The following is a 57,671-nucleotide window of genomic DNA, read 5'->3' as shown; positions in this document are numbered from 1 at the left end:
CCGCGTTCAGTGCAGCTTTCGACATTCTATAACCAATGTAACCACCAGAACCATTATCTGCAATCGAACCCATACGACTTGTGATCATGGCAACTTTACTACCTGCTTTGAGGTTATCGAGCAGTGCATGAGTGACTCGAATTGGTCCTAACGCATTAACGTTAAATTGGTGGTCGATATTTTCAAAATCCATTTCCACTAGTGTTTCGTTATGAAATACCCCAGCGTTATTAATAAGAATGTCTATTTTCTCCGAGCCCAATGCCGCCAATAGCTTTTTCGCGCCATTTTCCGTCGCAACATCTATATCTTCAATGATATCCACGCCTAGAGATTCTAGTTCTGCCGATGCTTTGCGAACAACCGCAGTTACTTTGCAGCCTAGAGATAAGTATTGTTTACAAAACTCTAATCCAATCCCACGATTAGCACCGGTCACCAAAACATGTAGTGTCATATCCTTCTCCTCACGATTTTTATGCTCAAACTATTACAATTGGTATGAGTTTACTAAACTCAAGGTCAATCCTGGCTGAATTCATTTTTATGATGTACTTTTTCACTTTCTGACAACTTTGCTACAGTTATAACTCTGACAACCGTAAGGATATGTTGTGAAACTCGCACTTAGCACCCTCTTGCTTTTCTTTATCCACAAGGCGACGTTCGCCTACCAAATCAATGTCAGTGAGCTGGTCGCTTATCAGCTTGGCCAACAGCAAATCGCACAACTCATGCAAAAAATATACGCACCTTTGGACATCACGCCCACACTTGTCGTGTTACCCAGTGAGCGCGGATTAGAATATGTAGATCAAGGGTTTTATGATGCGGAGGCAGGACGCACTAGCGCTATTGCAAATGCCTATCCTAACTTACTGCAAATACCCGAACCACTTGCAACCGTGCAAATGGCGGTGTTTTGTCTCAAGAAGGAGCATTGTACTTTGTCGACCCGGCAAGACTATGTGGTAATACAAGGCAGTTTAATAACGGAGCAAGTTTGTCAGCGTAAAAGGTTGACCTGTAACGCGGTCTCTAACGATGTTTCTGCGTTTCAAGCACTTGAAAAAGGTCATGTAGAACAAATTTTAGCTGATGACTTATTTGCTCTTGGTGCGCTATGTCAGTCAGGACTCGCCACAGTTTATGTGCGTAGGCTACGAGATGCGAGTTATCCTATTTATCACTATATCAATCGTAAACACCAAGACCTACTGCCGAAATTAACAGCGTCTATCAAGCAGCTAAATAGTAGTGGAGAGCGCGATACTATTCTAAACCGGCTCTCTGAGAGCTTCGCCACTTGCCATGGCAAAGTGATTGAATTAGAAATGCATTAAGTTGAAATATCATCCATGGCAGATTCTATGATAGAGAATACCGCCCCTTGAGGATCCGTTATCACGCTGAAGCGACCTACATCTGGTATATCTGTCGGCGGTACACAAATTTCTCCGCCAAGCTTTTGGGCATATTCAGCTTTACTATCGCAGTCCAATACCGCAATGTAAACCATCCAGTGCGGAGGAATGTCTTCACCCCATTCAGCCGTCATTTCTAACATGCCAGCGACGGGTTGCTCATTTACTTTGAACAAGGTGTAGTCCATATTTCCCATGTCTTTGACTTCGATTTTCCACCCAAATAATGCGGAATAAAAGTCACGACTTTTGGCGCTGTTTTTACTCACTAGCTCAAACCAATAAGGGGTATTCGCTTCAAGATGACGTTGCGTCCCAATATGGCCACCCTCTTGCCATAACGCAAACACCGCTCCACCTGGCTCCTTTAACATTACCATCCGCCCTGCCCCTGGGACATCATGAGGGCCTGCAAGCACTTCAGCACCGAGTTCGTTAGCTTTGTTTAGACATTCATCGACATTGTCTACCGCCACATAAGCAAGCCAGTGACTAGGCATGCCTCCCTGTTGTTGTTCAGCGGTCATCTGATACATCGCTGCGACATCATCGACTTCTTTTTGCAACATGGTGTAATAATAATCTTCACCAATGGGTTGGTCTAGAATTTGCCAATCAAATAGTTGGCTATAGAAGGGTTTTGCTGACTGCCAATCGCTTGAACACAATTCAATCCAACAAAAATAACCGGGTCTAAATTCACTAATTATTGCCATGATAAGCACCAAAATCATTCAAGTGTATTGAATATAGCAGCAGTAGCCTAAAGCCGCCTGAGGCATTTACACAATTTTACAAGTGTGGGAGGTTTATTGTTGTGGAATTAGAAATTAACCTATAGAATCCCGTTCCGCCTTTGAAGACTAGGCGAAATAAAAACAACTATAGGATGTAAAATGTTTAAAACTACTCTAGCTGCAGCGATCGTCGTTGGCGCAATGACTGCCCCTCTAGCTGCACACGCTTCTGATTCTGTAAACCCTTGGCAAGAATGTGGTATCGGTGCAATCATCTTCCCAGATAATGGTGCTGCTGCTGCAATTTCGAATATCATTTGGGACCTTGGTACGACTGCTGTTTCTACAAAGATTTCATCTGTAGAATCTTGTGCTGGTCGTGAAGTAAAAACTGCAATGTTTATTCAGCAAACATTCCCTACACTTGAGAAAGAAATTGCGGAAGGCCAAGGTGAATACGTATCTGCGATGTTAGCAGTACGTGGCTGTGACGCAGCAGCAACAGCTGACATCGTAACCGCTATCAGAAATGACTACGCAGCGCAGCCTGCAAATAACGCTGAAGCACTATACAACATCGTAGAAACTCGCGTTTCGACTAGCTACTCAGCTCAGTGTAACGCAAGCTAAATAGCATAGGTGAGCACATCTAGCGCTGTGCTCACTTTTTTGATGAAGACCGTTCTTAAATATACAGCTTACAGCTTACTGTTTTATAGTACAGCCACATTAAGCTTTGATACCAACGAGCTGGCTCAAAACACAACGTGGCAAAAACTTCTCCACCTAAAGAAAGATGGCCACAGTTTAATAAAATCAGCTTCTTTTTTTCTATCTGATCACACCCAATTTTCACCAGCTAACGAACTTAATGCAACTATTGCAGCTTTTCAACGTGAGCCTAGTTCACAGTGCCAATTTCCGGCTCGAGCCAAGTGGCTAAGATCCCAAGGCGTTTCGTTGCCAAAAGCGCCAGCTTGCGTGGCTTTTGATGAATGGAAAAATGAAGGTGACTGGGATTCTATCAGCTTAGTGTTTGCCTCTGGATACATGAGCAACCCGGCCTCGCTGTATGGGCATATGTTACTTAAAATCGGCTCTGAATCAGCTCACAATATCCTGTTAGACCGGAGTGTCAATTATGGCGCAATCGTTCCAGAGGAAGAGAATGGGTTAGTTTATATAACTAAAGGATTATTTGGCGGCTATCAGGCTGGCTTTTCAGATCAGCGCTTTTTTCATCATCACCATAACTACAGTGCGGACGAGCTGCGTGACCTTTGGGAGTACAAATTAAATTTAACATCAGATGAAGTCGAATTTATTACAAAACACCTTTGGGAATTACTAAACGCTCAATTTGATTATTACTTTGCTGACGAAAATTGCGCATTTCATATCGCACAACTTATTGAACTTGTGCTTGATAAGCCATTAACGGCTGACCTACCGCCTTGGGTGATCCCTGTCACTATTTTTGATAGATTGAATCAAGCTAAGCACCAAGATAATTCTTTAGTGTCAGCGATTCATTATATTCCTTCAACAAGCAGTGAGTTCTACAACCTATATGAAAAATTAAGTCCTGAGCTCAGATCGTTGGCAATCCATCTTTATCACCATCAAAAAGACTTTAATAATGAAAAGTATCAACAGCTTCCAACTGAGCAAAAAGTAATATTACTTGAAGTATTGATGAGCTTTATACAGCTGCAACTTACCTTAGAAAGAGACGAGAAACGCAACAGCGAGTTTAAACGTGTATTGCTAAAAGAACGAATAAAGCTTCCAGCAGGCATCAGTAAGGCGAAATCTCTCTTGGCTATAACACCAAGTGACAAAGCACCACACTTAGCAACAAAACCGTCGAAAGTAAGCCTAGCCATTCAGTCACAGTCCGATTCAGAGTATACCGCGAGGTTTGGCTTTAGATTGACATATTTTGATTCGCTTTCTCCAGACACTGCTAGAGTTAAATTTTCAAACTTAGAAATGCTGGATGTAGAACTTGCGCTAGCTGATAACGACATTGATATTTACAAGTTTGACGTGCTGGATTTAGAGTCCTTTAATCCAAGCTATGCAAAAGGGTTTGATAACCAAAACTGGGCTTGGCGCCTACGCTTAGGCTATGAAAAGCTGCAGGCTTATTGTAATGATTGCGCTTTTGTTGGATTAAATACTGCTGCAGGCTACGCCCATCTGCTAAATGCTAGCAGCATCACATTTGCTCTCGCAACAATAGAAACTTTTTCTATAAATAACAATTACTATCTCAGCCCAGGTATTGAAGTTGGCTTACTTTCAAGGCTAAATAATTCTTTTGCATTCAGAACCTCTATCTCGAAAAACACTCATCACGCAGCACATATCAAACTTGAGCTCGCAAACCAGCTTTCGCCTCAATCCGATGTAAGAATTGGTTGGGACTATGCAGAAACATCCCGACTTTCATTACAGTTCAATTATTATTGGGATTAGTGGCTCACTTCGGCTGCCCATACTTAGGTGAGCGCACGCCATAAAGCAAACCACTGCTTGAGTCCGCTGATAATAATCTCTGTGATGCTTTCTGTGAAACTTCAAATCCTTTATCTGAAGTGCTTTCAATCACCTGATTTAGTACCGCGCCAATCAATGCGCCAGCCAAACTGTTATCACGGTCATCTCTGTCTTCACTACTTGACGCTTTTGACTTACCACGCCAAATTACTTGGCCAGTTTTTAAATCAACCAACCTTGCCGATAGCGCGACTGTAGTGTCACTATCTAATACAACGTATGACGTACCATAATCTTGAATCTCTATGTATAAAGCAGCGTCGGCAGCAAAGATTTCATAGAGCTTGTCTATCGCAACATTGTGAACATCATGAGCCACAGTTAAGCCGTTATTTTTAAAAGTCTCATTGACCAAAGATACTGGAAAAACATAATAGCCAGAGTCTGCAAGTGGCTTCACCACTGTCGCCATGACCCCGTAAGGCGCAACCACCTCATTGGAATTATTGATAGGCGGTAACACCAGTATCGACTTAGGATCGCTTTGAATAAAAGCGCTGTAATCCTGCTTAGGAGCCGTCGCACAGCCATTCAATAAGGCAAAAGTCAAAAGCACCAAGCTCGCTTTAATCCATTTCATCTTATTCTCCCTGTGCATTTTTTAGTAAAAAGTCGATATATTGCCTGGACTCAGGATACAGTTGTTTTTCCTGTTCAAAATACGCAAAACCTTTGCTGTCATCCCCTTGCATTAAATATAAGTAACCGAGATGCGCATACATGCCTGGTGCTGGACTTATCTGCTTTACTTCGGCGCGCGCAATGCTTGACTCTAACTGACTGATCTGCTGTTCAAGCGACTGCCCATCACCTCGAAAGAACTCATAGAGGTTACGTTCGTAAGAACCGTAATAATATTGTGGTGTCGTACTCTGACACCCAGACAATATCAATAGTAAAGTCGCCACAAATATCGTTTGCTTCATAATTTACCTGAGGTTTAGATTAGCTGTGGGGATTGTCTATAAAGGCTTCCAATCGCCTTTCTCGATGCCGCTAACCAAGTTATTAACGGCCTCACGAATGGCTAAATCCAGTACCTTGCCGTTTAGCGTTGAGTCATACCCTGCAGTGCCACCAAAACCAACCACTTCGCGATTAGATAAGCTGTATTCTCCAGCTCCTTGCACCGAGTACACGACTTCTGAACTAGTCACATCAACGATATTCAGATTTACCTTAGCGTAAGCAATTTGCGATTTTCCTTTACCTAGAATACCGAATAATTGTTTATCACCTACTTCTTTTCGACCAAACTCAGAAACATCTCCCGTGATCACAAAGTTAGCACCCTTAATACTTTGTTTTGCACCAGCAAATCCAGCTTCTTGGGCTATCTCTGTCATGTTTTCTCTATCTAAAACAATAAAGCGATTACTCTGCTGTAAATGGGTGGTCAGAATAGTTTTAGCCTGAGAGCCCAAGCGGTCCGGTCCTGAACTAAACACCCCATTGTGAAAAGCTGAACGGTTTTGCAATTTACCAACCGCTAACTGACTTTTTGGGCCATTGTAAACTTGATTATATGAGGCCACTTTTGGTGCTTCTACCGTTCTTGATGCTTCCGTTGCGCAACCCGCGGTTAATCCGACAAACGTCAATGCAATTACAGTGGCGAGCGGTTTATTCATTATCATTCTCCTAGAGTCATATGTGTCTGTCTGTGACGTGACGATTCGTTTTGTTAATAACAATGTAGATAAATTTAGCTGACTTTAGTGTTAATTTTTGTTTGGGAAAAATGCAATAACGCTACATCTAGATGGAATTTTAAAGATAGTGCAAAATCAAACCGAGTACAGCACCGGAAAAAGTAGTGCAGACGACTTTAGGAACGGCCATCAATAAACAGGAAAACCCTCTGCAAGCAATGGCTTATAATTTTATAAGTTTATACTTTGCTTAGTGCAGTACAAAGCACCAAGCAAGATTACTGTTAAAAAGCGCCATACACTTTCCAACAAATTAGCGTTGGCGCATCACGCCTTCTTGAATAGTCGACGCAACTAACTCACCTTGGCGGTTAAAAAATTGGCCACGTACTAGGCCTCGGCCATTAGACGCGCTCGGACTATCAACGCTATATAAAATCCATTCATCCATTCTAAACGGACGATGGAACCACATCGCATGGTCTATTGTCGCAACTTGCATATTTGGCTGCATAAACGACAAACCATGTGGTTGTAGTGCTGTTGGTAAAAATTCAAAATCTGAAGCATAAGCCAGCAAATAGTTGTGGATCCTTCTGTCGTCCGGCATCTCACCATTGGCTTTAAACCAAACATTTCTCACTGGGTCCTGTTTTTTGGGTTTAAATGGATTTTGAAAGTTTACAGGGCGCATATCCAGCGGCATTTCTTGCGTAAATTTCGCTCGAAGAGATTCTGGAATAAGGTCCGCATGTTCTTGATAAAAGTGGAGTGATGACTTTAACGTTTCAGGCTCTGGCACATCCGGCATCAAAGATTGATGAGAAACGCCCGGCTCATCCCCTTGGAAAGAGGCAGTCATGTAAAATATCGGCTTACCATATTGAATGGCACTGATCCTACGAGTGCTAAAACTGCGACCATCACGAATGTTTTCGACATCGTAGACAATGGGCTTGCTCGCATCACCAGGACGCAAAAAGTAAGAATGCAGCGAGTTAACAAAGCGCCCTTCTGGTAAGGTGTATTTTGCTGCGGACAACGCCTGCCCCATCACCTGACCTCCAAACACTTGAGGAAAACCAAGGTCTTGGCTTTGACCTCGATATATCCCTTGCTCAATTTCTTCAAGGCTGAGTAAATCCAACAGATTTTGTAACACTTGACTCATGTTGCACTCCGAACGTCTAGTAGAACTGGCGATAGTCGTTATAATGAGATAATACTTTTACCAAATCCAAGTAAGACTCGGACTGGTAGCAAACCAAGTATATTGCTCAAATGAGTATAATACATCATAACTCAAACTATTGGACTAACCCATATGGCTTATTGGCTGTTTAAAACAGAACCCGATGCATTTTCCATTGATAACTTAAAAAACGCGCCTGAGCAGCAAACTTTTTGGGAGGGAATTCGTAATTATCAGGCAAGAAACTTCCTGCGCGACGAGGTTAAGGTAGGTGACTCAGTGTTTATTTACCACTCAAGCTGTAAAGTGCCTGCGGTTGTCGGTATTGCCAAAGTGGTGAAAGCAGCAGAGCCAGATCCACACCAATTTGACTTAAGCAGTGATTATTATGATGCCAAATCAAGCACCGATAACCCTCGCTGGGTAGGCGTCACTCTAGCATACGAGCAGCACCTACGCCCGGTGACCCTGCAGGCGATAAAAGCCAACAATGCGCTCACCGAGCTGGCTTTAAAAAAAGGGGGACGGTTATCCATCATGCCCATCATCGAACCTGAGTGGCAGGTTATTTTAGAGATGTCGGGGCAAAGCTAACGTTTTGCTTTGCCTTTTTGTCGCCCGTGTTTAGGCACTATGCTGATATATAGCAGTAAAGCGACCCAAGAAAATAGTAGCGTTCCTATCAGCCAGCCGTTTTTTTCATGCCCTTTGCTGCGCTTGCTTCCTGCAACTAAAGCGACAGGAAGTAAGTAAGCGCACACAACAGCAATCATCAAGAAGAGTTCTTCGAACATAGTGATGACCAGTCAACCTCTGATGCAAGCACTCGCTGTGGTGCAATATAGTGCAAAATATCTCCCCCTGTGATGTTGTAATCCAAAGGTGGGTTTAGATCCATGTCTAGCGCATTTATATCGTGCGCAACACCGAGCAACGTCGCATCATGATGCTGTTTAAAATAACCAAAAATATCACCAAAGGTTAAACAGCTTACCTCTGCAGGTAAGGCTAAGCTGAATTGCGTATCGCCGTGTAGCGTCGACAGCAATTCCTCTTGTACTCGGCTTGAGCCTGGGTCTTGCATGGCTCGCACTAAGATTTCCGCAGACATAGATGCTGAGCATTCAACATTTTTACAATGCTCTCTTAAAAGCAGCGCTTTGCTATCGTCCAAGAAGTGCGCGCTAATATGCGCTTCGGATTTTACTACTCGGCTAAGCTTTAGCGCGGTGGTAAATGTCTGGTTATCATCATCGCCATCAATGATGATTTTGTCAGCCCGCTCGATGTTAATCCGACTTAACTGTTCGTCATCAGTAAAGCTGGTTAACCGCGCAAATGCGACTTCTGGATAGCTCAACAGCGGATGCTCCATGACCTCGGTGACGGCCAATACGATTTTTCTATCTTCGCGTTTATTGTCACCTAAAATGTAGTCCACCATTTTTTTCGTTCTCACATCATGCCAACCAAAAATTACGATGTGGTTTTGCAAATGTGCAAAGTCTTTTTCCCCTGTCATGCCTCTTCTCACCCAATACGTCACAAATTGTCCAGCTTTTCCCAATAACACACCAAATAGCGCAAGGCCAAATGGGATCTGTATAATGGCAACGACTAAACGGCCAAAATCCGTTGTTGCACTAAAGTCTCCGTAGCCAACTGTTGAAGTCGTCACTACGTAGTAATAAAAGAACGTGCTCAGTGGCAATAATGCCGATTCATTGCTGAGCCATAACAACCCCCAAGTCACCGACATATGAATGAGCGTTGCCATAAATAACAGTTGCCAGCTGGCCTTATCCACATGAGCCCGCATCAAAACAACTAAACGCTTAAAAATTATAGGCATATTGCTTCCCTATCAAATACATACTGCTACCTTACTGCAGATTTTAGCCAAAAAACAACACGACATATCGACTTCTTTGATATAGTCTTAGAAAAGGTTACAAGAAGTAATGAGGGGTTAACATGGCTGGCGTATTGGCCTCAGTAGATCAACGCACACAACTGGTGGGTGAAAACCGCCTTGAGTTGCTATTATTTCATCTTCATAGCCGCCACTTTTTTGCGCTCAACGTCTTCAAGGTAAAAGAAGTTGTTAAGCTCCCTCATCTCAATAAAATGCCCAATGCACACCCTAAAGTATGTGGCGTAACCAATATTCGTGGCGAGTCTATTCCGGTTATCGATTTACGACAAGCGATATGCATGCCGCCATGCGACCGAGACAAAGACTGCAACCTAGTGATCACAGAATACAACCGCTCAGTGCAGGCCTTCTTAGTTGGTAAAGTTGACCAAATCGTCAATACTACGTGGTCCGATATTATGCCAACCCCTAAGTCTGTTGGCCGCAATCACTATCTCACTGCACTGACTAAAATCAAACGTGACGGCGTTGAACACATCGTTGAAATTATCGATGTAGAAAAGGTACTTGCCGAAATCGTTGAATACAAAGTTGAGATCCCGCAAGACATTCTAGATAAAGATATCATCAACGAGTTTCATGGCCGCAAAATTCTACATGCCGATGACTCGCCGACCGCTCGTCGTCAAGTTGCCGATACCTTGGCACAATTAGGCATAGAAATCATCCCAGCAACTGACGGCCAAGAGGCGCTCAATGTGTTAAAGCACTGGGCCGACGAAGGTATCGACGTACAAAAAGAATTACTTGCAGTGATCACCGATGCAGAAATGCCAGTTATGGATGGTTATCGACTCACCTATGAAATTCGCAATGACAGTCGCCTGAAAGACCTTTATGTCATTCTCAATACCTCACTCAGTGGCAGCTTTAATAATGCCATGGTCGAAAAAGTGGGTTGTAATGCGTTTCTATCAAAATTCCAACCCGATTTATTGGTAACAGAGGTACAAAATCGGTTGAAGGACGTTTTGCAAAAATAAACATAAACACTGTATAAAAAACCAGTTTATGTTTCTTTATAAATCATAATGTTATCTTTTCTCGGTTAGGTTTGCTTTGCGATATGCTGGGATTTACGGCAACGACTCGGTATACTTGCCATCATTTGAGCAAATAGGCAAAGCAATGGACGTATCAGAATTACTCGACGGCCTCAACGACAAACAGCGCGATGCAGTCGCCGCGCCTCTGCAAAACATGTTAGTGCTCGCAGGTGCGGGGTCAGGTAAAACACGAGTACTCGTTCATCGTATTGCTTGGCTTATGCAAGTTGAGCACGCCTCTGCATTTAGTATTTTCGCGGTAACCTTTACCAATAAGGCAGCCAAAGAAATGCGTGCTCGTGTTGAAGCGACGCTCAATGGCCCTGTTGGTGGCATGTGGATAGGTACTTTCCACGGCCTAGCCCACCGCATGTTACGCGCCCATCACCGTGAAGCTAAATTACCAGAATCATTTCAAATTCTAGATAGCGATGATCAGCAACGAATGATCCGCCGTTTGCTCAAAGCCATGAATATCGATGAGAAAAAGTGGCCACCTAAGCAGTTAAGCTGGTATATCAGCGCGCGTAAAGACGAAGGATTAAGACCCAAAGATATTCAAGCATACGATGTCAATGAACAGCTGATGTTGAATGTATATAGTGCTTACCAAGATGCCTGTGATAGAGCCGGTCTTGTTGATTTTGCCGAGATCCTATTGCGCTGCTACGAGCTATTACAGCAACAACCTACCTTGCTACGTCACTATCAACAACGCTTCCGCCATATGCTAGTGGACGAGTTCCAAGATACCAACAGCATTCAATATTTGTGGCTACGCCTGCTTGCAGGTAGTGACAACAATATCATGATCGTAGGGGATGACGACCAGAGTATTTACGGCTGGCGTGGTGCAAAAATAGAAAACATCAAACGTTTTCTGGACGACTTTAACGCCGAAACGATCCGACTTGAACAAAATTATCGTTCTACTGCAACCATTCTAAAAGCATCCAATGCGCTCATTGAAAACAACGCCGAACGAATGGGTAAAAGTCTCTGGACCGACGGTAACCAAGGCGAGCCGATCTCAATTTACGCCGCTTTTAATGAACTTGATGAAGCACGCTTTGTGGTTGGCAAAATTAAATCTTGGTTACAAGCTGGCAATGCGCTCAGCGACAGCGCCGTACTCTACAGAAACAACGCACAGTCCCGGGTGTTAGAAGAAGCCTTACTTCAAGAAGGGCTAAAATACCGTATTTATGGCGGTATGCGCTTTTTCGAGCGTCAAGAGATTAAAGATGCCTTATCCTACCTGCGCATTATTAGTAATCGTAATGACGATGCGGCATTTGAGCGTGTGATAAACACGCCTACCCGTGGTATTGGTGATAAAACATTAAGTCATATTCGCGATTGTGCACGTCACGAATCACTCTCACTTTGGGATGCAGCCAAAGCTGTGCTTGCGCAAAAGCATTTAGCTGGAAGAGCTGCTACGGCGGTGACAAAATTTATTGAATTAGTCGAGCAGCTCGACGATAAAATTGCCGAGCTTGAACTGGCACAACAAGCGCAGACAGCCATTGAGCAGTCAGGTCTCATGGCAATGTATCAAGCCGAAAAAGGCGAAAAAGGCCGTGCTCGAGTGGAAAACTTGGAAGAATTGATCAGTGCTTGTGGTCAGTATGAGCTGCCTATCGATGAAGATTTTACTTCACCATTACAAGGCTTTTTAGCCTATACCTCTTTGGAGGCAGGCGAAGGCCAGGCTGACGAGCACGAAGACGCGGTACAAATGATGACGCTGCACTCGGCCAAGGGTCTCGAGTTCCCATTGGTCTTTATGGTTGGGGTGGAAGAAGGCATGTTCCCATCGCAACAAAGTAATGAAGAATCGGGCCGATTGGAAGAAGAGCGCCGTTTGTGCTACGTCGGTATGACGCGTGCCATGGATAAGCTTTACATTAGCCACGCAGAAAGTCGCCGCTTGTATGGTCAAGAAAAACATCACAGCCCTTCAAGGTTCTTACGTGAAATTCCTGAAGACTGCATGGAAGAAATTCGGATTAAAACGCAAATTTCTCGTCCGGCTAACTCGGGTCGATTCAGCCCATCAATCAGTCACGCGACCTTTGAAGATAGCGGCTTTAATTTAGGCCAGCGTGTCCTGCATGCCAAATTTGGTGCAGGCACAGTGCTTAACTATGAAGGTGCAGGTGCTCAATCACGCATCCAAGTTAGCTTTGATGATGTTGGTAGTAAGTGGTTAGTAACCGCCTATGCAAGACTTCAAGCACTCTAATCTGCCGCTATTACGTTCTCAGCTTGCCGATGCCCGCCATCGGCAACTCTTGCTTATCACCGGCAGTCAAGCTTGGTGTTACGCGCAGTGTCAGCAGCTACTAGCAAACTCAAACGATAATCTTATTCTAAGTAGCAGTAAGACATTAGAAAATGCCGTTTGGCCCGAGCATTTACACCAAATACTCGGACAAGAATTTAGTAATCTAGTCTACGATGGCTTTAGCGGTATTGTGCCTAACAAAATCGCAGCTGCTGCGGGCACGGTAAAGGCAGGCGGCTTACTGCTGTTGTTACTTCCCGAGGTAGATGAACTCGACCACTGGCTAGACCCTACAATTACCCGCTGGTGCTCAGAGGGGCAAACGCCCATACGTAGCTACTTTTTAAAAAGGTGGCAACAACTCTGGCAGCAACAACCAGCTTGGCATATCAGTGAGCACTTTGGGGTTCAACTGCCCTTAGCGTATCTTGCTGCAAGTTCGGCGGTTTGTGGTATTGAGGAGCAACAAAACGTACTGACACAACTCTCCACAGCATTGGAAAACCAGCAAACACCTGTATTACTAAGCGCTGACAGAGGCAGGGGAAAGAGTGCGCTATTAGGCCTCTTGGCATCAAAGCATCCTACGCAACAATTTGTTATTTGTAGCCGTCACCTTCATGCTCTGCATAGTTGCTTTAGCATGCTTGCTCAAGCACTCAATACCGAGGTTGATGTAAAAACGAAGAAGCTGGCTAATCTCAGCTATGTGGCACCAGATGCGTTACTACAACAAGCCTCTGCACTTGATAGCAATACGGTTATTTTGGTAGATGAGGCAGCCGCCCTGCCGGTTCCATTTTTAATACAAGTCGCTCAACTTGGCTTTCGCTGCATTTTTTCCAGCACCTTAGTTGGTTATGAGGGTAATGGTAGAGGCTACACCTTACGGTTTAAACGCTACTTAGAATCACATTACCCAAGTTATCTTGATTTCACCTTATCGACTCCTATTCGTTACGCATCGAATGATCCACTGGAGCAGCAGATCAGGGATTTATTTGTACTCGAGTGTAAAGCGACATCACCCATACTCACTTCCTCAACCACAATGCGTGCTATTTCCCAGAGTGAGTTGATAGAAAATAGCTCGTTACTTGAGCAAGTTTTTTCACTGCTCGTATTAGCCCATTATCAAACCAGCGTGGATGATTTAAGGCAATTATTAGATGCACCCGATCTGCATTTACAAGGTGCATTTTGCAATAACGAGCTAATAGGAATTTGCCTTGCTGTTATCGAAGGCGGACTCGCTTCAGATCTCGCAGAAGATATTCTAGCGGGAAAGCGAAGACCCGCAGGCCATCTCATGGCGCAGCAGCTAACAACAAGCTTTGGTGATAGCCAGTTTGTCACCGAAAAAAGCGTAAGGATCGTTAGAATAGCCGTGCACCCAGATGTACAACAGCAAGGGATTGGCCGTCGCCTACTGGCGTTCTTTGAAACCACATTACCAGAAGATATCAGTTACATAGGAACCAGTTTTGGCCTTACAGCGCCATTGCTTTCGTTTTGGTCACAACGTCACTATCAGCCAATGAAACTGGGGTTTAAGCAAGATAAGGCCAGTGGTGAGTATGCGGTTTTGATGTTCAAAAAAGTCCGAGGCGACTTAGACAACACTTATACTCGAATATTTAAACAAGCTTTTTTCTATCAGTTACGCTCGCACTATCAACAACTAGATACTGAGGTGGTGAGCGCACTATTAGCGACCTTACCCTTTGAACATATAACTAATGAGCAGCTGGATTATTTGCACTATTTACGTAACAGCAATCCGGTTGAGCAACAAGTATGTCCTTTTATATGGCAGCTGATCACAACCGATCCTCGATTACTTAAAAACTTAACTAAAGTTTCCAAAGCATTAGTAATTCGTCTAATATTACAGCAACATTCGACCCAAGTCGTACTTAATTTGCTTGGATTATCTGGTAAAAAGGCCCTCACCACAACGCTAAGAGAGACAGTGCAGCAAGTATATGAGTATTTTCGGTGTTAAGTTTTTACTATTCGTTTTTGCTTCTGCTGTACTGAATTTTACAGTATCCGCTCAATCTGTGGTGAAAATTGGCATGTCTACTGCCCTTTCAGGGCCCGCAAAAGAGATCGGTCAACAACTGAAAGCGGGTGCCGAGCTACACTTTAACTTTTATAATCAGCACAAAGCGAACGGTGCAGCTGCGATTGAGTTGCAGGTGTTGGATGATGGCTATGAGCCACACAAAACCGTAACCAATGCTCGTAAGCTCGTTTACGAAAATAAGGTCGATGCATTGTTTGGCGTAATGGGCACCCCCACATCTTATGCCATAAAGCCGATTTTAGAGCACTCTAAGGTTCCCTTTCTTATGCCATATACTGGCGCTGAGTTTCTTCAAGAACCACATACATTTAATGTCTTCAACCTCCGCACTAGCTACAATAAAGAAGCACAAGATATCATCCGCTACTTTATCGATGAACAAAAGCTAAAGCGGGTGGGTTTACTCATTCAAGCCGATGAATTTGGTCTAACCGTAGAAAAAAGCCTTACCAGAGCGCTTGCGGAACATGGATTAAAACCCGTTGTGATAACGCGTTTTAGACGTAATACAGATGATATTGAACGAGCCCTTGAACAAGCACAGCAGCATAAAATAGAAGGCTTCGCGATGGTAGGCACCTACACGCCACTGTCTAAGTTTATTAATCGTGCGATGGAGGTTGGCCTTGAAACACAATACGCAACGGTTTCATTTGCTTCCTCAAATGAGCTGTTTGCCAGACTCAAAGGCAAACCCAAAGTTTTAGTCACCGAAGTTGTACCCGACCCTGCGATTTGCAAGGGCAAGCTTTGTGATACTTTTCGCGAGGCAGTTCGCAATACCACACTTTCCCATAACGAACAGGTTTTTGAGGGCTATCTCAATGCTTACTTATTGACGACTGCTATCCAGCAATGTGAGCTGCCCATTGATAGCGATTGTCTGCTAAACGCATTACAACAGGAGTTGGAGCATAACTCCGTTATTCGAGAGGTATTTATGCTCCAGCCAGCGCAAAAGAAATTGCCAGTTTACCGCTCCTTTTTCCAATAATGTTCTATGCTTAGTTGATACTGACCATATGCGAGGCTGACATGGATTTAATTAACTTTCGCGTCGGGAAAAAAACAATATCACTGCAAATCCTCGATATTCTATTAACTGAACGCTACGAAGAAAATTTAACGGATTTACCCAATGACAACCCCAGCTTTTTGGGTGTCAAAGATTACATGGGCGTACCGACCCCTATTTTTGATTTAGGGATCATATTGAACAAGCGCTCGTCCTACGAAACCAATCAAGAATTGGTCAGCATGCTAAAGCAGCGAGAGCAAGATCATAAAGAATGGCTTGTCGCACTCGAAGCAAGCATTTTTAACGATGTCCCCTTCACTAAAGCCAAAGATCCAAAACAATGTGCTTTCGGGCAGTGGTATTACGGCTTCAAAACTGAAAATGACGACCTCAAAGCGCTTCTAAAACGCTTCGAAGAACCGCATGCAAAACTACATTCATTAGCAGATAAGCTATTAGTGATGTGTGCACAGGGACACAAACAAGAGGCTATAGATACGCTCGCTCGCGAAAAGAGCACCACTTTTAATAAACTCATGCGATTATTTGAATCCGCTCGTGATCAGATCATGCTCGACCATAAACCTATTATCGTCTTTACCACTCAAGATGGCCAAAGTCCGCATATCGGTTTGCTTGTCGATAAGGTAGAAGATAACGTTCACTGTGATGAAAGCGATATTAAATCACTGCAGGAAATGACCAGTATTGGTTTTGAAATAGATGCGCAAACCAAAAAATTGATGAAAGGCTTGGTCAAGATGGGAAAACGCCACAGCGTATTGATTGACCCTAGCGCCATTTTCCGCCCTGAACATTTACAAAATTATGAGCCAGAAGAAACGGAAGAGTACGGCTTATTTTAGAGTTAGTAAATGGAGCACAAAAAAACGCCGCAAAAATTGCGGCGTTTTTTGTATTCTAAGTAACCTGTCTTCAAGATAAGTTGTTATCCCAAGCCCAGGTCAACTATTACTTAGCTTGGCGGCTTGCGCGTTTACGCTCGCTTTCAGTCAATAGTTTCTTACGAATACGGATGCTTTCAGGCGTTACTTCTACAAGCTCGTCGTCATCGATGAACTCAAGAGCTTGCTCTAAAGACATAACAACAGGTGGCACAAGGTTTTGTGCTTCATCAGTACCAGATGCACGTACGTTGGTTAACTGCTTACCTTTAAGCGCGTTTACCGTTAGGTCGTTATCACGGCTGTGAATACCAATAACCATACCTTCGTACACTTCAACACCGTGACCGATGAATAGGCGACCACGCTCTTGTAGGTTAAATAGTGCGTTTGTTAGCGCTTTACCTGCTGCGTTAGCGATTAGTACACCGTTCTTACGCTGGCCGATGTTACCGCCTTTGTGTGGACCGTAATGTGAGAACGTGTGGTACATCAAACCAGAACCAGACGTTAACGTCATAAATTCAGTTTGGAAACCAATTAGACCACGTGCAGGCATCATGAAGTCCATACGCACACGGCCTTTGCCGTCTGGAGACATGTCAGTCATTTCTGCTTTACGCAAACCAAGCTGCTCCATGATAGAACCTTGGTGCTCGTCTTGACAGTCAATTGTTACTGTTTCGTACGGTTCTTCTAGCTGACCATCAACATGGCGCAAGATTACTTCTGGACGAGATACAGCAATCTCGTAGCCTTCACGACGCATGTTCTCGATAAGAATACCTAAGTGAAGTTCACCACGACCAGATACACGGAAGCTATCAGGGTTATCCGTTTCTTCAACACGTAATGCAACGTTGTGCACAAGCTCAGCTTCTAGACGCTCAAGGATATTACGAGAAGTTACGTATTTACCTTCTTGGCCTGAGAATGGCGACGTGTTTACAGAGAAAGTCATTGTTACTGTTGGTTCATCAACAGACAGTGGCGGTAGTGCTTCAACATTATTCTGACAACAGATAGTGTCAGAGATTTTCAGCTCACCAAGACCTGTGATTGCGATGATATCACCCGCCGTTGCTAGCTCAACTTCGTGACGGTCAAGACCTAAGTAACCCAGTACTTGGCCAACTTTACCGTTACGCGTCTTACCATCAGCACCCACGATAGTCACTTGTTGGTTAGGTTTAACTGAACCACGTGTGACACGGCCAACACCGATAACACCAACATATGAGTTGTAATCAAGCTGAGAAATTTGCATCTGGAACGGACCTTCAGGATCCGCGTTAGGCGCTTCAACTTCGTCTACGATAGCTTGGAACATTGGTTCCATGTTGTCAGACGGCTCATCTAGGTCAAGTGTTGCCCAGCCGTTGATTGCTGATGCGTAGATCACTTTAAAGTCTAGCTGTTCGTCAGTTGCACCTAAGTTATCAAATAGATCGAAAACTTGATCCATTACCCAATCAGGACGAGCGCCCGGCTTGTCGATTTTGTTGATTACAACAATTGGCTTAAGACCCTGAGCAAACGCCTTTTGCGTTACGAAACGCGTTTGTGGCATCGGACCTTCTTGTGCATCAACTAGTAGTAATACTGAGTCAGCCATCGAAAGAACACGTTCTACTTCACCACCGAAATCGGCGTGTCCCGGAGTATCTACGATATTGATACGGTAGTCGTTCCACTTGATTGCGGTATTTTTTGCAAGGATGGTGATACCACGCTCTCTTTCAAGATCGTTTGAGTCCATCACTCGCTCTTCATTACCACCGCGCTGCTGTAGTGTACCTGACTGCTCAAGTAGCTTGTCTACAAGCGTTGTTTTACCGTGGTCTACGTGCGCGATAATCGCGATATTTCTTAACTTTTCGATGCTCATATTATTACTCAGTGAAGTTGGCCCTCAGTGATCCTAGTCGATCTACGCAAAAATGCGCGTTGAGATTGCCCGATTGAGAATTAAAGGTCGCGTATTATCTACTATTAATGTGACAGATGAAAGTTTATCCAACATTTTTTTCAATAATCCTGATTGGTGCGCGCATAAATCAACAACCTTAAGTCGCTTCAGCACAATCCTATTGCAGCTCTAGTCCATTTATGGCCTTTTATCGTCCGATTATGGACTGAACACTTGTAAATAAAATACAAATGTCATTAATATCAATAAAGTAAGTTTGGCATAGGCGTTGCTGTTTCCCCTGTAGAGTAGAATAACTATCACAACATACCGATACACAATGTGAGCGGATTTGGAGTAAATATGGTAACGCATTCACTTAAAATGGCCTGGCAAAAACTTTGCTGCCATGTCAGTTACACCCTAACAATAATAATTACTCTCGCGCTGACACTCGGTGCATTGGTAGCGATGTATAACCTAAACTATCAATTGCTCGCAGCTCCGCTCCCATATCCAGATGCAGAGCGCTTGGTATTAATGCGTGGCGCGTTGGTTGATGACAATAATGAAGTTAAGCAAAGCAATTTTATTCCTCATGCTGGCAGCATAGAGGCGTATGACAAGCAAGCACAATTTTCCGATATCGAAGTGATGGCCATTCAGAATATCAGTATTGATGTTGAACAAAGTTTACCGAGCAGCCCAACATTTAATACAGGCGCGATCACCCCTGAGTTTATGTCGATACTCAATGTACCACTGGCATTGGGACGGTACTTTTCAGTAGATGAAGGGATAGATAGCCAACAACCTGTCGCGATCGTTTCGTACCGAGTGTGGCAACGTTATTTCGGCGGAAATACAAACGTTTTAGACCAAACATTGGTATTTAAGGGGGTGAGTTTCAAAATTGTTGGCGTCACCGACGAGCGATTCATTGAACCGATATTATCCACACCTAACTGGCACACCGATGTATGGATCAGTTATGACTATAATGATTCTCCAACGCCAACATGGCAAAGAAATAATATCCAGACATATCAATTGCTAAAGTTACATGATGTGCAACATGCACGTCGTGCAAAGCTTTCTCTTGAAAACTGGCTGAATGAACAACTACAACAACAAACCGCTGGCGAGCAAACTTTCGCTAATAGTAAAGTACAACTCGAATTTGTACCGATAAAAACTCGTATAATTGGTGAAGCATCACAAGTGAGTATAATGATGCTACTCGGAAGCACTGTATTACTATTAATCGCATTAAGTAATATTTGTAATTTAGTGCTTTCACGTGCCGCCGAACAACAAAAAAGCTTTGCCGTTCAGGCCGCTTTAGGTGCCAAACCTAATCATCTATTTTTCCACATTGCGATAGAGTTAGGGCTGTTATTCATCAGCGCAGCAGCATTATCGCTTTTAATCGCAGAGGGGATCATAGGGCTACTAAAATCAGGGGTTGTCGGCCCGCTCGCTCGGTTGCAAGAGCTACAACTCGAAACACATACTATTGCTTTCGCCTTTACCGTCAGTACCTTATTATGTTTATTACTTTCTTGGATAGTAAGCCGTCAACTTAACTACCGTCATATTATTCAACAGCTGCAAAGCAGTGGTAAAGGCACAGGCGTTCAGATTTCCGCGATGACCCGCACTTTATTAATATCATTCCAATTATTTGTTTGCCTGTCACTACTCACTATTTGTCTTGGGATATTCCAAACAAGCTGGCAAAATTTGCAGCGTGATACAGGGATACGAGAACAAAATACCTATCAAGTAGCACTAAACTTAGGTACTTTGCTACAGCAGATGAGCCGCGAGGAGCGTTCACAACTGCTTTTATCTGCCGTTGACTCGTTAGCAAAGTTACCACAGGTAACCAAAGTAGGCATTGGCGGCTATCCCCCTTTTTCCTATTGGCTGCCGGGCTTTTCAAATCGTCAAATGCAATTTGAACCTGGTATAGAAAAAAACTCATTTGAATATCAAAGTACGGCTGGTACTTGGCCATACTTTGCCACCTTTGGCGCAACACTTATTGACGGTAGGACTTTTACTCATGAGGAAGCCATTAATAATGCGCCCGTAGTCATTGTCAATCAGACCCTAGCTACGCAATTACGCCAGCAAGGGCAAGTATTGGGCGCTAAACTATATCCTAGAAACGGCCAACAAAGCGTTGAAGTGATTGGTGTTGTCGAGGATATTTATCTTCCTAAACAACCTAATATTGCAAGGATTTTCATCCCCTCAGTGCCAACTGGTTACCCCTTTGTGTTAATTGAAACTCAAGCACATGCCACAATTAGTCGAGCGGAAATAAATCAGACACTCAAAAGTATCCATCCGCAAATGCGCGTCTATAACTTTCAGTCCACGATTATGCTTTTAGCTACGCACTTACAGCAAGCTCGTGTCATTAGCATGTTCACTTTGATGCTATCGATATTTGCTCTTGCGCTTGCGGCACTTGGTATTTACGGTGTATGTAAGTACAGCGTGGCGTTACGTCGGTTTGAGTTAGGCGTGAGAATGTCAGTTGGTGCAACACCGCTTGCCGTGTTTAAACTGGTATTACAAGATAATTTGCGCCCTATTATTGCAGCGGCGTGCGCTTCTATCTTGGTGTTATTGAGTATTGCGACACTTCAAGATACGCTTGTACCTATTACAATAGATAGCGCTATCCACTGGTTAATTTCACTAGCCACTGTTACCACCTTAGTCACAGGTGTTACGCTACTATCTTCAAGAAATATTATTGCCCGCCCCGCATTACATGCACTTCGCGGAGAGTAATGTAGTGACTGGGATGATAATAATAAATCAAGGAAGCTTACTGTGAGTGCTAAACCACAAATATTGCTAATAGAAGACAACAGAGAAGTTAGATTAGCTGCGCGATTTGTATTGGAAGATTTAGGTCTAGCCGTCGAAGAAGTCGAAAATCCAGTGCAAGCACTCAGCTTTCTTGAACAACACCAGCCTAGCTTGATCCTACTCGATATGAACTTTGAGCTAGACTCTACATCGGGGCAAGAGGGACTCAGGTTTCTACGACAGCAACAGCAACTAGGCAATACCACCCCTATTGTAGCTATGACCGCATGGTCACATACTGAGCTTGTGGTTCAAGCCATGCAACTGGGCGCGGCAGATTTTCTAGAAAAGCCATGGAAAAACCAGCGCTTTGAACAAGTTATTAGAGGCCAATTACAACTCAATAAACTAAAAAATAAAAGCCAAGCTTTTCAGCATGCCCTCGCTGGAAATGCTAAACCTGTGTTATGGCGCAGCAAAGCCATGCAACACCTGATGACGCAACTAGAAGTTATGGCTCCCACGGATGCCAATATTCTGTTAACCGGAGAGAATGGAGTTGGCAAAAGCTTAATAGCCCAATGGATACATCAACACTCGCAGCGTGCAGCGCAGCCATTTATTTCCGTCAACATGGCAACCATCCCTGAGCAACTGTTTGAGAGTGAGCTTTTTGGTCATACCAAAGGCGCATTCACTGACGCCAAATCAGACCGTGCAGGACGGTTTAAATTGGCGGATCTTGGTACCTTATTTTTGGATGAAATTGGCACTCTTCCGCTTGCACAACAAAGTAAGTTGCTGCGAGTGCTAGAGTCTCGAGAATATGAAGCAGTCGGCTCAAGCGTCACTGAAGTCGCAGACGTGAGGCTCATCAGTGCAACGAATGCAAAATTAGAGCAGTTAATCGCTCAAGCAGAGTTTCGCCAAGATCTTTTCTACCGCATCAATACCTTCACAATCGAAATCCCCCCCTTGCGAACACGTCCTGAAGACATTGAATTATTAGCGGAGCACTTTATCAAAACCCATGGTCAGCGGTATGGAAAAACACAATGTTGGCTTACACCCACAGCGCTAAATCAGCTAAAACAGTACGATTGGCCAGGTAATACCAGAGAGCTTGGGCACTTGCTCGAACGCGCCGTGCTACTAACACAAACGGGTGAAATCGGCCCCGAGCACTTACATATGAGCACGCCTTCACAGCCAAATGCGAATAATTCCATGTCGCTGCCACTCATCACATTGGAGCAAGCAGAACAACAACTGATTACTCAAGCTTTGACTAATACGGCAGGAAACAAACAACAAGCTGCTGAGTTACTGGGGATCACTAAGCAATCACTCTACCGACGCCTTGAAAAATATGCACTTATTTAAAGAACCCTTGGCGCGCTATTTCGTAGGTAAGTTTTTGCTACTCATCGCCATTGAAATTGCGGGAGTGTGTGTCGTCAGTTGGCAAATGGGGATTCGCATACCTATTTCCATGCCTCTACCCACCTTACTCTTAATCGTTGGCCTGATTGTCTGCCAAGGACTATTACTAAAACAGCTTTACAATCGTTGTAAGCTATCGTTTGAACGCTGTGGCTACCAAGCCGAAGCATGGCTTAAACGCGACTTTAGCCTAAAAGCCAAACCGACATTTTCTTCGGGCGTTGTCGCCCAGCTTCACAATCAGCTGAATGCGCTCTCCGATATGCTACAAAGTGAAAAAACCGATGAAGATATGCAATCTTTCCTCGTTGCTGAACTGATCAGTGTGTTAAATACCCCGATGCTTATTTTCGACCAGCGTATGCAACTGTGCTTTGGCAATGACGCCTGCTTTCAATTATTTCAAAGGCCATGGCAAACCCTACGATATAGCCACCCAGAGGCGATAGGGTTAACTCCTTCTCCACAGTGGCATTTTATCGATATACAGAACAACAAGCGCTGGCAAGTTAGACACAGCACCTTTACTCAGCAGAGTCAGTCATATCATCTTGTCGTCTGTATCGATATTCAGCAAGCACTGCGCGATCAGGAGCTTCAAGCTTGGCAACGCTTGATCCGAGTGATTAGCCATGAAATAAGAAATTCCCTCACCCCAGTGTCCGCCATACTGGAACGCCTACAAACTCGCGCAAAAGACCCAAGGGATCACGAAGCATTTAATATCGTACTTGAGCGGTGCTTCCATTTGCAGGATTTTATCCATAAGTACAGCCAGCTCAACCAACCAATAAAAGTAGAGATAAAACGTCTGTCGGGGTTAGAAGTGAGCAAAACCGTTCAAGGCCTTTTCACCGATGTAGCGTGGCAAATTGAACTTTCTCCGGTCTACTTCCATGTTGACCCAACCCTATTTAATCAAGTGCTAATCAATATCATCAAGAACGCCATAGAAGCGAGCCCCGCGGGCTCTGTGCTTACACTGAAGCTATATACAAAAGACAATATTGCTATCTTGGAGGTGCTTGATGAAGGTACCGGCGTTGCCAACTACGATAACTTATTTGTGCCATTTTACTCCACCAAACAAACCGGGGAAGGTATTGGCCTTTACCTTAGCCGCTATTTTGTCGAGCAAATGTCTGGTTCCATTAGCCTTACCAATCGTCAGGATAAACAGGGAGCGATTTGCCAACTCGCCTTTCCTGTGCCACTTAACTGACCCAATATACTCAGTCCAGTTTTTGAATTCTCACGTCCACAATCGGACCTTCCGGTAAAACAAAAACACTAAACACCAACAAAAACAATAGGATAAAATTTGGCATATCGTTTGCTCTCATTGGTTAACCGATTAAAGCAAGGTAACTGATGATGGACGTATTAAAACAAAAACAAGCAAAGCCGCTACATAAGCTAGGACTTGTAATCGCAATCCCCCTAGTGCTGATATTCGCTTGGCTTAGCCTTAAGCTATTCTCAACATCGGACGAGTTCAAATTACCAAGACAAGCCATCATTGTTGGACAAGTTAAGCAAGGTGATTTAGATGTTAGCGTTGACGGCTATGGCGTGCTTCGCTCAAATAAACAAAAACTGATCACCACACAAGACCCGGCTACCGTCTATGAAATCTTAGTACGCCCCGGTGGTGAAGTTCAGCCTGATACCATCATTTTGAAGATGCAAGACCCTGATCTCTTACAGCAATTAGAAAGTGCTGAAATGGAGCTAAACCGTCAACAAGCAAACTTTCGCAGACAAAAACTCGCAAACCAGCGCGAGTTATTAATGGAAGTCGCCACCCTTGCCGAGCTTACCAGTGAGCATCAATCGTTAGTCATGCGCCGAGAAGCTCAGCAAACACTCAGAGACCAAGGCGTTGTCCCCGCCATTGATGTAAAAACCGCAGAGCTTGAAGAACAGCAGCTGTCAGAAAGAGTACAACTACAGCAAACACGTATAGAACAGCTAAAGCTATTACATTCAGAAGATTTAACCATCTCGCAAGAACTGATCAACCAAGCTCAGTCTCTTTTCGCCCGGTTAAAAGAAAGAGAAGCGAAACTAACAGTCCGAGCAGGTACAGAAGGCGTGTTGCAACGGCTCGCAGTTGAACTTGGACAAAGTGTTGTAGCTGGCCAAGAACTTGCTCAAGTTGGTAGTACCAACGACCTTCAAGCACTGGTCAGAGTATCTCAGTCTAAAGCAGAACAAATTCAGGTAGGTCAATTTGCTATGGTCAATACACGCCGCGAACAAGTGCCAGCAAAAGTCACAAGGATCAGCCCGCAAGTACAAGAGGGCACCATTGAAGTTGAGCTCACTTTTGTCAATGGCGTTCCTGATTCTGCGCGTCCAGAACTTAACGTAGATGCGCAAATTAGCACACATCAGTTGAAGAACGCACTGTATGTTGAACGTCCAAGTAACACTCAATCACACAGCCAGCAGACGCTCTTTGTGTTAAACAATGACATCGCAACCCCTCAGATAGTGTCATTTGGTATTGATGCAGGCAAATTCTTGCAAATTGAAAGCGGTGTCACCCCAAATCAACAAATCATACTCTCTGATACAAGTACATATAAAAACGCTAAACAAGTACGGATCATTCAATAATAAATCATCATTAGGATACGATTATGAAAGAAACTATTTTAACCATGTCAGGGATCACCAAAGTTTTTAGTACCGAAGAAATGGAAACTCACGCATTGCGTGGGATTGACTTGGAAATATATAAGGGTGATTTCGTGTCAATTTGTGGCCCTTCTGGATGTGGTAAATCTACCCTGCTGTCAATTCTTGGTCTGCTAGACATGCCAACAGATGGTAGCTATAAAATTGAAGATCTTGAAATTAGCCAATTAACTTTAGCGGCGGCTGCACATATTCGAAACGAAAAAATTGGCTTTATCTTTCAGTCATTCAACTTAATTGATGAGCTGACAGTCTACGATAATATCGCGCTGCCATTGCGTTATCGTAAAACCCCGATGAGCAATGCCGATATTGATCACGCAGTAATGAGCTGTCTGACAAAAGTAGATATGGCACACCGCGCAAAACATCGCCCAAACCAGCTTTCAGGTGGGCAACAACAAAGGATTGCTATTGCCCGCGCACTCGTCGGCAACCCCGCATTACTGCTTGTTGATGAACCTACAGGTAACCTTGACTCAAAAAATGGTGATGCCGTTATGGACATGTTGAAAACGCTAAACCTAGAAGGGACGACATTATGTATGGTGACGCACGACCCTAGATATGCCGATATGGCGACACGCAAACTACACCTTCTAGATGGCAAAATACTGGCCCCCCAAACACACACTAACGCCAACGCAGTCGTTGACACGTTTTAGTCCATGATGGAAACGAGGAAAGTAATATGCTTGTCAAAGACATGAGTGCCAGTCTGTACTCTCTGAGTAAAGTAAAAGTATTTACCATCACGATTATCTCTACGCTAGCACTCACACTAGGTACGCTTGTGGCGATGTTTAATTTAAACTTTACTATTCTCTCTGCGTCGTTGCCTTACCCCAATGCTGAGCAGCTTTACGTTTCAAAAGCAGTGCACTATATCAAGGATAGAGTGGAGTTTGATGATTTCACTCCGATACCTATGCTGCTTGAGATCTATGAAAATGAAAAAACGCCGGAGTCACAAACCGCCCTATTTGGCTACTCCGAAGAAGTGATTAGAAGTAAAGTTGAAACGCCGCAAGTCAATACCACTTACACCACCCCTGAATTTATGCCGATGCTTGGATTTACCTTTCACTTAGGTCGTGGACCGAGCACAGACGAAGGCCTTAATTCAATGCAGCCAGTCGCGGTATTGTCCTATCAAGCTTGGCAAAAATATTATGGTCAAGCAGCCGATATCGTCGGACAATCTATTCAAATAGACCAAGTGAATTTTAAAATCATTGGTGTGCTATCAGAGCAAAATCGCGAACCTGAAATGCTTACTCCAGGCCGTCTGACTGACGTATGGTTACCTTGGGATTATTATTCATTTCAACGCCGCGATGCTCAGCACTGGGGGATCACCGGTCCTAATCGACACGTGTTGATTAAAAAAGCGGGGGCGGTAGACATTCCCACTATCAACCACCAGTTATCCACGCATTACAATAGCCGTTTTAAAACCCAAACAGCCAGCTCTTCTTTCTTTGATGATATGACCATTACGTTGGAGCTGTTACCACTGCGAGAAAAAATCCACGGTGATAGTGCCAGCAAAACTATTTGGCTACTGTTAGGCGCACTATGCCTGCTACTCATTGCTTGTGCCAACATTGCTAACCTTATTCTAGCCAGAGCGGTAAATCAGCAACGTGATATGGCTATCAAGGCTGCGCTTGGCGCTGGACGCGGCCACTTATCTCGGGGCATATTTATCGAGCTCTTAATCCTCACAAGCAGCGCCGCGATGCTTTCCTTCGCGGTGAGTGAATTATGCTACTACTTACTTAGGCTGGTAGCTGCTGATAACCTACCAGGCGTACTCAACCTCAGCACAAATTTCATCACGGTTGCCTTGTGCTTAATTCTTGCCGTGTTATTGGCATCGCTCGGTGCATGGCTTGTGAGCAAACGCATTAACTTTAAGCAACTCAATAGCCAACTCCAAAGCAGCGGAAAAGGCACCGGGATCCAAATCAAAACAGAAACCCGAAAAGCCTTAATTTTTAGCCAACTATTTCTAGCCAGCCTATTATTACTCGCTTGCTCGCAAACTTTTATCAATGCATGGGGATTACTCAACCAATCACCTAATTTCTCAACCTCTGAACGCTATGAGGTTGAGCTCAACCAACTTGTAGAGCAACGTCCAGCCCGTGAACAAAGAGATGCATTTTATGCCGAGCGCAGACAACAATTACTAGATGTTACCGCTGCGCTCAAACAAAACCCACAATTCAAAGCGGTCAGCTTAACTACTGGCACACCGATTGAATTTGGGCTCAGTACCTTTCTTGCAACTGATTCAGGATTCCAGACGCAGTATTCAGTGTCTGGTAACATCGTTGATGAATCTTACCTGCCACTGATGGAGATTAGTCTGCTACAAGGCCGCAATTTCACTACTGAAGAAGTGAATAGCCAATCAGCTGTGCTTATTGTTAATCAAGCCTTTGCAGAACAACTTGGGCCACAAGGAGACGCTATAGGTAAACGCTTTTATTGGCTCAATGGCCGTCGTCATATTCAGTATGAAATCATCGGTATTAGTGAAAATTTAGCCATTCCAGATAAGCCTGATACCGCTCGTATGTGGGCTGTGGACAGACTGTCAGCCTATACACCAGCGTTTATTATTCAAACGCACACAGGGCAGCAGATACTTCCCCAATCCATAAACCAAACCATGGCGCAAATATCTACACGCTGGCGCGTTGCTGAAATTCAACCTTTGTCTCAACAGCTATCTAACTCGCTCGCAATTCACCAAGTTGCAGGTTGGGCTGCACTATCTCTGGCAACCATCACCTTACTGATCGCACTAATTGGCATATATGGCGTACTCAATTACGGTGTTTCTATGCGTCGCTATGAACTCGGAGTGCGTATGGCAATTGGTGCGTCGCCAAAAGGTATTGTACTTGGATTACTAGGAGAAAATACCAAAGTGATCTTTACAGCTCTTGGATGTGCGACATTTGCAACCGTTGCAGCGATGGCTTGGCTAGCAAGCTCGGAGGTCATGTTTAGTGTCTCCCTGCTTGGATTTGTATTGCCGCTGTCGCTTATCATCGGAATTACCGCTGCAACAACTGTATTAGCCGCCAGCGGGGTTATTACTAAGCCCGCATTATACGCGCTGAGAAGTAACTAGCCTGAGCTTCGATAAAATCAACTCCCTGAAGGCAGGGCGTCTCCCTCAAGGCGCCTTGCTTTTTTATTAAAACACGACCCTGATCCCCGCTATCGGATTAAATTAATTTTTGCTTTGTTGCGCTTCATAATCTATACCAATACTCCAAACACTTACTCGAAGATAAAGTGACTATCACAGGGAATCGCTTGCACCAACATTACGCACCATAATGAAACATTTACGCACCAAGTTAGTGCAGCAAGCTAACCCCCAAATTTCCTAAAAGTTAAAAATCAATATTTATCAAACACTTAAAAACATGGCACAGATCAAGCTTATCTGTGTGCAATTGCAGTACATTGCAGCAAAAAATAACCCAACGAGTCGGAGGACACATGTCACAATCGGTTTTAGATTTTATTAAAGAGCACGACGTAAAATTTGTTGATTTACGTTTCACAGATACAAAAGGTAAAGAACAACACGTATCGATCCCACATCATCAAGCCGATGAAGACTTCTTTGAAGACGGCAAAATGTTTGATGGCTCATCTATCGCTGGTTGGAAAGGCATCAACGAATCTGACATGGTACTTATGCCTGATGCAGAAAGTGTAAAGCTAGACCCATTCGCAGAAGAAACAACGCTTATCGTTCGTTGTGACGTGGTTGAGCCAAACACACACCAAGGTTACGAGCGTGACCCACGTTCAGTAGCTAAACGCGCTGAAGAGTTCATGCGTTCAACGGGTATTGCAGACACCGTATTATTCGGTCCAGAGCCAGAGTTCTTCTTGTTTGACGATGTTAAATTTAAAACTGACATGTCTGGCTCTATGTACAAAATCGACGCTGAAGAAGCATCTTGGAACTCAGACAAAGACTACGAAGGCGGCAACACAGGTCACCGTCCTGGCGTAAAAGGTGGTTACTTCCCAGTAGCACCGGTAGATTCGTCTAATGACTGGCGTGCAGCTACTTGTTTAGTACTTGAAGAAATGGGCCACGTTGTTGAAGCGCACCATCACGAAGTAGCAACTGCTGGTCAAAATGAGATTGCGACTCGCTTTAATACTATGGTGACTAAAGCTGACGAAATCCAAGAGATGAAGTACGTTATCCACAACATGGCTCACCTATACGGTAAGACAGCAACCTTTATGCCTAAGCCAATCGTTGGTGATAACGGTTCAGGCATGCACTGCCACCAATCACTTGCTAAAGACGGCAAAAACATCTTCGCAGGCGACAAGTACGGCGGTCTATCTGAAGAAGCGCTTTACTACATTGGTGGTATCATTAAGCATGCTAAAGCAATCAATGCATTCACTAACCCAGCAACAAACTCTTATAAGCGTCTAGTACCAGGGTTTGAAGCGCCAGTTATGCTTGCATATTCAGCACGTAACCGCTCAGCATCAATCCGTATCCCGGTGATCCCATCTGAGAAAGGTCGTCGTATCGAAGTACGCTTCCCAGATCCTGCGGCTAACCCATACCTAGCTTTCGCAGCTCAGTTGATGGCTGGTCTTGACGGTATCCGCAATAAGATCCACCCTGGTGATGCAATGGATAAAGATTTGTACGACCTACCAGCGGAAGAAGCAGCAGAAATCCCAACTGTTGCAGCATCACTTGATGAAGCGCTTGCTTCTCTAGATGCTGACCGTGAGTTCTTAACTCAAGGTGGCGTATTCACTGACGACCTAATCGATGCGTACATCACACTTAAGTCGAAAGAAGTTGAAAAATTAAACATGACAACTCACCCAGTTGAGTTCGAAATGTACTATAGCGTTTAATCGCTAACCGACTACTACGCTCAATACTGCCGTATTGAGCTTGTAGAGCCAAAACTCATTATGCGTTTCTGGCACTCTTAATCATATGTGTTCTCAAGCCCGTTGTTACGGGCTTTTTTAATGTAATTCAAAAACTTAAAGAAATTCGCCTTTATGTTGTCATTATGGGAATTATTCATTTGTAACTCGCAATTCCAACTGCTCTATACTACAGTATGAACAGTAGTTTACTGTGGAGATTTGTGGTGCGTCAGTGGTTTCTTATAATGTCGGTTAGCATGACGCTAGCCCTAACAAGCATTGATGCTGCAGCAGAGTCCAATCCAAAAATCTATCGCTGGAAAGACAAAAACGGTCATTGGGTCTATTCGGATGTCCCGCAGCCTGGTTCAAAAGAAGTCAAACTCAACGCCAGCGCCTTAACCATGCCAAGTGTTGATACTAAAATTCTCGAGCAAACGGATACGACACCAACTATTCAATATACAGCTAAAATCACTTCTCCTGAGCATGAGCAAACTATCCGTGATAATAGCGGCAGCGTATACGTAACAGGCACCATAGAGCCAAGATTTACCCAAGGTTTAAGCGTGCAACTCTTTCTCAATGGAACAGCCACAGGGCCAAAACAAACTAATACTCAGTTTGCTTTGCGGGGCATTGATCGCGGCGAGCATTCTGTGGTTATGAAAGTGTTTAATCAAAAAGGTATGTTAGTCGCCCAAAGTGATGTTCATAAGTTCTTTTTGCACCGCAATACCGTAAATAACTAAAGCGATATTGCTTACCTACACTGGCTTGCAACCAGTAGTTGCAAACACACCACGCTCATTTCCTCTGGTATTAAGAAAGCCAAATTCGACATTTCATTGTGTTCAATCCACAACCTTTGCTCACCAACTTGAACTTGATAGTAGACCTCAGCCTTTGTTCGCAATAAATATTTATCTCGCCAGTTAGGTTGGACGACCCGCATCACACCTGTAAAGGTAGTTTTCTCGCCATTCGTAACCCGATGTAAATTAGCGGTTTGAGGAGGAAAGCAGTTAATCTGTTCGGTAACATACTTAGCGCTTTGAAAGTCACACCCGCTCATACAGAACGTGACAAAAAGGCTCCCCCCACAAAAACGAGCTAGATGTATTTTTTGACACAAAGCATTAATAATGTGGGCACCTTAAAGTTGGCATGCTTTATTAATAACAAGTTTAGGATACGAGTTCGAAAACCCCTAGTTTCTGAGCTTAGGTAATAATTTACTTCAATGGATGCAAAGCTATGCTATTCTCATTGCACCACATTGGTGCACGGTGAACATATATGGATCAACATAACTCGATTGACTTGGATAAAGTTTGGCAATCTCTCTCAACCGCGATTTTAGTGCTCGATCAAAATTTAATGATCCACTATGCCAATTACAGCAGTAGTGAACTACTGGGACTCAGCACAAAACGGCTTGTCGGACTGGCGATTGATAGTGTGTTTAATCATCATCATATAGACCTGCCACGGCTCTCTAAATACGTGCTACAAGATGGCGTAGACTGCCAGCAACACAGGGTAGACGTGGTATTCGTAGATAATCGTGTCGCGACACTAAGCCTGCATGCCAGACGAATTTACCTTGCAGACAAGGCGTATATTTTAGTGGAATGTCGCCGTGTTGATGATGCCCTGCGTTATGACCAAGCATCCAATCAAATGCACCAATTTCAGGCAGCTCGAAACCTCATTCGCGGTCTTGCCCATGAAATAAAAAATCCACTTGGTGGGATCCGCGGTGCGGCGCAATTATTGCAGTACGAAACTGATCAACAAGAACGGGAAGAATGTGCCACGCTCATTATTGAGCAAGCAGATAGATTACGCGAGTTGGTAGATAGATTGCTTGGACCCAATCAGTTACCACAAAAAGAGCCGTGTAATATCCATCAGGCGTTAGAATCGGTGATTAAGTTAACCACCTTGGAGCGCGATGCCGATATCACCTTGGTAAAAGATTATGATCCCAGTATTCCGGCTATCGTGATAGATCAAGCCAAAATTCAGCAAGTTCTGCTGAATATGCTGCGCAATGCTCAACAAGCACTACAGCATGACGGTACGATCACCATAACAACGCGCATTAAACACCGTCTGCATCATGGTGAGCGACTATTGAAAAAAGCATTACTCATCCGTATCAGCGACAACGGTCCAGGGATCGCCGATGAGGTAAAAGAGACATTGTTCTTTCCGATGATCACGAATAAAGAAGGAGGCTCTGGACTTGGGCTCTCTATCGCGCAAACTTTGGTCGAGCAACACCAAGGATTTATCGAATGCGATAGTTGGCCAGGACACACTGAGTTCAGTATCTACCTTCCCTTTGACAACACCGAAACAGGAAACGTGCAATGAAATCAGTTTGGTTAGTCGATGATGACGCTTCAATCCGATTTGTTTTAGAAAAGGCGTTAAAGCGAGCTGAGTTTGAAACCGAGAGCTTCGCCAGCGGTCAAGATGTATTGACCGCGCTTGAATATGAGCAACCTGCGGTGCTGATCTCAGATGTACGTATGCCAGGTATCGATGGCATGGCCTTGTTAGATAAAATTGCAGGGCTCTACCCAAACCTGCCGGTGATCATTATGACCGCGCACTCGGACTTAGACTCTGCGGTCAACGCATTTAAAAAGGGAGCGTTTGAATACCTCGCCAAACCTTTCGACTTAAATGAGGCCGTTTCCCTTGTGCAACGTGCATTTCGCGCAGGCCAGCAAACTAAAAAGCAAAAACGCCACAGTGAAAAAGCCAATAGCCCCGACATTATTGGTGAAGCCCCAGCGATGCAGGAAGTGTTCCGCGCCATCGGTAAACTTTCCGCTTCAAGCATGAGTGTATTGATTAACGGCGAATCAGGCACGGGTAAAGAGCTTGTGGCAGGCGCGCTGCACAATCACAGCCCGCGCAAAGAGGCTTCTTTTATCGCGCTCAATATGGCCGCCATCCCCAAAGATCTCGTCGAGTCTGAGTTGTTCGGCCATGAAAAAGGCGCTTTTACCGGTGCTGACAGCATGCGCCGTGGTCGCTTTGAACAAGCCGACGGTGGCACCTTATTTTTAGATGAAATCGGCGATATGCCACTGGACGTACAAACTCGGCTATTGCGCGTACTCGCCGATGGTGAGTTTTATCGGGTTGGTGGCCACAACAGTGTAAAAGTCGATGTCCGTATCGTCGCGGCTACCCATCAAGACTTAGAGACACTGGTCAAGCAAGGTAAATTCCGTGAAGACTTGTTTCACCGTCTAAATGTCGTCAGGTTAAAACTACCAGCCTTACGTGAACGCCCTGAAGATATCGCCGCCCTGTGCGATCACTTTCTTGCAAAAAGCGCAAAGGAACTAAAAGCCGAGCCAAAAATCATCTCCAAACATGCTCTGCAAAAAATGCAGGCGTATCATTGGCCAGGCAACGTTAGGCAATTGGAAAACACCTGCCGCTGGTTAACGGTAATGGCCCCGGGTGAACTTGTCACCCCAGCGGATCTGCCCGAAGAGCTAGAAAAGCCACAACAGATTGACGCCTTAGAGCATGGCAATTGGCTGGACGCATTCCAAACTTGGTTAGACTCAGAGTTACGTAAAGGCAAAGACCATATTTGGCCCGATGTACAGGCACAATTAGAAACACGACTAATCAAATCCGCACTCAATGCCTGTCATGGTCATAAGCAAGATGCGGCGTTAAAGATAGGTTGGGGACGCAATACATTGACCAGAAAGCTAAAAGAGAGAAATATTCAAGATTAGACAACAAGCTGAGTATTATGACTCAGCTTTTTCCCCACTACTCCAGTTCCCAAAATGAATAATATCTGATTGAAAATCACACAAACAACCAGTAGCTTGGACTATGCCGTATCTTGTTACTCGGCATAACTTACATTTTGTAAAGGAATCACGATGAAAATTACATTGAATAAAAAACCACTAAAACATTTATCTAACAGCAAGAAGCTAGCAAATGAGCTTACACCGCAAGCTGCTGGTGGTTATGATGTTACCTCACCACACAATAAAGGCTGTATCAGCTATCAGGGGATGACATGCCCTACTTCGCCGTACGATCCCGCTTGCTAGAATGATTTAACTCATGTCGCTTATCGTTATATACCAATCCACATAAATAGTTGGCGACATAATCAAGTAGATTGGTGTAAGCGACAATAAAAAATCATTGCTCTAATCAAAAAAAGTCGCCACTATTTAATAAAGACAATGTACTAACTTATGTAAGCCTGTGAAACTGCTTGAAAATGTCCCACTGTTTAAACAACTAGAGATCATCAATCGCTTAGCGTTTTTTAAAGAGTTTACGCTTGCCGAGCGCCAGGTGTTACTCGAGTCTTTTGGTCACTTATATCTGGTGCAACAAGAGCGTCATGCCTTCAAACGCTTTGAAAAAGACAATCGCCTGTATATTGTACTAAGCGGTGAGTTTTTGATTTTTAAACAAGATGCCGCCCATGATTTAGGTAAAGTTGGTCCTGGTGAATTTTTAGGTGAAGGTGCATTTATCACTAACCGAGAACGCAGTACTAGCGCACAAGCGTTAAAAGACAGCATCATCTTGGCAATAACCCCAGATGCACTAACACGCTTGCCCAATGTGATCCGGGAAAAAATCAAAGACAAGCTTATTGAAGGCATGAGCCATCGTATTGCTAAGCTCAATGCATTTATTGAAGGGCAAGAAACCTAAATGAGCAGTGGGAGCCGTAGCTCCCACTTTGTATTATGCTAACAACTCACTGAATGCATCAAACAAGCTATCTAGCTCTTCTATGGTGTTGTAATGCATACAACCAATGCGAACAACCCCACCTTTATCCATCACCCCTAGCTGCTCGCAAAGCCCTTGGGCGTAGAAATTGCCATCCCATACGCACATGTGCTTTTTACCTAAGAATTCTGACACGGTACGTGGCTCGATGCCATCAAATGTCAAAGCAAACGTTGGTGTACGCTCAGCGAGTCGCTCATGTGACTCGATACCAAAAAGCTTAATCTTTTTAAACTCGGCTAAACGCGTTAAAAAGTGCTGGCTAAGCTGCATCTCATGCGCTTTTGTGCGTGCAAACGCCTCAACCAGTTTCTCACGACGTGGGGTATCTGAACTCATTTCGCTAAGTGAAGCAATGTAGTCAATCGCCGCAACCACACCCGCTAGCCCTTCGAAACTCTGCGTACCAGTTTCCCAGCGGCCTGGAATAATATCTTTTGCTGGCTCCACCTTATAAGGAGTAAAACCTTCTAAATGCTCACGCTTACCATAAACAATGCCCACGTGCGGACCAAAGAACTTATAAGCAGAGCACGCAAGGAAGTCGCAATCCAAACCTTGTACATCGATTAGCTCATGAGGTGCATAATGCACAGCATCAACATATACCAATGCACCAACTTGGTGCGCAAGCTCCACAATGCGCTTGATATCGTTGATTGAGCCCGTTGTATTCGATGCATACGTCACCGCAACTAACTTAGTCTTGGCATTTAGTAGTGATTCAAAATGCGCAAGATCAAGCGTGCAATCGGTTTCATTAATACGCACCGCATGCACCGTCGCACCTTTATCTTCGGCGGCTTGACGCCATGAAGAAACGTTTGAATAGTGATCGGCATTAGTCACAATGACTTCATCACCCGCTTGCCATTCGCGAGATAGCGCACGGCTAAAGCTAAAGGTTAGGCTGGTCATGTTGGCACCAAATACAATTTGATCTGCGCTTGGCGCATTGAGTAAGTCCGCAACCGCTTGGCGCGCTTCACTCATCAAACTGACGGTCTTATCGCTCGAGAAAAATGCACCACCTAAGTTAGAGTTAAAATAACCAAGGTAAGCAGACATCGCGCTCAATACGGATTGCGGTACTTGAGAGCCACCCGGACCATCAAGGAAAATTGGCGCGGCTCCACCAATACTTTGCATAAGCGCAGGGAACTGACGACGCACTTGATTTAAATCCATACTACCCTCTTAGGCTGTAAATACGAAGCAGTCTAGGTAACCGACTTGCTCGGCATCTAGCTTGTTCATCGGTGTTGCGTTATGCCACACTTCACGGTCATTCACCAGTGCAAATAAACCATCTTTGATTTCCATTTTGAAACAGGGCTCAGCTTCTTTGTGCTCATAAACCAATAGCTCGCCACCAGCAATATTTTCGTGAGAAACACCGCAGACACAGACATGGTCAAAGCCATCTTGGTGCACACCTTCTGGCGCAGGAGGGGTATCGCTTTCAATCGCTAACATGCGAAACTGATGCACTTCTATGCTGGTATCGTCTGCAATTCCCGTCATGGCTTTAAATTCAGCAAGCATATGCTTAAAGCCATCGGTGTTTAACATGTCCTGCTCAAGGTTTTCGTAAACACGCTCAATATTACCTTGGAAAGTATTAATTGAGTCGTCTTGCACGAAAGCCTTAGTCGGCTGCAATCTCACTTCACCGTCAGTGAATTTAACCACAGAATAACGGCGCTTTCTGAATGCACCATCGGCATAAGGGTTATCTGGAAGTTGATTGAAGAAAGGCTTAACTGCGTCGATATGTGACTGCGGTAAAAAGCGTAGTTGTAATAAATTCTGGTTGTTTACTGTTGTCATGATCCTCTCGCCCATTGATGAGAATTTGCCGACAATTCTAATAAAACCAGAGAAAATTACTGTTTAAAAAAACGGGATTTTAACAACCAAAACGCAATAAAAACCCATTTATAACCACTTTAATGGATTACTTATCTAGATTTAAAATAATGCTTGATAACACCATTTAAGATGAGCGTTTTATGTGCATAAAAAAAGCCAGCATGCGCTGGCTTTTTTCTTTCAATGAATTCTAGAGCGAGTAATTAAACCGCTTGTTGAATGATCACTGAGTCTGCCTTTTTAGTGTACTGAGGCATCTTATGGAAGTTCAAGTAACGGTACGTGTCCGCAGCCGTTGCATTGATCTTCTCTGCATACTCTTGATATTCAGCAGGTGTTGGTAGTTTACCAAGAATAGCAGCTACCGCTGCAAGCTCTGCTGATGCAAGGAATACGTTTGCACCTGTACCTAAACGGTTAGGGAAGTTACGAGTCGAGGTAGAAACAACCGTTGCTTTATCAGCAACACGTGCCTGGTTACCCATACATAGTGAACATCCTGGAGTTTCGATACGTGCACCTACACGACCGTAAATACCATAGTAACCTTCGTCGGTTAACTGATCGCGGTCCATCTTCGTTGGTGGAGCAACCCATAGTTGCGTTGGTAGGCGACCACCGAAGTTATCCAGTAGTTTACCAGCTGCACGGAAGTGACCGATGTTAGTCATACAAGAACCAATGAATACTTCATCGATCTTTTCACCTGTTACCGCTGAAAGTAGACGTGCGTCATCAGGGTCATTCGGTGCACAAAGGATTGGCTCTTTGATATCAGCAAGATCAATCTCAATGGTATGCGCGTATTCTGCATCCGCGTCAGCAGTCATTAGCTCAGGGTTTGCTAACCACTCTTCCATCTTAGTGATACGACGCTCAATAGTACGTACATCACCATAGCCTTCAGAGATCATCCACTTAAGCATAACGATGTTAGAGTTTAGGTACTCTTCGATAGACGCTTGTGAAAGCTTAACGGTACAACCTGCCGCACTACGCTCTGCAGATGCGTCAGATAGTTCGAACGCTTGCTCAACCGTTAGGTGCTCAACGCCTTCGATTTCCAGGATACGACCAGAGAATTCGTTGATCTTACCTTTTTTCTCAACCGTCAATAGGCCTTGCTGGATTGCATAGTAAGGGATAGCGTGTACTAGGTCACGTAATGTGATACCCGGCTGCATTTCACCTTTAAAACGAACAAGGATTGACTCAGGCATATCCAACGGCATTACACCCGTTGCAGCTGCGAATGCTACCGCACCTGAACCTGCTGGGAATGAAATACCTAGTGGGAAACGAGTATGCGAGTCACCACCTGTACCTACCGTATCAGGCAGTAGCATACGGTTTAGCCATGAGTGGATAACACCGTCACCAGGGCGTAGCGATACACCGCCACGGTTCATGATGAAATCAGGAAGTGTGTGGTGTGTGTTTACATCGATAGGCTTAGGATAAGCTGAGGTATGACAGAATGACTGCATAGTAAGATCAGCAGAGAAGCCAAGACAAGCAAGGTCTTTAAGCTCATCACGCGTCATTGGACCCGTAGTATCCTGCGAACCTACCGTTGTCATTGTTGGCTCACAGTATTGACCTGGGCGTACACCTGTCATGTTACATGCTTTACCAACCATCTTCTGTGCAAGCGTAAAGCCTTTACCAGAATCAGCCACTAACTTAGGCTTACGGAAGATGTCTTCAGCTTCAAGACCAAGAGACGTACGAGCTTTGTCCGTAAGGCCACGACCGATGATCAGAGGAATACGGCCACCTGCACGCACTTCATCAAGAATTACGTCTGATTTCAGTGAGAACGTTGAGATAACTTCGTCAGTACCGTGACGCTTAACCACACCTTCGTAAGGGAAGATGTCGATTTGGTCGCCCATGTTTAGTTCGTCAACTGGAAGCTCAATTGGTAGTGCACCAGAATCTTCCATAGTGTTGAAGAAGATAGGCGCAATCTTGCCACCTAGACACACACCGCCAACGCGCTTGTTTGGTACGAATGGAATGTCATCACCCATGAACCAAAGTACAGAGTTAGTTGCAGATTTACGAGATGAACCCGTACCAACAACATCACCTACGTACGCTAGCGGTAAACCTTTACCATTAAGCGCTTCAAGTTGTGCAATTGGACCTACTTCACCTGGCTTATCAGGGTTGATACCATCACGCTCGTTTTTAAGCATAGCCAACGCGTGTAATGGGATATCAGGACGAGACCAAGCATCTGGTGCAGGAGACAAGTCGTCTGTATTTGTTTCGCCAGTTACTTTAAATACAGTCACTGAAATCTTGTCTGCAACGGCTGGCTTCTCAAGGAACCATTCTGCATTTGCCCATGACTCAATTACTTGCTTAGCAAACTCATTGCCTGCTTTTGCTTTTTCTTCTACATCGTAGAATGCGTCAAACATCAGTAGCGTGTGAGACAAACCTTTAGCAACGATTGGCGCGATAGCAGCATCGTCTAGAAGGTCTATCATAGGCGCGATGTTGTAACCACCAAGCATAGTGCCAAGTAGTTCAGCTGCATACTCTCTTGAAATGAGCGGTGATTCCGCTTCGCCTTTCGCTACTGCAGCCAAAAAGCCTGCTTTTACGTATGCGGCATCATCTACACCAGGCGGTACACGGTTGATAAATAGATCAACGATGAACTCTTCTTCACCTGCTGGTGGAGTTTTTAGTAATTCGATAAGGTCAGCAGTTTGCTGCGCGTCTAACGGCTTAGGCACGATACCTTGCGCGGCACGCTCTTCTACGTGTTTACGATATTCTTGAAGCACAATATTGCCCTCTTGGTGACGTGGACAGACAAGTAAATGATCTGGCTGCGATTATTGATGCAATCGGCTGAACCATTCCCTTGACCATAAAATATAATGAACAATTATAAGGTCTTTGAGTATAGATGAAAATCTTGCATGCGATACCTCGCCTTATAGTCACTATAAATACAATGAATAAGCATACCGAAACAAGTATATTTTGATGAATATTAGTCAAACGAGAATCATTTTAATTTTGCGAAAAGCTATGCTTGGTGGGATCAAAAAAGGCTCCTGAAGGAGCCTTTTTGCATAAGTTAAGTAAAAAATTAACGCTTAACTTTTACTTTCTCTTTAGAAGAAACGTGCGCTTCTACGCGACGGTTTTCAGCATGCGCTTCAAGCGTATTAGCTGGGTTTTTCAAACGCTCTTCACCGTAGCCAACTGTGGTAATACGCATTGAATCAATACCCATATCTACAAGTTTTTCAGCAACGTTTTTCGCGCGGCGCTCAGAAAGCTTTTGGTTGTAATCCGCATCACCCACAGCTGACGCGTGACCTTCAATCACTACATCTGCATTTTTATGCTCTTTCAAGAACTTAGCAACCGCGTTGATATCATCAACATATTGTTGTGAGAAAGAAGCATCGTCATGCGGGAAACGAACAAGTAGGTTTACTTTGTCTTCATTCGTTTCATATAAAGTACAACCTGACGCATCAACAGCATCCGTCATTGGTGTGTTAGCACATTTATCTTCGCTGTCCACTACACCGTCTTTATCACTGTCTTGTGGTGCTTCTGCAACTACAGGTGCCGGAGCAGGTGCAACTTCTTCCGATTTACCAGCGCTACCGAATGAGTAGTTAAGACCAATTTTACCACCTACATCTGTAAAACCAGCTTCAAGGCCTTGGTAAACTGCCGCTTCTGCATTCACGAATAAGTGGTCGGTGAAATAGTGACGAACACCAGCACCTACGTTAGCAAAAGTGTTATCTGAAATGACGTCCAGATTCATCTTTTTGATACCCACTAGACCATAGAATGGGCCACCATCAAAGTGATATAAACCATCGATACCATAACGCTCTGCGTCTAGTGAACCATTGCTGATCCCACCAAGATCAAAATCCATGTCTGCATACTCAAGACGACCACTCCAATATTTATCAAAACGGTAGCCGATTTCAGCACCCCAACCAGTAGACTCTTCTACGTCTAAGCCAGCCATATCGCGGTGATTTTGCCAGTCAGCATCATAGTAATCACCGAATACACCCAGATATACACCTTCTGTAGGTTCAGTGGTGTTTGCATTTGCATTGGCTGTTACTGCCATCGCAACTAGTAAGCTCAAAGTTTTAATTTTCATCATTCCTTCCCATCTCTGTTAGTTAACGCATTGAGTATTGACTCGGATAGTCTACCAGAAAATGCGTCTACTGATTACGTTGCATAGATAATATTAGCTCGTCCATTAATGTTTACTTAACGTTACATAAGGAATTTTTGCTATTTATGAATTAATTTTGATGGCCAAATAGGATTTGATACAGACCTTGTTCCTTTAACAAATCCTTATGTTCTCCGTATTGGGACACTTCACCATCATCTAAAACATAAATTAAGTCGGCTTGTTTTATTGCGCTCAGTCGATGTGCAATAATCAAAGTCGTTCTGTCAGCCAAAAACGCTTGCAAATTGCGATGAATTTTTGCCTCAGTCTCAATATCAAGTGCTGAGGTTGCTTCATCCAGCACCACCACTTTAGGGTCGGCAACAACCATTCTTGCAATAGCTAACCTTTGCTTCTGTCCTCCGGACAATTTAATCCCGTTGCGACCAACTTGCGCATCTAACTTATCGGCCAGAGCAAGTACGGTGTCAGCTAGCTCTGCAACGCGGAGTGCCTGCCACAGTATTTGGTCAGATACCTCTCGTCCCATTGCTAGATTTTCACGGATGCTGGTATTAAAGAGTATCGGCTGCTGCAGCACGGTCACAATATTATCTCGCACTGCTTCGTAACCAATTTGCTCTACTGGCGTGTCATTTATGTGGATCTCGCCACTTTGTTTTTCATACAATCCCAAAAGCAATTGCACCAAAGTAGATTTACCACCCCCAGACACCGCTACTAACGCTACCTTCTTCCCTGCTGGAATATGCAAAGATACCTGTTTGAGCACGGGTTGCTCTGCAACGTAAGCGAAGTCTATATTGGCAAATTTGATATCAACCTGAGATGAATCAAAGACGGTTTTCGTAGCGGGATATTGTGCTTCCGTCGCAAAATTAAAAACCTGATTTAACCTGCTAAGCGCTGCCGAGGCACCATAGTACGCATATTGAATACCAAGAATTTCCTGCACAGGCCCCATCATGAACCAAAGGTAACCAAATACCGCAAATATCTGGCCGACCGTTAAATCAGAAAACACCACCATAAACATAGCGACAGCACGGAAAAACTCAAACCCCACCAAAAACACGGTAAAACTTAAGCGGTTAACCGCATCCGTTTTCCATTGTGACTGCACCGCGTAATGTTTGAGATCTTTGGCGGCTACTTTAACTTGTGCAAAGTAGTTACCCTCTCGACGAACGGCTTTTAGCTGAGAAATAGCATCTAGCGTCTCGACTAGTGAAGTTTGCAGTGCCTCAAATGCAGCATTCTCTTCCTTTTTCAGCTCTTTAACATGTTTGCCAAACTGCCGAGAAAAATAAATGACCGCCGGATTTAGCAACAGGATCACCAGCCCCAACATCCAATCAATCCAAAGCAAAATCGCCGCTGTGCCAATGATTGTGAGTAAACCGATTAAAAAGCGTGACAAGGTTTGGCTGATAAATTTATCCAAGGTTTCTACATCGGTAATACAGCGAGAGCTAATTGCTGCACCACCTTGGCTTTCGTACTCCTTCAGTTGAACTTTAGGTAAATGCGTAAGTAAGCGCTCACGGATTTGATAACTAATGTCCTTGCCAATAATAGTAAACTGGCGTGACTGCATCACCCCTAACACTAAACTGGCCAAGCGCATGGTTATTACAGCCAACAAAATAACCACAATATAGCCACTGGGGCCATGCCATTGCTCGGGCAATACTGAGTTCATCCAAGCCACTGCTCTGCCAGGTGTGTCTAGTAAGACTTCATCGACCAGCAACGGCATCATCAAAGGGATAGGGACACTCACCAACGCGGCAAACAAGGCGATGATATGCGCCTTAATAAGCGGCCGTTTGTGCTCAAGGACTTTACGTTTAATTTCTTGCCAAGAAAGCTGCTGTTCTGCCATTTAGGTTCCACAAAAAGTTTGATAGTGGGCCGGTGTAGACGCGCTGGTCCACGATTCAGGATAGTCTTTGTAATCATAGGGCGACGTCAACGCAGTTAGCCAATCCTCTAGCGTTTGACTCATGCCTTGGCGATTAAATAGTGCAATCTCAGCCTCCACCAACGCATTACGGGGGATAAGTATCGGGTTAGCTTGACTCATCAAGTTAGCCGCAACGTCATCGGCAGCACGCTTTTGCGCCCATTGTCGCTGCCAGCTCTCCAACTCCGTTGGCACGGATAAAGCTTTGTTTGGATGACCAAGCAAGCTATTGGTGAGTGCCGCAAAGGTATTGGTAAAGTCTAGTTCATGCTCCGTCATCAACTTGAGTAAGTCACTAAGGAGAATGTCGTCTGCGTCGCTCCATTCATCAATACCAAGCTTAGCCGCCCACATATCTTTATACTTGCGATTAAACGATTCAGAAAACTCCGCCAAAATTTGACTAAATGCTTCAATTCCTGCTTGCTCATCTTGCCATAACACCAATAAGGCCTCGGCAAGTCGAGCACAGTTCCAATTCATGATGTTTGGCTGATTACCAAACGCATAGCGGCCTTGGCGGTCAATAGAGCTGAACACGGCGTTAAAATCAAACTTTTCCATCATTGCACAAGGGCCGAAGTCTATCGTTTCGCCACTGAGCAAAATATTGTCGGTATTCATCACGCCATGAATAAAGCCAACCCGCATCCACTCGACAACTAAGTCAACCAACTGCTCACACACTTCACGGAACAATTCGAGCACATCCTGTTCGGTCTCAACTGTAAACCCCTCAAATAATTGCTCGCCCAGCAAGTTAAGTAGGCTCCATAGCTCATCTTTATTTTGCTGAGTAGCCAGATATTGTAAGGTACCGATGCGGATATGACTTTTTGCCACACGACATACAACCGCGCCAGGTACTTCACCTTGACGATAAACATGGTGTCCAGTAGTTACAACACCAAGGCATTCGGTAGTTGGAACACCCAAGCCAACCATAGCTTGGCTCATGATGAACTCACGTACCGCAGGCCCTAGCGCACAAAAACCATCACCGCCTCGAGAAAATCGCGTCGCTCCAGAGCCTTTCAAGTGCAGGTCGTATTGACGTCCGTCATCAAGTTTCACCCCACCAATCAAATGCGCTCGGCCATCACCAAGTAATGGGTTAAATTGCCCAAACTGATGACCACTGTAGGCTAAGCTCGTAGGCTCAATATTGTCTAAAGGGCGCTGACCACTTAACAGCTCAGCAAGCGCAGTGGTGTCGTATTTCTCTAGCTCAAGCTTAACTAGCAACTGCGTATTGGATAATAGTAATGTGGGCTGATTAAATCTTGCTGGTTGCTCCTTAAAGAGTAGAGCAGAGCCTTGATAAGGCTGAAAAAATACCATGCAGTCATCTCCATTTTTAGCGAATATTGTCACCAACACTCATTGACACAATTTGGCTTAACTCTTGTAAGCTAAGCCCGCTATATTGACGCATTTCATTGAAAAATTGCTGCGCCGCTTGCAGTGACTTCTGACTTTGCAAGCCACCATCGATGATCTCCTCGGCACGTAGTACCGTTTCGACATCTTTACTCAGTAAAAACGTATCTTTACCTAACACACGAAGCGCGTAAGGGCCAGTATTCCCTCCAAGTCTCGAGCCATGCTTTTTCAAGTACAGCCACAAACCAACAATATTGTCTTCCGGCCAGTTTGCGACGAATTCACTAAAGCGGCCATGCTGTTGTTGCACTTCAAAAATCATATGGCAATTATCAGCGATACTTTTTACCTTTTTAGCATTACGAATGATCCGTTCATCCTGACTACGTTGCTCGTACATTTCAGGAGACATCATTAACAACTTCTCGATTGAGAATTGCCAAAACACTTCTCTAAAGCCGTCCCATTTATTATCAACCACCGCCCAATAAAACCCGCTTTGGAATATCTTGCGCGTAAATTCTTCTAGCCATTGATCATCACTTAATGCCAATAGCGATTTGGTGCTCAATGGCTGACTAAGCTTAGCTTTTAGCGCCGCCTCAGAGCCTTTACGCTCGGCAGCTCTATGATAAATTTTTTCGAATACTTTCATGCTCATGACCGAGTTTGCTTGGTATTGTATACAGAGTAACTTATCTCGCCTAAGCTCGGAATAACAACCTGTTCACTAACGGTAGTTTTTCCTTACGGCGACCTGAGCCAGCCATTTATGTGAGAGGTTTTGATGAAATCTTAATGAAGGGCTAGGCCTAGCCGCGTTACTGACTGCGGCTAGGTTGATGTTTCATGTATAAAAAAATCTAATTAGGCTAATGCAGGAGTTTGAGTTACAGGGAGTTGGGAGACTTCGGTTAGGCAACCATTTTCCATTTTTAATAACCTGTCAGCCAATGAGAAGTATTTATCATCGTGCGTGATCACCAAAATCGTTTTTCCTTTGTTTCTTAATTCAGGCAGAAGCTCTCGATAAAATACATCTTTAAAGACCGGGTCTTGGTCCGCTGCCCACTCATCAAAGAGATAAAATGGCCTATCCTCAAGGTAGGCAACAACTAAAGCAAGACGTTTTCGCTGGCCTTGTGATAAACGTTGTGTTGTGAAGCGGCCCGATTCAATACTCACTTTATGGTGTAAATTAAGCTTGCGAATTAGCTCATTTCCTTTTCGCTCCAGCTGATCGCAAGGCACATTTAACAAACGATCGAATAAGTAGTAATCACCAAACACCGTACTAAAAAGTTGGCGATAAGCATCTAATCCAGCGCCGCTAATCGACTGGTTATCTACGACGATCTCTCCTTCGTCTGCTTCATACAAACCGCACAGTACTTTAGCGAAAGTTGTTTTGCCACTACCATTGCCCCCAACAAGATAAATGAGTTCGCCTTGCTTAAACTCAAGATCTATTGGTTTCAGTGAAAATATATCGTCGCTTTGCTCGTGATAGTAACGGTGACACAGTGCGTGTAATTGGATACTGTTAAACTGTTTGAAAACTTGCACACTATTTCCATCATCACTCATCAACTCATCGGTTAATGTTTTGATGGTATTCGCTGAGGCTTGCGCGGCAAAAGCTCTGGGTATATTTGCCAGTAAGGTTTCTAATGGCGTTAGCATATAGAGAAATAACAGTGCGAAGCCAGACATAATGCGCTGACTCTCTTCACCAGTTTGCTGAGATAAAAAATATAACGCCCCACCAATGAAGGTAAAAATCAAAAAGCCACCCCAAGAGGAGGCCATATGCAGAATAGAAACCCCCTCAATACGTTCTTTTCTTAAAGCATCTATCGCCGGATGCAATACTTCTAACTTGAAGAATGCTCGCTTACTGCGATTCAGTTTAAGCTCTTTGATACCGTCAGTGATCGCATCAAACTGTTGAAAAAGGCTGTCTTGCATCGCTGCAGCGTTCGCTATTTTTTTAAACGCAACATTGTTTGCAAAACTATAGCTCACCGAACCTAAAACCAAGGTCAGTAATGCGAAAAGAAATATTAACCAGTCTAACCAAGCCATATATACGAAAGCACCAAGCACTATCATGGCATTCGTCAATATACCCGGCATACTCATGAAAAACCCTGCCACCTTTAAACTATGCTCTGTTAAGCAAGATTTGATCTTCGCGTCTCCCTGTAACTCTATGTGACTAATTTTTGCTTCTATCGTTTTATCAGCAACCAGTTTTCTTAACTCGGCTTGGCTATGCTCACTCAACTGTTCAGCAACTAATTTAGAAATTAGCTGTACCACGACCCCTGATATTGCCAGCGCCGCAAAAACCCAAAAGAACTCAGTCTGACGCTCGCCTTTGGCATTTATGATTTCGTTAATAAGTGCCACCAGTGAAACACTAATAATGCCGAATACAACGCTGCTCAGCGCAGTGGCCACAAAGCGTTGCCAAGTCTTTTTTATCAGAAAAACTAACACGATTTCTCCCAAGGATGATCAAATCCCTTACAGGACGACTTTGAACTAAAAAAATTCACTTGGATCGCGTCTTATATTAAAAACTCAACAACCTTGACTATGTTGCCAATTCTTAAACCTTACCTGCCACCACCGCTTGATAACTATGCTAGAGGTGTTGCACTTATTTCTGGTGATAAAACCTCTTTTGCTCAGCAAATCAAAAATATAACCACCTTAAGTGACGCGATCTCTCGCTTTAGTTCAACAAAGGGAGTGACAAATAAAAAGGCGCAGGCCTCAGTTTGGCACATGCACTACACACTGCGTATCATGCCCTCAATTTTATTTACGCACAGTGTGTTAGGCCGTGTACTCCCATTGGCTTTAGATAAAGTCGTGATCGACATGGAGAGCTGGCAACTACAGCTGCCCAATCAAGGGAGAGCCGTGGAGTATCACGATACAGCTACGCACTATGCCGAGTTTATTGACGCGCATTTAGCTCCGTTACATGCCTTTTTAAATCAGCAATTTGGGGTTGCTGAGCATGTTTTATCGAGTAATTGCGCTTTTCGTTTGAGGCAGTTTTTTCCAACCATCATTCATTATGTCGGCGAACGCCCTAAGGTAAACGATGACTATCACACTTTGTCTCAGGCAGTGAAGATCGGGGAACATGTAAACCCTTTCTATACCCCAGAGCTGCAACTCTGTGACGAGCGTGGTCCCTATCAACTGAGGGAGTCATGCTGCCTGTTACATAAAACAAGCGATGGCAAGCTTTGTCGCGACTGCCCAAAGCACCCTCATCACTTTGACGCCCATCAACAACAGCGAACTTTGCGCAGGGCTGTTTTAACAAACTCGATATAAATCTAAATCTTTATTGTTTACCTTCGTCTTGATTTCAATTAATTCGTTTTCACTGCTGTGATATCAGCAAGGTGTGCTTATGGACTTTAGCCAAGTTATTCAACTCGAACAATATGCAAAAGCCACGCAATTTAACCCGCAGAACAACTGCCTGTTTACAACGGGTACGCATTGCTTAGTTAGTCAAGGGATCAAGAAACGCGTCACTTTACCCATTGGTGATACAAAGGATTTAGTCGCTGCAATTGACTCTCACATGCATAATGAGCCAGACAACACTATCGCCTTTGCCGCTTTGCCATTTTGCAAAACAGAGCACGCGCAAATTATTATTCCAGAGCAAGTTTCTCGTTGGGAAAAAGCGGCATTCAGTGCTTGGTTTGACGCTGAGTTAGCGTCATGCCAAGGCGTACCAAACTCGCTATTAGAAATTACCGATTTACAGCCTCAGGCTCAATTTGAAAACGCAGTTTCTCAAGCCAAACTGCTATTTGATGCCGGGCTACTAAATAAAATTGTTTTGAGTAAGCAGACTCAACTGCGCTTTGCAGAGCAAATTAATTCCCAAGCCGTACTGCGGAATTTGCTACAACAAAGCCAATCTGGCTACCACTTTTCATTCCCTACAACTGACAACGCAATTTTAATGGGTGTCAGTCCCGAGCTATTACTGCGCAAGCAAGCTGAGAAATTAACCACTAACCCGCTGGCAGGTTCAATTCCAAGGGATACTTGCCCAAAGGAAGAAGCGCACCGCCGCAGTGTATTGTTTGCCTCTAAAAAAGATAGATATGAGCATGCCGTTGTCATTGAAGACATTCAGCAAGTATTGACGCCTCTTTGCAGTGCACTTCATATTCCAGCTCAACCTGAGCTATTGAGCACAGCCACTATGTGGCATTTATCTACAGTCATTTCAGGGGTCTTAAAAGAATCAGCAACCCATAGCTTAGCAATTGCAAACCAATTACATCCAACCCCCGCACTCTGCGGTAAGCCAACTGCTGATGCTTATCCCAAAATAGCAGAACTAGAGCAGCAAAGCAGAGGATTGTTTTCGGGGATCATTGGCTGGTTTGATAAGCACGGCAATGGCGAATGGGTAGTGGTGATCCGCTGCGCAGAATTACGCGATAAGACCGCAAAGTTATTTGCGGGAGCAGGTATTGTTGCTGCATCAGACCCGCGCTCTGAATGGCTAGAAACAGAAGCCAAACTCAATACCATGCTAAACGCACTCGAAACCAAGCAAGCATATTACGCAATGAGAAATACATTCCATGAAGCAAATTGATTTTACTCCTTGGCCAGCTGAATTAGCCGAGCGCTACCGCGAAAAGGGTTATTGGCAAGACCTACCGCTAACTTGTGTAATTAGCGATCAATTAATACAACATGCAAACAAGCCAGCTGTCATTGACGAACATCGGAGCTTAACTTATTTGCAGCTTGATCAATATAGCAATCACTTAGCTGCTTATCTCTCAGCGCAAGGGGTTCAACAAGGAGACACAGCGCTTATCCAGTTGGCTAATCAAGTCGAATTCTATATCAGCTTATTCGCACTTCTCAAGCTTGGCGCAGCCCCTGTGTGCGCACTATTCAGCCATAAACAGACTGAAATTAGAAGTTACTGTGAACAGCTAGCACCTAAGGTGTTAATCGTTTCTTCAGCACATGAATTGTACCGAGATGAGCAATTCATATTATCGTTACAAAAAGACTACCCTAGCATACGGACAACACTGATAGATCACCCAAAAGGTAATAGTCAGCTTAAACAAGCTTACTTGCAATCACGACCATTTTCAGTGCCAGACTTAGACCCGACTCAGGTAGCATTTTTCCAGCTATCAGGTGGAAGTACTGGCACACCAAAGTTGATCCCAAGAACTCACAATGACTACTTATATTCCGTGGTGGCAAGTAAAGACATTTGTGAATTGACGGAGCAACATGTTTATCTTTGTGCTCTGCCAGCCCCACATAACTTCCCGCTTAGCTCTCCGGGCGCCTTGGGTTTTTTTGCTGCGGGTGGCACCGTTGTCTTAGCCCCAGATCCAAGCCCCAGCAGCTGCTTTAGTTTGATTGAAAAATATCAAGTAACACACACTGCATTGGTTCCTCCAGCTTTGCAGCTATGGTTACAACATGCCCCCAAAAGCCAATATCGCCTAGACAGCCTTGATGTCATTCAAGTGGGTGGCGCTAAATTAAGTTTAACGATAGCACAACAAGTCAAACCTGTTCTTGGCTGCCAACTACAACAAGTTTTTGGCATGGCTGAGGGGCTAGTTAACTACACACGTTACAATGATGACCTATGGCACATTCTCAATACTCAAGGGTGTCCAATTAGTGAAGATGATGAAATCAGAGTCGTGGATGAATACGGCAACCCCGTGCCAGATGGTGAAGAGGGGCGATTGTTGACACGAGGACCCTATACGATTCGAGGATATTATCGCTCGCCTGAGCACAACCAAACTGCATTTGATGAGCAGGGATTTTATAGTTCTGGAGATTTGGTAAAACGTCTGCCATCTGGACATTTAATCGTTACAGGTCGCGTCAAAGATCAAATCAATCGAGGCGGGGAAAAAATAGCTGCGGAAGAAGTTGAAAACCTATTACTCAGCCACCCAAATATTCAACAAGCCGCCATTGTTGCAATGCCTGACCCAACCTTGGGAGAAAAAAGTTTCGCTTTCCTGATCGGTATACCGCTGAAACCATTAGCCATTCGCAAATACCTACGTGAACAGGGAATTGCAGATTACAAGGTACCGGATAAGTTTAAGTTTATAGATAGCTTACCACTGACTCCCGTGGGTAAAGTCGATAAAAAACAGCTCCGTAGCGAAACTGAAGCATTGCAAAAATCCATTCAACTTTAGAGAAGTAAAATGACTATACCTAAATTAAATCACTATTCTTTACCTCGCGCAGCTGAACTTGCGCCAAATCGAGTGGATTGGCAACTTGACCCGCAACGTACTGCGTTACTTATCCATGATGTGCAACATTACTTTATCTCTTTTTATGGTACAGACAATCCACTAGTACAAACCATGATAGAAAACATTCAGCGAATTAAAGCGTATTGTTACCAACATGATATTCCGGTCTATTATACCGCCCAGCCGATCAAACAAGGTCGCAATGAACGAGGGTTACTGCTAGATATGTGGGGAGCTGGACTACAAGATCCGAGTCAACAACCCATAGTTGATGCATTAGCGCCTACCAAACAGGATATTGTCCTGACAAAGTGGCGATATAGCGCTTTTCAAAAATGCGATTTCGAAGCGCAGCTAAAAGCACAGCAACGAGACCAACTTTTGATTGTCGGTATTTACGGCCATATTGGTGTGATGACCACAGCTATTGATGCATTTATGCGTGACATACAGCCTTTCGTTGTCGCTGATGCAATTGCAGACTTCACCAAAGACGAGCATATGATGGCCCTACACATCATAGGTCAACGTGCAGGAAAAGTGATCACGACAGCAGAAGTGATTGGCGAAGCAAGTATTAACCTGACTACGCTCGCGGGACTTAAAGCATTCATTTTACCTTTGATCGACTGTGAGCCAGATGAGTTTGATGAACATGAAAGCTTGATTGATTACGGTCTAGATTCAGTGCAAGTGATGAACTTGATTTCATTATGGCAACAACAAGGTATTGAAACTAACTTTATTGAGCTAGCACAAATGCCTACTCTCGCGGCTTGGGTAGAGCTGATTGAATCTCGGATGGCAGAATAATGGCATTGCCATTAACCGCTTCTCAACACGCGATGTGGCTACTACACACGATCAGTGGCCAAGGCAACTTATTTAATGTCGCTGAGTGCTTGGAGTTTCAAGGTAAAATAGATGCCGAGCAATTTTCCATCGCACTCCACCATGTCTTTGGGCAAAGTGATTTGCTGCGCAGTAACTTTATCCATAATGACGATTTTATTCCAAGTATAGTAGTTGGACAATCGCTACCTCTGCTGATCACCGAATATCTTGATCATGATATTGCTTCTCTAGCTGAGTTTATGCCACAACAAGTAGCGCATGAGCTGGCCAAATCTTTTGACTTAAGCTCTGGTTGCTTGATGCGATTTAAATTGGTGCGCACCCCTAGCCAAGATTATTGCTTTATTGTTGCCCATCACATTGTCCTTGATGGCTTTGGCTTTGGTTTATTTCATCAAGCGTTAAGTCGCAGTTATCAGGCTTTAAACACAGGGAAACCTCTGCCAAATTGCCATTTTGCTTCACAGCAACAACTGCTAGATCTGCATGGTAGTGAGCGCTACCAAAAGCAACTATCTGAGGCTGCAAGCTCTCTTAACGAATGGCTTGATGAATACCCGGTGGCACAAAGCTTTAGTGGCAGCAAAGCTGCGATTACTGAACCAAACCAACGCTACCATTTCGCGTTAGCTCGAACTCAGTGGCAAACGTTACAATCGGCAGCAAACCTAGTTCAAGCCACCCCCAGTGAAATATTGCTAAGTGTAGTTGCCATAGTGTTAGCGGCTAAATGCAACAGCCCTAAAGTGACATTAGGATTGGTGATGATGAATCGCCAAGATCCAGTGGAGTTTTCATGCCCCACCGTACAAAGCAATGTGTTACCACTGCCGCTAACTTTGCCAACGTCAGGAGGATTGGCAGATGTGGCCAAGTACATCAATAGGCAGATAAAACGCGTGAAGCCATTACAATGCTATCGTGTTGAGCATTTGAAACGAGACCGCAAACAACAAGGCAAAGCGATTGAAGTTAGCGGCCCGACAGTAAATATTTTGCCCTTTACTAGCCACCCACGCTATGGCGAAGTCAAAAGTCGCAGCCATATTCTTAGTGCTGGAACGACGGACGACTTTATGCTGCAAATCTATTTAAATGGTGATGATCCCGTGCAGTTTGATATTGATTACAATCCAGCAAGGTATTCCCCTGAGCTGGTTGTATCTATTGCAGAAGCAATGCAGGAAGCAGCTAATCTCTGGTCGAACGCGCCGTCTTTGCCTTATCTCTCCGTCATAGAGGAAATGAACAATGTGCTTCGATGACAGCCTTAAGCAAGAGTATCACAACAAAACGGTTTGGGTGACTGGTGCAGGACAAGGCATAGGACTAAGTGTCGCAAAGCAGTTTGCGCGGCTTGGCACTCATGTCGTGGGTTTCGATAAGCAGTTTGCAACTACAGAACCGCTATTTAAAGCCATACACTGTGATCTAGCAGACCTCGCGACATTGGAGCATACGCTAACAACATTAGTGCGACAAGATCTCGCTCCATATAGCTTAATTAATGTTGCGGGCGTACTCGAACTTGGCGCGCTAGAGACATTATCACTTGAGCAGTGGCAACACTGTCAGCACGTTAACGCTGGCGCCGTATTTGTTTTCCTGAAGTCTTGTGCAGCTCATTTCAAACAGCAACGTAGTGGCAGCATAGTGACGGTTAGCTCCAATGCGAGCCATACGCCCCGCCAAAACATGGCAGCCTATTGCGCCTCGAAATCAGCCTCAACCCAATTAACCCTTACAGCAGGGTTAGAATTGGCTGAATATGGCATACGCGCTAATGTGATTGCTCCGGGCTCTACGTTAACGCCAATGCAAACGGGTATGTGGCGAGATAACTCAGGTGCAGAGCAAGTGATCAAAGGGTTCCCGAGTCAATATAAACTTGGGATCCCACTGCAAAAGCTTGCAACACCTGAAGAAATCGCCCACTCGGTGCTATTTTATGCCTCATCCCTAAGCTCACATACCACCATGCAAGTGGTCACTATAGATGGTGGTGCGACACTTTAGGTTTACTAATAAACCTGAGCTGTGGATAATTAATGCCTTTCTAGCAGCCAGTTTTAGCGCTAACTGCGTTGAATTCACTTCCAATAGCCAGCTATTGGTGCTTAAATTCGCCTAGTTATCCCCAAAACTCTCTGGCTAGATAAGAAGATAGTTTAAGGTGATTAAAAAAACAGTGAGTTAGCTCATTCCTTATCCAAACCTCAGGTTAATAAGCGTTGCTTCGCGACATAAGTTAAGTAACGCGCCTCCCCATACAACAATGATAAAGCAAGTGACTAACGTCCAAATCGACAAAAACAGCGCCGACCCCGTTGGTAGCACAGGAAACTGGCCTGCGACTCCATAGTTCATAAGCGTATGATAGGCGTAGTAAGCAATGCATACCAAAAGGCTTAAACTAAAAACCAAAGAAGCTTTCACGCCGCGTAGATCTTCTTTTCGGCGCAGCTTGAGCTGGCGTTTAACATACATATAAGTGCCGCTAAGCACCAAAAATGAAAGTGCAACCCCAAAGATGCACCACAATATTTTTACCCATATGCCGGCAAAATTACCAAAATGCAAAGGATCCGCGGTATCAGATAAACGCCAATATATTCCCTGACTAGACGCAGTTTGGCTATATACGACTTCCCCAGTATAGGGATCCACATACACCTTATTTGCTCTGTCCCTAACCAATACGTCACTGGATTGGCCTTCAACATAAAAATACCCTCCGGAATATCTAATCGCTCTAATTTCCAGATCTGGTCTCGCTTCTCTGACTTTTGCAGCAAGCGCCACAACAGAGAGCTGAGGCTTATCTTGTGGTTGCAATTCAGGTAAGGGGTTCACAGCAAAATCACCAACATCAGTAAACGCAGTTTTACCATCAGCCAAGTCCATTCTGACAAACTCAAACAAGTACCACATACTGGTTATCGCAATCACCACTGCTAACCACAAACTCCATACTCCAGCTAATTTGTGTGAGCTTGCGACCTTAGCGCGAGTATCGCCGCTAAGTTTTAGTGTAAATAACTTTTTCCACCAGCCTCGATACAAATACAAAGCACTAATCGTGGATACGCATAGCGGAATGGCAAATAGCAAAACCAAGTAATAAGACACAATGCTGTCGAACACACCAAAAAAATGCATATGAAAATCTCGGAAAAACCGCTGAATATTCAAAAAGCTCGTTTTCCCTTGTATATTTCCAGTGTATGGATCAACGTAAATATGCTGCCATGGATTATCTGGCAAGCGAACCACAAAATCGTGAGCAAAATGCGCTTGTGGACCTGCAAAAGCGATCCCTATTCGTGCGTCTGGATAGGTTTCTTGAACCTTTTCGTAAGCACTCGCTAAACTGACTTGTGGACTACTTTCTGCCGCTCTCACGGTGTCATCGAATAGCCAATCTAATTCGTAAGAAATGGTCGCAAATGCCCCTGTCCAACAGATCACGAACAATAGCAAGCCGAACCAAACACCGCTTAAACTATGCCAACTGAACCATTGTTTTGCTGTCATGCTTTTCTCCTAAAAAGAGCAGTTGGCTAAAAAGCCAACTCTTCTCTCCCTGTTTAAAATCGATAGTCGACCGTTAAGCTCGCACTACGTGGATCGCCTGGAAACAACTGACTATAACTATAGCCACCGGTCCAATGTACTTTGTCGAACACATTGTCAATCACCAAGGAGGTCTTCCAACTGTCCACCTGATAGTACACACCTGCGTTGTAGATCAGATAGCTAGGCAATATTAACCCTGTAGAGGAGGTTGCTCGCTCCCCCACATAGCTTGCCCCGATCCCAAATGCCCAATTATCATCTAACTGGTAACGTGACCATACAGTGGCCATATGTTTAGCTGCGCCCTCTTTGCGTTTGCCCACTTCACTATCATTCAAATCTTTGGTTACTTTCGCTGAGTTATAAGCATAATTGGCAATTACGGAAAGTTGTTCCGTGATTTGACCATTAAGATCGAACTCAAATCCACGCGCTTGCTCGGCACCACGCTGACGATACATATATCGAGCAAAATCGATTTTGGCTGATGCTTCAGCGTCATATAGCACGACATTTTCACGGGTTATTTGATAGATAGCTGTGGTTAATTGTAAATCATCGCTAAATAAACGCGCTTTAAAGCCGACCTCATATAATTCGCTATCTTGCGGTTTAAATGGGCCACCTTGTTCAGGATTATTTGAGTATAGAGGAGGAGGCTCAAAGCCCTGCATCCAACTCGCATAAAGGCTCTGAGTATCTGATAGCTTATACACAGCTCCCAATCGCGGTAGCAGTTGGCTATCTTTCGAGGAGCCACCGCCGGTATTATCTAGATCAAAACTTTCTTCACGTAAGCTCGCCAGTACCGACCATTGACCAAATACCATACGGTCTTGAATATAGATCCCTTCACTTTGTAGGTTACCACCAAACACAGGTCGCTGAGTTGCATTGTAGCTATCAGTATCGCGGCGCTTGTATTCAGGATTTAGAATATCGAACTGCATCGCATCGTTAGCTACTCGCTGGCTGGATTCTCTAAATCTATCAATATAGTCATAGCCAATCACCACATTGTGTTCGATATCACCGAGGTAAAAGTTGCCATTTAGATAACTGGAAAAGGAGTCTGATTGTGCTTCTGAAGCACGCTCAATGTAGCGCAAATTGACGATAGAGTCTGAATTATCAGCATAATTTCCAATACCGTGCTCGACTAAGTCTTGATCACTATTCTGATGCATATACTGCACAGCTAACCACCAAGCATCGCTAAAACGATAGTCAACTGCTAAGCTGCTGATCAAGCTTTCTGTATCTAGCTTATCCCCTGGCTGTGTTGCCGAAACTTCAATCGGGATCGTGCCCAAACGCTGGCTACCACGGATATTCGGCTGCCCTCGTTCTAAGATCCCTTCACTGTCTGAATACACCAGTTCGAGGTTAAGCTTAAGCGTGTCACTGGGAATAAAAGTGACACTAGGTGACACTAATAGCCCTTTATTAAATGCTTGGTTTCTAAAAGAGTCTGAGTCTTCATAACCCACATTGAGTCGATACAGCACCGACTCCGATGCATTGATTGCACCTGTGGTGTCAAGAGCAACATACTTCTCTTGATAACTCCCAACTCGAGCACTCAATTCATGACGACTAGTCGCTAACGGCTTTTTGGTTACAGTATTGATTACACCACCTGGGCTGGCGTCACCAAAAATAGCTGAGGCAGGGCCTTTAACCACCTCTACTCGCTCAACATGCGCAATGGCGGTTTGTGACCAAAAATCATTATAAGTTCGCATACCATTGAGGCGGCGATCATCTTGACTGCGAAAGCCTCGGATGGTGATGTCGTTATACACTGAAAATTCGCTCGCCCCGCTGACAAAAGGCGTCACGTCGTTTAGCCGCATCAATCCTTGTTGCTTGATTAGTTCTTTTGTCACGGCGCTAATTGACTGTGGAAGGTCTAAAACATCAGCTGCCGTCTTTGTCGCTGAATACGTGTAAGTGGCAAAGTTTTTTTCCGAATCCCGTCCCAACACTTCGATCACT

General features: G+C 44.3%; 46 protein-coding genes (2 of these 46 cut by a window edge). 27 read left to right on the top strand and 19 right to left on the bottom strand.

What is annotated here, in order from left to right; translation table 11 throughout:
- A protein-coding gene (locus tag EXT48_RS00715) for an SDR family oxidoreductase (RefSeq protein ID WP_102055880.1) crosses the window boundary here: on the bottom strand, positions 1 to 457 show its 5' portion. It extends 209 nt beyond the left edge of the window; only the first 457 of its 666 coding nucleotides appear in the window; its start codon is at positions 455 to 457; its stop codon lies beyond the left edge, outside the window.
- A gap of 157 nt (positions 458 to 614) precedes the next feature.
- Between EXT48_RS00715 and EXT48_RS00710 the strand changes: the two genes are divergently transcribed.
- Positions 615 to 1,343 (top strand): transporter substrate-binding domain-containing protein, encoded by a 729-nt coding sequence (locus EXT48_RS00710; RefSeq protein WP_130163317.1) that lies wholly within the window; start codon positions 615 to 617, stop codon positions 1,341 to 1,343.
- On the opposite strand, the gene EXT48_RS00705 is transcribed toward EXT48_RS00710, so the two are convergent.
- Positions 1,340 to 2,140, bottom strand: a complete 801-nt coding sequence (locus EXT48_RS00705; protein WP_130163316.1) for a VOC family protein — start codon at positions 2,138 to 2,140, stop codon at positions 1,340 to 1,342. The genes EXT48_RS00710 and EXT48_RS00705 overlap by 4 nt on opposite strands.
- A 180-nt stretch (positions 2,141 to 2,320) precedes the next feature.
- Here EXT48_RS00705 and EXT48_RS00700 point away from each other — a divergent pair, with 180 nt between their 5' ends.
- Complete coding sequence (locus EXT48_RS00700) at positions 2,321 to 2,791, top strand: DUF3015 family protein (RefSeq protein ID WP_130163315.1); 471 nt, start codon at positions 2,321 to 2,323, stop codon at positions 2,789 to 2,791.
- Between the two features lie 330 nt (positions 2,792 to 3,121).
- Positions 3,122 to 4,642 (top strand): DUF4105 domain-containing protein, encoded by a 1,521-nt coding sequence (locus tag EXT48_RS00695; RefSeq protein WP_240703329.1) that lies wholly within the window; start codon positions 3,122 to 3,124, stop codon positions 4,640 to 4,642.
- Positions 4,643 to 4,646: 4 nt separating this feature from the next.
- On the opposite strand, the gene EXT48_RS00690 is transcribed toward EXT48_RS00695, so the two are convergent.
- The 4 genes from EXT48_RS00690 to tesB form a co-directional block, all read right to left on the bottom strand.
- Positions 4,647 to 5,303 carry a DUF799 domain-containing protein gene (locus EXT48_RS00690; protein ID WP_130163314.1) on the bottom strand — a complete coding sequence of 219 codons (657 nt, stop codon included), beginning with the start codon at positions 5,301 to 5,303 and terminating at the stop codon, positions 4,647 to 4,649.
- 1 nt (position 5,304) lies between these two features.
- On the bottom strand, positions 5,305 to 5,649 hold the full coding sequence (locus EXT48_RS00685; RefSeq protein ID WP_017219344.1) for a DUF4810 domain-containing protein: 345 nt from the start codon (positions 5,647 to 5,649) through the stop codon (positions 5,305 to 5,307).
- Between the two features lie 36 nt (positions 5,650 to 5,685).
- Positions 5,686 to 6,354 (bottom strand): CsgG/HfaB family protein, encoded by a 669-nt coding sequence (locus EXT48_RS00680; protein ID WP_039494727.1) that lies wholly within the window; start codon positions 6,352 to 6,354, stop codon positions 5,686 to 5,688.
- A gap of 334 nt (positions 6,355 to 6,688) precedes the next feature.
- Positions 6,689 to 7,546, bottom strand: coding sequence for an acyl-CoA thioesterase II (gene tesB / locus EXT48_RS00675; protein ID WP_045989393.1), 858 nt, complete (start codon positions 7,544 to 7,546; stop codon positions 6,689 to 6,691).
- A 153-nt stretch (positions 7,547 to 7,699) separates the two neighbouring features.
- Between tesB and EXT48_RS00670 the strand changes: the two genes are divergently transcribed.
- Positions 7,700 to 8,161 (top strand): EVE domain-containing protein, encoded by a 462-nt coding sequence (locus EXT48_RS00670; protein ID WP_130163313.1) that lies wholly within the window; start codon positions 7,700 to 7,702, stop codon positions 8,159 to 8,161.
- Here EXT48_RS00670 and EXT48_RS00665 read toward each other — a convergent pair.
- Positions 8,158 to 8,340, bottom strand: coding sequence for a hypothetical protein (locus EXT48_RS00665; RefSeq protein WP_010374482.1), 183 nt, complete (start codon positions 8,338 to 8,340; stop codon positions 8,158 to 8,160). The two genes, EXT48_RS00670 and EXT48_RS00665, sit on opposite strands and share 4 nt — an antisense overlap.
- Positions 8,340 to 9,419 (bottom strand): potassium channel family protein, encoded by a 1,080-nt coding sequence (locus EXT48_RS00660; protein WP_130163312.1) that lies wholly within the window; start codon positions 9,417 to 9,419, stop codon positions 8,340 to 8,342. The genes EXT48_RS00665 and EXT48_RS00660 overlap by 1 nt, the downstream gene beginning before the upstream one ends.
- A gap of 122 nt (positions 9,420 to 9,541) precedes the next feature.
- Between EXT48_RS00660 and EXT48_RS00655 the strand changes: the two genes are divergently transcribed.
- The 5 genes from EXT48_RS00655 (at position 9,542) to EXT48_RS00635 (ending at position 16,812) form a co-directional block, all read left to right on the top strand.
- Entirely contained in the window at positions 9,542 to 10,486 is a 945-nt protein-coding gene (locus EXT48_RS00655) for a chemotaxis protein CheV (protein WP_010374479.1), read from the top strand.
- A 145-nt stretch (positions 10,487 to 10,631) separates the two neighbouring features.
- Complete coding sequence (gene uvrD / locus EXT48_RS00650; RefSeq protein ID WP_010607891.1) at positions 10,632 to 12,797, top strand: DNA helicase II; 2,166 nt, start codon at positions 10,632 to 10,634, stop codon at positions 12,795 to 12,797.
- Entirely contained in the window at positions 12,775 to 14,844 is a 2,070-nt protein-coding gene (locus EXT48_RS00645) for a GNAT family N-acetyltransferase (protein ID WP_130163311.1), read from the top strand. The genes uvrD and EXT48_RS00645 overlap by 23 nt, the downstream gene beginning before the upstream one ends.
- Entirely contained in the window at positions 14,825 to 15,922 is a 1,098-nt protein-coding gene (locus EXT48_RS00640; RefSeq protein WP_069023458.1) for an ABC transporter substrate-binding protein, read from the top strand. Before EXT48_RS00645 ends, EXT48_RS00640 begins: the two co-directional genes overlap by 20 nt.
- Positions 15,923 to 15,963: 41 nt before the next feature.
- Positions 15,964 to 16,812, top strand: coding sequence for a CZB domain-containing protein (locus tag EXT48_RS00635; RefSeq protein ID WP_039494743.1), 849 nt, complete (start codon positions 15,964 to 15,966; stop codon positions 16,810 to 16,812).
- A 106-nt stretch (positions 16,813 to 16,918) separates the two neighbouring features.
- Here EXT48_RS00635 and typA read toward each other — a convergent pair whose 3' ends face one another.
- Positions 16,919 to 18,739, bottom strand: a complete 1,821-nt coding sequence (gene typA / locus EXT48_RS00630) for a translational GTPase TypA (RefSeq protein WP_010374470.1) — start codon at positions 18,737 to 18,739, stop codon at positions 16,919 to 16,921.
- Between the two features lie 384 nt (positions 18,740 to 19,123).
- Between typA and EXT48_RS00625 the strand changes: the two genes are divergently transcribed.
- The 12 genes from EXT48_RS00625 to EXT48_RS00570 all read left to right on the top strand — a co-directional run bounded on the left by EXT48_RS00625 (position 19,124) and on the right by EXT48_RS00570 (position 35,416).
- Positions 19,124 to 21,568 (top strand): ABC transporter permease, encoded by a 2,445-nt coding sequence (locus EXT48_RS00625; RefSeq protein ID WP_130163310.1) that lies wholly within the window; start codon positions 19,124 to 19,126, stop codon positions 21,566 to 21,568.
- 42 nt (positions 21,569 to 21,610) lie between these two features.
- Positions 21,611 to 22,972: a sigma-54 dependent transcriptional regulator gene (locus EXT48_RS00620; RefSeq protein ID WP_130163309.1), complete on the top strand. Its 1,362-nt coding sequence runs from the start codon at positions 21,611 to 21,613 to the stop codon at positions 22,970 to 22,972.
- Positions 22,959 to 24,254 carry a PAS domain-containing sensor histidine kinase gene (locus EXT48_RS00615; protein WP_130163308.1) on the top strand — a complete coding sequence of 432 codons (1,296 nt, stop codon included), beginning with the start codon at positions 22,959 to 22,961 and terminating at the stop codon, positions 24,252 to 24,254. Before EXT48_RS00620 ends, EXT48_RS00615 begins: the two co-directional genes overlap by 14 nt.
- 149 nt (positions 24,255 to 24,403) lie before the next feature.
- Positions 24,404 to 25,654, top strand: a complete 1,251-nt coding sequence (locus EXT48_RS00610) for an efflux RND transporter periplasmic adaptor subunit (protein ID WP_236596551.1) — start codon at positions 24,404 to 24,406, stop codon at positions 25,652 to 25,654.
- Positions 25,655 to 25,677: 23 nt separating this feature from the next.
- A complete protein-coding gene (locus EXT48_RS00605; protein WP_130163307.1) occupies positions 25,678 to 26,400 on the top strand; it encodes an ABC transporter ATP-binding protein in 723 nt (240 codons plus the stop codon).
- Positions 26,401 to 26,426: 26 nt separating this feature from the next.
- On the top strand, positions 26,427 to 28,883 hold the full coding sequence (locus EXT48_RS00600) for an ABC transporter permease (RefSeq protein ID WP_130163306.1): 2,457 nt from the start codon (positions 26,427 to 26,429) through the stop codon (positions 28,881 to 28,883).
- Positions 28,884 to 29,260: 377 nt separating this feature from the next.
- Complete coding sequence (gene glnA / locus EXT48_RS00595) at positions 29,261 to 30,667, top strand: glutamate--ammonia ligase (RefSeq protein ID WP_045989404.1); 1,407 nt, start codon at positions 29,261 to 29,263, stop codon at positions 30,665 to 30,667.
- Between the two features lie 245 nt (positions 30,668 to 30,912).
- Positions 30,913 to 31,440, top strand: a complete 528-nt coding sequence (locus tag EXT48_RS00590; RefSeq protein WP_240703328.1) for a DUF4124 domain-containing protein — start codon at positions 30,913 to 30,915, stop codon at positions 31,438 to 31,440.
- Between the two features lie 547 nt (positions 31,441 to 31,987).
- Entirely contained in the window at positions 31,988 to 33,070 is a 1,083-nt protein-coding gene (gene glnL, locus EXT48_RS00580) for a nitrogen regulation protein NR(II) (RefSeq protein ID WP_130163304.1), read from the top strand.
- Entirely contained in the window at positions 33,067 to 34,464 is a 1,398-nt protein-coding gene (gene ntrC, locus EXT48_RS00575) for a nitrogen regulation protein NR(I) (RefSeq protein WP_045989408.1), read from the top strand. Before glnL ends, ntrC begins: the two co-directional genes overlap by 4 nt.
- Positions 34,465 to 34,617: 153 nt before the next feature.
- Positions 34,618 to 34,794 (top strand): hypothetical protein, encoded by a 177-nt coding sequence (locus EXT48_RS23665; RefSeq protein WP_157757218.1) that lies wholly within the window; start codon positions 34,618 to 34,620, stop codon positions 34,792 to 34,794.
- Between the two features lie 160 nt (positions 34,795 to 34,954).
- Positions 34,955 to 35,416: a cyclic nucleotide-binding domain-containing protein gene (locus EXT48_RS00570; protein ID WP_010374445.1), complete on the top strand. Its 462-nt coding sequence runs from the start codon at positions 34,955 to 34,957 to the stop codon at positions 35,414 to 35,416.
- 33 nt (positions 35,417 to 35,449) lie between these two features.
- Here the strand turns inward: EXT48_RS00570 and EXT48_RS00565 are convergent, their stop codons facing one another.
- From EXT48_RS00565 to EXT48_RS00530, 8 genes are all read right to left on the bottom strand, one after another.
- Positions 35,450 to 36,685 carry a cysteine desulfurase-like protein gene (locus EXT48_RS00565; RefSeq protein WP_130163303.1) on the bottom strand — a complete coding sequence of 412 codons (1,236 nt, stop codon included), beginning with the start codon at positions 36,683 to 36,685 and terminating at the stop codon, positions 35,450 to 35,452.
- A gap of 9 nt (positions 36,686 to 36,694) precedes the next feature.
- Positions 36,695 to 37,327 carry a 2OG-Fe dioxygenase family protein gene (locus EXT48_RS00560; protein ID WP_130163302.1) on the bottom strand — a complete coding sequence of 211 codons (633 nt, stop codon included), beginning with the start codon at positions 37,325 to 37,327 and terminating at the stop codon, positions 36,695 to 36,697.
- A gap of 245 nt (positions 37,328 to 37,572) precedes the next feature.
- Entirely contained in the window at positions 37,573 to 40,170 is a 2,598-nt protein-coding gene (gene acnB, locus EXT48_RS00555; RefSeq protein ID WP_010374439.1) for a bifunctional aconitate hydratase 2/2-methylisocitrate dehydratase, read from the bottom strand.
- 311 nt (positions 40,171 to 40,481) lie between these two features.
- Positions 40,482 to 41,531 carry an OmpA family protein gene (locus tag EXT48_RS00550; protein ID WP_010604320.1) on the bottom strand — a complete coding sequence of 350 codons (1,050 nt, stop codon included), beginning with the start codon at positions 41,529 to 41,531 and terminating at the stop codon, positions 40,482 to 40,484.
- A gap of 151 nt (positions 41,532 to 41,682) precedes the next feature.
- Entirely contained in the window at positions 41,683 to 43,461 is a 1,779-nt protein-coding gene (locus EXT48_RS00545) for an ABC transporter ATP-binding protein (protein WP_119230620.1), read from the bottom strand.
- Complete coding sequence (locus tag EXT48_RS00540; protein WP_130163301.1) at positions 43,462 to 44,883, bottom strand: YdiU family protein; 1,422 nt, start codon at positions 44,881 to 44,883, stop codon at positions 43,462 to 43,464.
- 16 nt (positions 44,884 to 44,899) lie between these two features.
- Complete coding sequence (locus EXT48_RS00535) at positions 44,900 to 45,580, bottom strand: DNA-3-methyladenine glycosylase I (RefSeq protein ID WP_130163300.1); 681 nt, start codon at positions 45,578 to 45,580, stop codon at positions 44,900 to 44,902.
- Between the two features lie 212 nt (positions 45,581 to 45,792).
- Entirely contained in the window at positions 45,793 to 47,427 is a 1,635-nt protein-coding gene (locus tag EXT48_RS00530; RefSeq protein WP_130163299.1) for a cyclic peptide export ABC transporter, read from the bottom strand.
- A gap of 99 nt (positions 47,428 to 47,526) precedes the next feature.
- Between EXT48_RS00530 and EXT48_RS00525 the strand changes: the two genes are divergently transcribed.
- The 6 genes from EXT48_RS00525 (at position 47,527) to dhbA (ending at position 54,113) form a co-directional block, all read left to right on the top strand.
- Positions 47,527 to 48,282, top strand: coding sequence for a (2Fe-2S)-binding protein (locus EXT48_RS00525; RefSeq protein WP_130163298.1), 756 nt, complete (start codon positions 47,527 to 47,529; stop codon positions 48,280 to 48,282).
- Between the two features lie 79 nt (positions 48,283 to 48,361).
- Positions 48,362 to 49,576 (top strand): isochorismate synthase MenF, encoded by a 1,215-nt coding sequence (locus EXT48_RS00520; RefSeq protein WP_130163297.1) that lies wholly within the window; start codon positions 48,362 to 48,364, stop codon positions 49,574 to 49,576.
- Positions 49,563 to 51,179 carry a (2,3-dihydroxybenzoyl)adenylate synthase gene (locus EXT48_RS00515; protein WP_130163296.1) on the top strand — a complete coding sequence of 539 codons (1,617 nt, stop codon included), beginning with the start codon at positions 49,563 to 49,565 and terminating at the stop codon, positions 51,177 to 51,179. Before EXT48_RS00520 ends, EXT48_RS00515 begins: the two co-directional genes overlap by 14 nt.
- A 9-nt stretch (positions 51,180 to 51,188) precedes the next feature.
- Entirely contained in the window at positions 51,189 to 52,055 is an 867-nt protein-coding gene (locus tag EXT48_RS00510) for an isochorismatase family protein (protein WP_130163295.1), read from the top strand.
- Entirely contained in the window at positions 52,055 to 53,362 is a 1,308-nt protein-coding gene (locus EXT48_RS00505; RefSeq protein ID WP_130163294.1) for a condensation domain-containing protein, read from the top strand. Before EXT48_RS00510 ends, EXT48_RS00505 begins: the two co-directional genes overlap by 1 nt.
- Positions 53,349 to 54,113, top strand: a complete 765-nt coding sequence (gene dhbA, locus EXT48_RS00500; RefSeq protein ID WP_130163293.1) for a 2,3-dihydro-2,3-dihydroxybenzoate dehydrogenase — start codon at positions 53,349 to 53,351, stop codon at positions 54,111 to 54,113. The genes EXT48_RS00505 and dhbA overlap by 14 nt, the downstream gene beginning before the upstream one ends.
- A 189-nt stretch (positions 54,114 to 54,302) precedes the next feature.
- Here dhbA and EXT48_RS00495 read toward each other — a convergent pair whose 3' ends face one another.
- Together EXT48_RS00495 and EXT48_RS00490 are read right to left on the bottom strand one after the other, a co-directional pair.
- Positions 54,303 to 55,631 carry a PepSY domain-containing protein gene (locus EXT48_RS00495; RefSeq protein WP_130163292.1) on the bottom strand — a complete coding sequence of 443 codons (1,329 nt, stop codon included), beginning with the start codon at positions 55,629 to 55,631 and terminating at the stop codon, positions 54,303 to 54,305.
- Positions 55,632 to 55,684: 53 nt separating this feature from the next.
- A protein-coding gene (locus tag EXT48_RS00490) for a TonB-dependent siderophore receptor (RefSeq protein ID WP_130163291.1) crosses the window boundary here: on the bottom strand, positions 55,685 to 57,671 show its 3' portion. It continues 95 nt past the right edge of the window; 1,987 of the gene's 2,082 nt are visible here — the last part of the coding sequence; the start codon falls outside the window, past its right edge; it ends in the stop codon at positions 55,685 to 55,687.

The organism is Pseudoalteromonas sp. CO348, assembly GCF_004208845.1.
GTDB lineage: Bacteria > Pseudomonadota > Gammaproteobacteria > Enterobacterales > Alteromonadaceae > Pseudoalteromonas > Pseudoalteromonas maricaloris.
This window is presented reverse-complemented; position numbering and strand designations above follow the sequence as displayed.

Excerpts from the sequence above, each read along its gene's own strand:
- EXT48_RS00705 (WP_130163316.1), bottom strand. The coding sequence starts at position 2,140 with ATGGCAATAATTAGTGAATTTAGACCCGGTTATTTTTGTTGGATTGAA.
- EXT48_RS00700 (WP_130163315.1), top strand. The coding sequence starts at position 2,321 with ATGTTTAAAACTACTCTAGCTGCAGCGATCGTCGTTGGCGCAATGACT.
- EXT48_RS00690 (WP_130163314.1), bottom strand. The coding sequence starts at position 5,303 with ATGAAATGGATTAAAGCGAGCTTGGTGCTTTTGACTTTTGCCTTATTG.
- EXT48_RS00685 (WP_017219344.1), bottom strand. The coding sequence starts at position 5,649 with ATGAAGCAAACGATATTTGTGGCGACTTTACTATTGATATTGTCTGGG.
- EXT48_RS00680 (WP_039494727.1), bottom strand. The coding sequence starts at position 6,354 with ATGAATAAACCGCTCGCCACTGTAATTGCATTGACGTTTGTCGGATTA.
- tesB (WP_045989393.1), bottom strand. The coding sequence starts at position 7,546 with ATGAGTCAAGTGTTACAAAATCTGTTGGATTTACTCAGCCTTGAAGAA.
- EXT48_RS00670 (WP_130163313.1), top strand. The coding sequence starts at position 7,700 with ATGGCTTATTGGCTGTTTAAAACAGAACCCGATGCATTTTCCATTGAT.
- EXT48_RS00665 (WP_010374482.1), bottom strand. The coding sequence starts at position 8,340 with ATGATTGCTGTTGTGTGCGCTTACTTACTTCCTGTCGCTTTAGTTGCA.
- EXT48_RS00660 (WP_130163312.1), bottom strand. The coding sequence starts at position 9,419 with ATGCCTATAATTTTTAAGCGTTTAGTTGTTTTGATGCGGGCTCATGTG.
- EXT48_RS00655 (WP_010374479.1), top strand. The coding sequence starts at position 9,542 with ATGGCTGGCGTATTGGCCTCAGTAGATCAACGCACACAACTGGTGGGT.
- uvrD (WP_010607891.1), top strand. The coding sequence starts at position 10,632 with ATGGACGTATCAGAATTACTCGACGGCCTCAACGACAAACAGCGCGAT.
- EXT48_RS00645 (WP_130163311.1), top strand. The coding sequence starts at position 12,775 with ATGCAAGACTTCAAGCACTCTAATCTGCCGCTATTACGTTCTCAGCTT.
- EXT48_RS00640 (WP_069023458.1), top strand. The coding sequence starts at position 14,825 with ATGAGTATTTTCGGTGTTAAGTTTTTACTATTCGTTTTTGCTTCTGCT.
- EXT48_RS00635 (WP_039494743.1), top strand. The coding sequence starts at position 15,964 with ATGGATTTAATTAACTTTCGCGTCGGGAAAAAAACAATATCACTGCAA.
- typA (WP_010374470.1), bottom strand. The coding sequence starts at position 18,739 with ATGAGCATCGAAAAGTTAAGAAATATCGCGATTATCGCGCACGTAGAC.
- EXT48_RS00625 (WP_130163310.1), top strand. The coding sequence starts at position 19,124 with ATGGTAACGCATTCACTTAAAATGGCCTGGCAAAAACTTTGCTGCCAT.
- EXT48_RS00615 (WP_130163308.1), top strand. The coding sequence starts at position 22,959 with ATGCACTTATTTAAAGAACCCTTGGCGCGCTATTTCGTAGGTAAGTTT.
- EXT48_RS00610 (WP_236596551.1), top strand. The coding sequence starts at position 24,404 with ATGATGGACGTATTAAAACAAAAACAAGCAAAGCCGCTACATAAGCTA.
- EXT48_RS00605 (WP_130163307.1), top strand. The coding sequence starts at position 25,678 with ATGAAAGAAACTATTTTAACCATGTCAGGGATCACCAAAGTTTTTAGT.
- EXT48_RS00600 (WP_130163306.1), top strand. The coding sequence starts at position 26,427 with ATGCTTGTCAAAGACATGAGTGCCAGTCTGTACTCTCTGAGTAAAGTA.
- glnA (WP_045989404.1), top strand. The coding sequence starts at position 29,261 with ATGTCACAATCGGTTTTAGATTTTATTAAAGAGCACGACGTAAAATTT.
- glnL (WP_130163304.1), top strand. The coding sequence starts at position 31,988 with ATGGATCAACATAACTCGATTGACTTGGATAAAGTTTGGCAATCTCTC.
- ntrC (WP_045989408.1), top strand. The coding sequence starts at position 33,067 with ATGAAATCAGTTTGGTTAGTCGATGATGACGCTTCAATCCGATTTGTT.
- EXT48_RS23665 (WP_157757218.1), top strand. The coding sequence starts at position 34,618 with ATGAAAATTACATTGAATAAAAAACCACTAAAACATTTATCTAACAGC.
- EXT48_RS00565 (WP_130163303.1), bottom strand. The coding sequence starts at position 36,685 with ATGGATTTAAATCAAGTGCGTCGTCAGTTCCCTGCGCTTATGCAAAGT.
- EXT48_RS00560 (WP_130163302.1), bottom strand. The coding sequence starts at position 37,327 with ATGACAACAGTAAACAACCAGAATTTATTACAACTACGCTTTTTACCG.
- EXT48_RS00550 (WP_010604320.1), bottom strand. The coding sequence starts at position 41,531 with ATGAAAATTAAAACTTTGAGCTTACTAGTTGCGATGGCAGTAACAGCC.
- EXT48_RS00545 (WP_119230620.1), bottom strand. The coding sequence starts at position 43,461 with ATGGCAGAACAGCAGCTTTCTTGGCAAGAAATTAAACGTAAAGTCCTT.
- EXT48_RS00540 (WP_130163301.1), bottom strand. The coding sequence starts at position 44,883 with ATGGTATTTTTTCAGCCTTATCAAGGCTCTGCTCTACTCTTTAAGGAG.
- EXT48_RS00535 (WP_130163300.1), bottom strand. The coding sequence starts at position 45,580 with ATGAAAGTATTCGAAAAAATTTATCATAGAGCTGCCGAGCGTAAAGGC.
- EXT48_RS00525 (WP_130163298.1), top strand. The coding sequence starts at position 47,527 with ATGTTGCCAATTCTTAAACCTTACCTGCCACCACCGCTTGATAACTAT.
- EXT48_RS00520 (WP_130163297.1), top strand. The coding sequence starts at position 48,362 with ATGGACTTTAGCCAAGTTATTCAACTCGAACAATATGCAAAAGCCACG.
- EXT48_RS00515 (WP_130163296.1), top strand. The coding sequence starts at position 49,563 with ATGAAGCAAATTGATTTTACTCCTTGGCCAGCTGAATTAGCCGAGCGC.
- EXT48_RS00510 (WP_130163295.1), top strand. The coding sequence starts at position 51,189 with ATGACTATACCTAAATTAAATCACTATTCTTTACCTCGCGCAGCTGAA.
- EXT48_RS00505 (WP_130163294.1), top strand. The coding sequence starts at position 52,055 with ATGGCATTGCCATTAACCGCTTCTCAACACGCGATGTGGCTACTACAC.
- dhbA (WP_130163293.1), top strand. The coding sequence starts at position 53,349 with ATGTGCTTCGATGACAGCCTTAAGCAAGAGTATCACAACAAAACGGTT.
- EXT48_RS00495 (WP_130163292.1), bottom strand. The coding sequence starts at position 55,631 with ATGACAGCAAAACAATGGTTCAGTTGGCATAGTTTAAGCGGTGTTTGG.